At 72.0% G+C, this 55117-nt stretch carries 58 protein-coding genes and 1 riboswitch (2 of these 59 cut by a window edge); of the genes, 28 read left to right on the forward strand and 30 right to left on the reverse strand.

Features of this window, described 5'->3' with window-relative positions; translation table 11 throughout:
* Positions 1–820 carry the 3' portion of an alkene reductase gene (locus ACIQMR_RS03775; protein ID WP_401382431.1) on the forward strand. The gene continues 260 nt to the left of window position 1, outside the view, so only the last 820 of its 1080 coding nucleotides appear in the window; its start codon lies beyond the left edge, outside the window; it ends in the stop codon at positions 818–820.
* Between the two features lie 128 nt (positions 821–948).
* On the opposite strand, the gene thpD is transcribed toward ACIQMR_RS03775, so the two are convergent.
* The 5 genes from thpD to ACIQMR_RS03800 all read right to left on the reverse strand — a co-directional run bounded on the left by thpD (position 949) and on the right by ACIQMR_RS03800 (position 5596).
* Positions 949–1842: an ectoine hydroxylase gene (thpD, locus tag ACIQMR_RS03780; protein WP_266375110.1), complete on the reverse strand. Its 894-nt coding sequence runs from the start codon at positions 1840–1842 to the stop codon at positions 949–951.
* 3 nt (positions 1843–1845) lie between these two features.
* Positions 1846–2250 carry an ectoine synthase gene (locus ACIQMR_RS03785; protein WP_266375111.1) on the reverse strand — a complete coding sequence of 135 codons (405 nt, stop codon included), beginning with the start codon at positions 2248–2250 and terminating at the stop codon, positions 1846–1848.
* A gap of 32 nt (positions 2251–2282) precedes the next feature.
* The gene (gene ectB, locus ACIQMR_RS03790; RefSeq protein ID WP_401382433.1) at positions 2283–3551 is read right to left on the reverse strand and encodes a diaminobutyrate--2-oxoglutarate transaminase; all 1269 of its coding nucleotides are present in this window, start codon (positions 3549–3551) and stop codon (positions 2283–2285) included.
* A 106-nt stretch (positions 3552–3657) separates the two neighbouring features.
* Positions 3658–4155 (reverse strand): diaminobutyrate acetyltransferase, encoded by a 498-nt coding sequence (gene ectA, locus ACIQMR_RS03795; RefSeq protein WP_401382435.1) that lies wholly within the window; start codon positions 4153–4155, stop codon positions 3658–3660.
* Positions 4156–4495: 340 nt separating this feature from the next.
* Positions 4496–5596, reverse strand: coding sequence for a pyridoxal-phosphate-dependent aminotransferase family protein (locus tag ACIQMR_RS03800; RefSeq protein ID WP_401382438.1), 1101 nt, complete (start codon positions 5594–5596; stop codon positions 4496–4498).
* Positions 5597–5696: 100 nt separating this feature from the next.
* Between ACIQMR_RS03800 and ACIQMR_RS03805 the strand changes: the two genes are divergently transcribed.
* Together ACIQMR_RS03805 and ACIQMR_RS03810 are read left to right on the forward strand one after the other, a co-directional pair.
* Positions 5697–6785: an amidohydrolase family protein gene (locus ACIQMR_RS03805; protein WP_401382440.1), complete on the forward strand. Its 1089-nt coding sequence runs from the start codon at positions 5697–5699 to the stop codon at positions 6783–6785.
* A gap of 332 nt (positions 6786–7117) precedes the next feature.
* Positions 7118–8050 carry an SCO1860 family LAETG-anchored protein gene (locus ACIQMR_RS03810; RefSeq protein WP_401382690.1) on the forward strand — a complete coding sequence of 311 codons (933 nt, stop codon included), beginning with the start codon at positions 7118–7120 and terminating at the stop codon, positions 8048–8050.
* 239 nt (positions 8051–8289) lie between these two features.
* Here ACIQMR_RS03810 and cobC read toward each other — a convergent pair whose 3' ends face one another.
* From cobC to ACIQMR_RS03825, 3 genes are read right to left on the reverse strand one after another with little or no spacing between them, the layout of a single operon-like run.
* Positions 8290–9384, reverse strand: a complete 1095-nt coding sequence (cobC, locus tag ACIQMR_RS03815) for an Rv2231c family pyridoxal phosphate-dependent protein CobC (protein ID WP_401382443.1) — start codon at positions 9382–9384, stop codon at positions 8290–8292.
* Positions 9368–10186 carry a sirohydrochlorin chelatase gene (locus ACIQMR_RS03820; protein ID WP_385479258.1) on the reverse strand — a complete coding sequence of 273 codons (819 nt, stop codon included), beginning with the start codon at positions 10184–10186 and terminating at the stop codon, positions 9368–9370. Before ACIQMR_RS03820 ends, cobC begins: the two co-directional genes overlap by 17 nt.
* On the reverse strand, positions 10183–10668 hold the full coding sequence (locus ACIQMR_RS03825) for a cobalamin biosynthesis protein (protein ID WP_401382446.1): 486 nt from the start codon (positions 10666–10668) through the stop codon (positions 10183–10185). The genes ACIQMR_RS03820 and ACIQMR_RS03825 overlap by 4 nt, the downstream gene beginning before the upstream one ends.
* A 47-nt stretch (positions 10669–10715) precedes the next feature.
* Here ACIQMR_RS03825 and ACIQMR_RS03830 point away from each other — a divergent pair, with 47 nt between their 5' ends.
* A complete protein-coding gene (locus ACIQMR_RS03830; RefSeq protein WP_401382449.1) occupies positions 10716–11459 on the forward strand; it encodes a ZIP family metal transporter in 744 nt (247 codons plus the stop codon).
* Between the two features lie 20 nt (positions 11460–11479).
* On the opposite strand, the gene ACIQMR_RS03835 is transcribed toward ACIQMR_RS03830, so the two are convergent.
* From ACIQMR_RS03835 to ACIQMR_RS03865, 7 genes are all read right to left on the reverse strand, one after another.
* Positions 11480–12865, reverse strand: coding sequence for a cobyrinate a,c-diamide synthase (locus ACIQMR_RS03835; RefSeq protein ID WP_401382451.1), 1386 nt, complete (start codon positions 12863–12865; stop codon positions 11480–11482).
* Positions 12859–13467: a cob(I)yrinic acid a,c-diamide adenosyltransferase gene (gene cobO / locus ACIQMR_RS03840; protein WP_401382453.1), complete on the reverse strand. Its 609-nt coding sequence runs from the start codon at positions 13465–13467 to the stop codon at positions 12859–12861. The genes ACIQMR_RS03835 and cobO overlap by 7 nt, the downstream gene beginning before the upstream one ends.
* Complete coding sequence (locus ACIQMR_RS03845) at positions 13467–15509, reverse strand: putative cobaltochelatase (RefSeq protein WP_401382692.1); 2043 nt, start codon at positions 15507–15509, stop codon at positions 13467–13469. Before ACIQMR_RS03845 ends, cobO begins: the two co-directional genes overlap by 1 nt.
* 38 nt (positions 15510–15547) lie before the next feature.
* Positions 15548–17128 (reverse strand): cobyric acid synthase, encoded by a 1581-nt coding sequence (locus ACIQMR_RS03850; RefSeq protein ID WP_401382455.1) that lies wholly within the window; start codon positions 17126–17128, stop codon positions 15548–15550.
* Complete coding sequence (locus ACIQMR_RS03855) at positions 17125–18105, reverse strand: cobalamin biosynthesis protein (protein WP_401382457.1); 981 nt, start codon at positions 18103–18105, stop codon at positions 17125–17127. Before ACIQMR_RS03855 ends, ACIQMR_RS03850 begins: the two co-directional genes overlap by 4 nt.
* 51 nt (positions 18106–18156) lie before the next feature.
* Positions 18157–18242: riboswitch (cobalamin riboswitch) on the reverse strand.
* A gap of 198 nt (positions 18243–18440) precedes the next feature.
* On the reverse strand, positions 18441–18662 hold the full coding sequence (locus ACIQMR_RS03860; protein ID WP_266375122.1) for a hypothetical protein: 222 nt from the start codon (positions 18660–18662) through the stop codon (positions 18441–18443).
* A 12-nt stretch (positions 18663–18674) separates the two neighbouring features.
* Positions 18675–19958 carry an anion permease gene (locus tag ACIQMR_RS03865; protein WP_401382459.1) on the reverse strand — a complete coding sequence of 428 codons (1284 nt, stop codon included), beginning with the start codon at positions 19956–19958 and terminating at the stop codon, positions 18675–18677.
* A 314-nt stretch (positions 19959–20272) separates the two neighbouring features.
* Here ACIQMR_RS03865 and ACIQMR_RS03870 point away from each other — a divergent pair, with 314 nt between their 5' ends.
* From ACIQMR_RS03870 to ACIQMR_RS03880, 3 genes are all read left to right on the forward strand, one after another.
* Positions 20273–20965, forward strand: coding sequence for a class II aldolase/adducin family protein (locus ACIQMR_RS03870; protein WP_401382461.1), 693 nt, complete (start codon positions 20273–20275; stop codon positions 20963–20965).
* 61 nt (positions 20966–21026) lie between these two features.
* The gene (locus tag ACIQMR_RS03875; protein WP_401382464.1) at positions 21027–22154 is read left to right on the forward strand and encodes an alpha/beta hydrolase; all 1128 of its coding nucleotides are present in this window, start codon (positions 21027–21029) and stop codon (positions 22152–22154) included.
* Positions 22155–22346: 192 nt separating this feature from the next.
* On the forward strand, positions 22347–23753 hold the full coding sequence (locus tag ACIQMR_RS03880) for a hypothetical protein (RefSeq protein ID WP_401382466.1): 1407 nt from the start codon (positions 22347–22349) through the stop codon (positions 23751–23753).
* A gap of 3 nt (positions 23754–23756) precedes the next feature.
* Here the strand turns inward: ACIQMR_RS03880 and ACIQMR_RS03885 are convergent, their stop codons facing one another.
* Together ACIQMR_RS03885 and ACIQMR_RS03890 are read right to left on the reverse strand one after the other, a co-directional pair.
* Positions 23757–24161: a VOC family protein gene (locus tag ACIQMR_RS03885; RefSeq protein WP_401382469.1), complete on the reverse strand. Its 405-nt coding sequence runs from the start codon at positions 24159–24161 to the stop codon at positions 23757–23759.
* Between the two features lie 165 nt (positions 24162–24326).
* A complete protein-coding gene (locus ACIQMR_RS03890) occupies positions 24327–25217 on the reverse strand; it encodes a neutral zinc metallopeptidase (protein WP_266375128.1) in 891 nt (296 codons plus the stop codon).
* Positions 25218–25479: 262 nt separating this feature from the next.
* Between ACIQMR_RS03890 and ACIQMR_RS03895 the strand changes: the two genes are divergently transcribed.
* The 3 genes from ACIQMR_RS03895 (at position 25480) to ACIQMR_RS03905 (ending at position 28586) form a co-directional block, all read left to right on the forward strand.
* The gene (locus ACIQMR_RS03895; protein ID WP_401382472.1) at positions 25480–27078 is read left to right on the forward strand and encodes an ABC-F family ATP-binding cassette domain-containing protein; all 1599 of its coding nucleotides are present in this window, start codon (positions 25480–25482) and stop codon (positions 27076–27078) included.
* A gap of 355 nt (positions 27079–27433) precedes the next feature.
* Positions 27434–27655, forward strand: a complete 222-nt coding sequence (locus ACIQMR_RS03900) for a helix-turn-helix domain-containing protein (RefSeq protein WP_017948860.1) — start codon at positions 27434–27436, stop codon at positions 27653–27655.
* A 139-nt stretch (positions 27656–27794) separates the two neighbouring features.
* A complete protein-coding gene (locus ACIQMR_RS03905; RefSeq protein WP_401382475.1) occupies positions 27795–28586 on the forward strand; it encodes an enoyl-CoA hydratase/isomerase family protein in 792 nt (263 codons plus the stop codon).
* 54 nt (positions 28587–28640) lie between these two features.
* Here ACIQMR_RS03905 and ACIQMR_RS03910 read toward each other — a convergent pair whose 3' ends face one another.
* The gene (locus ACIQMR_RS03910; RefSeq protein ID WP_401382476.1) at positions 28641–29342 is read right to left on the reverse strand and encodes a nucleopolyhedrovirus P10 family protein; all 702 of its coding nucleotides are present in this window, start codon (positions 29340–29342) and stop codon (positions 28641–28643) included.
* 119 nt (positions 29343–29461) lie between these two features.
* Between ACIQMR_RS03910 and ACIQMR_RS03915 the strand changes: the two genes are divergently transcribed.
* The 6 genes from ACIQMR_RS03915 to ACIQMR_RS03940 all read left to right on the forward strand — a co-directional run bounded on the left by ACIQMR_RS03915 (position 29462) and on the right by ACIQMR_RS03940 (position 32039).
* Entirely contained in the window at positions 29462–29914 is a 453-nt protein-coding gene (locus tag ACIQMR_RS03915) for an Asp23/Gls24 family envelope stress response protein (protein WP_358668227.1), read from the forward strand.
* Positions 29915–29960: 46 nt separating this feature from the next.
* Positions 29961–30152 carry a hypothetical protein gene (locus tag ACIQMR_RS03920; protein WP_266375133.1) on the forward strand — a complete coding sequence of 64 codons (192 nt, stop codon included), beginning with the start codon at positions 29961–29963 and terminating at the stop codon, positions 30150–30152.
* A gap of 6 nt (positions 30153–30158) precedes the next feature.
* Entirely contained in the window at positions 30159–30530 is a 372-nt protein-coding gene (locus ACIQMR_RS03925; protein WP_401382480.1) for an Asp23/Gls24 family envelope stress response protein, read from the forward strand.
* The gene (locus tag ACIQMR_RS03930; protein WP_401382482.1) at positions 30527–31174 is read left to right on the forward strand and encodes a DUF6286 domain-containing protein; all 648 of its coding nucleotides are present in this window, start codon (positions 30527–30529) and stop codon (positions 31172–31174) included. The genes ACIQMR_RS03925 and ACIQMR_RS03930 overlap by 4 nt, the downstream gene beginning before the upstream one ends.
* 5 nt (positions 31175–31179) lie before the next feature.
* Complete coding sequence (amaP, locus tag ACIQMR_RS03935) at positions 31180–31758, forward strand: alkaline shock response membrane anchor protein AmaP (protein ID WP_401382694.1); 579 nt, start codon at positions 31180–31182, stop codon at positions 31756–31758.
* An 89-nt stretch (positions 31759–31847) separates the two neighbouring features.
* A complete protein-coding gene (locus ACIQMR_RS03940) occupies positions 31848–32039 on the forward strand; it encodes a DUF6381 family protein (RefSeq protein WP_266378156.1) in 192 nt (63 codons plus the stop codon).
* A gap of 224 nt (positions 32040–32263) precedes the next feature.
* Here the strand turns inward: ACIQMR_RS03940 and ACIQMR_RS03945 are convergent, their stop codons facing one another.
* From ACIQMR_RS03945 to ACIQMR_RS03970, 6 genes are all read right to left on the reverse strand, one after another.
* Entirely contained in the window at positions 32264–33019 is a 756-nt protein-coding gene (locus ACIQMR_RS03945; RefSeq protein ID WP_401382484.1) for an SDR family oxidoreductase, read from the reverse strand.
* Between the two features lie 4 nt (positions 33020–33023).
* Positions 33024–34820, reverse strand: a complete 1797-nt coding sequence (locus ACIQMR_RS03950) for a glycoside hydrolase family 15 protein (protein WP_401382487.1) — start codon at positions 34818–34820, stop codon at positions 33024–33026.
* A 30-nt stretch (positions 34821–34850) separates the two neighbouring features.
* Positions 34851–35654 (reverse strand): SURF1 family protein, encoded by an 804-nt coding sequence (locus ACIQMR_RS03955; RefSeq protein ID WP_401382490.1) that lies wholly within the window; start codon positions 35652–35654, stop codon positions 34851–34853.
* A 64-nt stretch (positions 35655–35718) separates the two neighbouring features.
* A complete protein-coding gene (locus tag ACIQMR_RS03960) occupies positions 35719–35952 on the reverse strand; it encodes a hypothetical protein (protein ID WP_401382492.1) in 234 nt (77 codons plus the stop codon).
* A gap of 118 nt (positions 35953–36070) precedes the next feature.
* On the reverse strand, positions 36071–37054 hold the full coding sequence (locus ACIQMR_RS03965; protein WP_401382494.1) for a DEDDh family exonuclease: 984 nt from the start codon (positions 37052–37054) through the stop codon (positions 36071–36073).
* Between the two features lie 82 nt (positions 37055–37136).
* A complete protein-coding gene (locus tag ACIQMR_RS03970) occupies positions 37137–37751 on the reverse strand; it encodes a TetR/AcrR family transcriptional regulator (RefSeq protein ID WP_401382496.1) in 615 nt (204 codons plus the stop codon).
* A 119-nt stretch (positions 37752–37870) separates the two neighbouring features.
* On the opposite strand from ACIQMR_RS03970, the gene ACIQMR_RS03975 reads away from it, so the two are divergent.
* The 8 genes from ACIQMR_RS03975 (at position 37871) to ACIQMR_RS04010 (ending at position 45665) form a co-directional block, all read left to right on the forward strand.
* On the forward strand, positions 37871–38677 hold the full coding sequence (locus ACIQMR_RS03975; RefSeq protein WP_401382498.1) for an acetoacetate decarboxylase family protein: 807 nt from the start codon (positions 37871–37873) through the stop codon (positions 38675–38677).
* Positions 38674–39558, forward strand: a complete 885-nt coding sequence (locus ACIQMR_RS03980; protein WP_401382499.1) for an SDR family NAD(P)-dependent oxidoreductase — start codon at positions 38674–38676, stop codon at positions 39556–39558. The genes ACIQMR_RS03975 and ACIQMR_RS03980 overlap by 4 nt, the downstream gene beginning before the upstream one ends.
* Positions 39559–39568: 10 nt before the next feature.
* Entirely contained in the window at positions 39569–40870 is a 1302-nt protein-coding gene (locus ACIQMR_RS03985; RefSeq protein ID WP_401382502.1) for an amidohydrolase family protein, read from the forward strand.
* On the forward strand, positions 40867–42093 hold the full coding sequence (locus ACIQMR_RS03990) for an amidohydrolase family protein (protein WP_401382505.1): 1227 nt from the start codon (positions 40867–40869) through the stop codon (positions 42091–42093). Before ACIQMR_RS03985 ends, ACIQMR_RS03990 begins: the two co-directional genes overlap by 4 nt.
* A gap of 23 nt (positions 42094–42116) precedes the next feature.
* A complete protein-coding gene (locus ACIQMR_RS03995; RefSeq protein WP_401382508.1) occupies positions 42117–42839 on the forward strand; it encodes a VIT family protein in 723 nt (240 codons plus the stop codon).
* A gap of 139 nt (positions 42840–42978) precedes the next feature.
* Positions 42979–43899, forward strand: a complete 921-nt coding sequence (locus ACIQMR_RS04000; protein WP_401382510.1) for a sterol desaturase family protein — start codon at positions 42979–42981, stop codon at positions 43897–43899.
* A complete protein-coding gene (locus ACIQMR_RS04005) occupies positions 43896–44582 on the forward strand; it encodes a lysoplasmalogenase (RefSeq protein WP_401382512.1) in 687 nt (228 codons plus the stop codon). Before ACIQMR_RS04000 ends, ACIQMR_RS04005 begins: the two co-directional genes overlap by 4 nt.
* 39 nt (positions 44583–44621) lie before the next feature.
* Positions 44622–45665, forward strand: a complete 1044-nt coding sequence (locus tag ACIQMR_RS04010) for a zinc-dependent alcohol dehydrogenase family protein (RefSeq protein WP_401382515.1) — start codon at positions 44622–44624, stop codon at positions 45663–45665.
* 108 nt (positions 45666–45773) lie between these two features.
* Here the strand turns inward: ACIQMR_RS04010 and ACIQMR_RS04015 are convergent, their stop codons facing one another.
* On the reverse strand, positions 45774–47312 hold the full coding sequence (locus ACIQMR_RS04015) for a S8 family peptidase (RefSeq protein ID WP_401382517.1): 1539 nt from the start codon (positions 47310–47312) through the stop codon (positions 45774–45776).
* Between the two features lie 242 nt (positions 47313–47554).
* Between ACIQMR_RS04015 and ACIQMR_RS04020 the strand changes: the two genes are divergently transcribed.
* From ACIQMR_RS04020 to moaA, 3 genes are all read left to right on the forward strand, one after another.
* Positions 47555–47920 carry a DUF485 domain-containing protein gene (locus ACIQMR_RS04020; RefSeq protein ID WP_358668260.1) on the forward strand — a complete coding sequence of 122 codons (366 nt, stop codon included), beginning with the start codon at positions 47555–47557 and terminating at the stop codon, positions 47918–47920.
* Complete coding sequence (locus tag ACIQMR_RS04025) at positions 47917–49551, forward strand: cation acetate symporter (RefSeq protein WP_401382520.1); 1635 nt, start codon at positions 47917–47919, stop codon at positions 49549–49551. Before ACIQMR_RS04020 ends, ACIQMR_RS04025 begins: the two co-directional genes overlap by 4 nt.
* Positions 49552–49725: 174 nt before the next feature.
* A complete protein-coding gene (gene moaA, locus ACIQMR_RS04030; RefSeq protein ID WP_401382523.1) occupies positions 49726–50715 on the forward strand; it encodes a GTP 3',8-cyclase MoaA in 990 nt (329 codons plus the stop codon).
* On the opposite strand, the gene ACIQMR_RS04035 is transcribed toward moaA, so the two are convergent.
* The gene (locus ACIQMR_RS04035; RefSeq protein WP_401382526.1) at positions 50698–50952 is read right to left on the reverse strand and encodes a hypothetical protein; all 255 of its coding nucleotides are present in this window, start codon (positions 50950–50952) and stop codon (positions 50698–50700) included. The two genes, moaA and ACIQMR_RS04035, sit on opposite strands and share 18 nt — an antisense overlap.
* A gap of 187 nt (positions 50953–51139) precedes the next feature.
* Positions 51140–51553: a DUF3099 domain-containing protein gene (locus ACIQMR_RS04040; RefSeq protein WP_401382527.1), complete on the reverse strand. Its 414-nt coding sequence runs from the start codon at positions 51551–51553 to the stop codon at positions 51140–51142.
* A gap of 218 nt (positions 51554–51771) precedes the next feature.
* Between ACIQMR_RS04040 and ACIQMR_RS04045 the strand changes: the two genes are divergently transcribed.
* The gene (locus tag ACIQMR_RS04045) at positions 51772–52047 is read left to right on the forward strand and encodes a GlsB/YeaQ/YmgE family stress response membrane protein (protein ID WP_266375162.1); all 276 of its coding nucleotides are present in this window, start codon (positions 51772–51774) and stop codon (positions 52045–52047) included.
* Positions 52048–52155: 108 nt separating this feature from the next.
* On the opposite strand, the gene tyrS is transcribed toward ACIQMR_RS04045, so the two are convergent.
* The 3 genes from tyrS to ACIQMR_RS04060 all read right to left on the reverse strand — a co-directional run.
* Complete coding sequence (gene tyrS, locus ACIQMR_RS04050; protein WP_266375164.1) at positions 52156–53424, reverse strand: tyrosine--tRNA ligase; 1269 nt, start codon at positions 53422–53424, stop codon at positions 52156–52158.
* Positions 53425–53509: 85 nt separating this feature from the next.
* Positions 53510–54901, reverse strand: coding sequence for a metallopeptidase TldD-related protein (locus tag ACIQMR_RS04055; protein ID WP_401382529.1), 1392 nt, complete (start codon positions 54899–54901; stop codon positions 53510–53512).
* Positions 54902–54992: 91 nt separating this feature from the next.
* Positions 54993–55117, reverse strand: partial view of a TldD/PmbA family protein gene (locus tag ACIQMR_RS04060; protein ID WP_401382532.1) — the final stretch only. 1399 nt of this gene lie beyond the right edge of the window; 125 of the gene's 1524 nt are visible here — the last part of the coding sequence; its start codon lies beyond the right edge, outside the window; it ends in the stop codon at positions 54993–54995.

The raw sequence follows: 55117 nt of genomic DNA on the forward strand, positions 1-55117 counted from the left end.
CGCCGTGCACGCCAGGGGCGGCCGGATCTTCGCCCAGCTCATGCACGCGGGCCGGATCGGGCACCCCTCGCTGCTGCCGGGCGAGCTCGCCCCGGTCGGCGCCTCGGCCGTGGCCGCCGACGGCCAGCTCTTCACCCACGAAGGCCCCAAGGACTTCGTCACCCCGCGCGAGCTGACCTCCGACGAGGTGCGCGCCACGATCGACGATTTCGCCGCCGCCGCGCGCAACGCCGTGGAGGCCGGCTTCGACGGCGTCGAGCTGCACGGTGCCAACGGCTACCTCATCCACCAGTTCCTCGCGCCCAACACCAACCTCCGCAGCGACGAGTGGGGTGGCTCCGGCGAGGCCCGTATCCGCTTCGCCGTCGAGGTGACCAAGGCGGTCGTGGCCGCGATCGGCGCCGAGCGCACCGCGATCCGGATCTCTCCCACCAACGGGTACAACGACATCGCCGAGCCCCTCGACGACGCCGAGCGGGTCTACCCCGCGCTGGTCCGTGAGCTGGACGCGCTGGGCCTCGCGTATCTGCACATCCTGGAGGGCGGGCCCGGGGTGCGCGAGCTCACCCTCGCCCTGCGCAAGGAGTACGCCGGCACCGTCGTCCTCAACGCGGCGACCGACGGGCCGACCGGCCACGGTGAACTCGCCCTGATCGAGGACGGCGTCGCCGACCTCGTGTCGTACGGCGCGCTCTTCCTCGCCAATCCGGACCTGCCGGCCCGGCTGAAGACGGGCGGCCCCTACAACGCTCCGGACATGTCGACGTTCTTCGGCGGCGACGACAAGGGCTACATCGACTACCCGGCGCTGACCGACTGACGGACCGACCGACGGCTGACCGAGTGACCGGCCGGCCGGCCGCTCGGCGGCTGATGGCCGATCGACGACAGGCCGAAGGGGGCCGGTCGCGCACCCGCGACCGGCCCCCTTCCGTGCTGTCACCGCCGTCACCGCACCGGCGAGAAGTCCCTCGAGCCGATGAACGACGGCCGCGGCACCGGCGCCGCGAAGGGGTCCTGCGCGGCGTTGTCGACGCTGTTGAACACGATGAAGACGTTGCTGCGCGCATACGGGGTGATGTTGTCCCCGGAGCCGTGCATCGCGTTGCAGTCGAACCAGGTAGCCGAGCCCGCACGGCCCGTGAACAGCCGGATGCCGTGCCGGTCCGCGAAGGCGGTCAGCGCCTCGTCCGAGGGCGTGCCGGCGTCCTGCATCTGCAGCGACTTCTTGTAGTTGTCCTTGGGCGTCTCGCCCGCGCAGCCCAGGAACGTCTTGTGCGACCCGGGCATGATCATCAGCCCGCCGTTGGTGTCGAGGTTCTCGGTGAGCGCGATCGACACCGACACGGTCCGCATGCGCGGCAGCCCGTCCTCTGCGTGCCAGGTCTCGAAGTCCGAGTGCCAGTAGAAGCCCGAAGCCCCGAAGCCCGGCTTGACGTTGATCCGTGACTGGTGGACGTACACGTCCGAGCCGAGGATCTGCCGCGCCCGCCCCACGACGCGCTCGTCGCGCACCAGGGCCTCGAAGAGCTCGCTGATCCGGTGCACCTCGAAGACGGAGCGCACCTCCTGCGACTTCGGTTCGACGATCGAGCGCTCGTCGGCACGAACCGACGGGTCGGAGACCAGCCGGTCCAGCTCGGCGCGGTAGACCGCGACCTCGTCCGGAGTGATCAGCTCGTCGATCGCCAGGAAGCCGTCACGCTCGTACGACTGGAGCGCGGACGGGGAGATCGGGCCCGGCGCCCCGGGCGGGGACCAGACCACCGGGTCCTGGCGGGGGACGGCCGTCTCCGCGGCGCCGCGGGTGGGATAGAGATCGGTGATCGCGGTGGTGGTCATCTGTCAGCCCTCCTCGGACTCGGTGAGCAGCGGGTAGACGCCGTTCTCGTCGTGGTCCTCCCGTCCGGTGACGGGCGGGTTGAAGACGCAGACGCAGCGGAAGTCCGTCTTGGGACGCAGGGTGTGGCGCTCGTGACCGTCCAGCAGGTACATCGTGCCGGGCTCGATCCAGTGCGCCTCGCCTGTCTCGTCGTTCGTCAGCTCCGCCTCGCCCTCCACGCAGAGCACGGCCTCGATGTGGTTCGCGTACCACATCGACGTCTCCGTACCCGCGTACAGCACGGTTTCGTGGAGGGAGAAGCCGACCCTCTCCTTGGCGAGCACGATGCGCTTGCTCTCCCAGGTGCCGGACTTCGACCTGACGTGCCGGTCGGTGTTCTCGATGTCCTTGAACGATCGGACGATCACAGTGGTGCGCTTCCTCTCCTGCTTGCGGTGTTTCAGGCGGTCTCACGGACGGCGCGGGCGAGCGTTCGCAGCCCCTCGTCCAGTTCGTCGGGCGTCACGGTGAGCGGCGGCAGCAGTTTCACGACCTCGCTCTCCGGGCCCGAGGTCTCCAGCAGCAGACCGAGTTCGAAGGCCCGGGCGCAGACCGCCGCCGCCCGGCTCTTGTCGGCGAACTCCAGGCCCCAGACCAGTCCGCGGCCGCGGTAGTGGGCGCCGTACGCGGAGTTCTCGTCGCAGACCGCCAGCAGGGCCTGTTCGACCTGCTCGCCACGGGCGATCGTCTGCTTCTCCATCTGGCCGTCGGACCAGTACGTGTCCAGCGCGGCGGCCGCCGTGACGAAGGCGGGGTTGTTGCCGCGGAACGTGCCGTTGTGCTCGCCCGGCTCCCAGATGTCCAGTTCCGGGTTGAACAGGCAGAGCGACATGGGCAGTCCGTAGCCGCTGATGGACTTCGACAGGGTGACGATGTCCGGGGCGATGCCCGCCTCCTCGAAGGAGAAGAAGGCACCGGTGCGGCCGCAGCCCATCTGGATGTCGTCGACGATGAGCAGCATGTCCTGGCGGTGGCAGAGATCGGCGAGCGCGCGCAGCCATTCGGCGCGGGCCACGTTGATACCGCCCTCGCCCTGCACGGTCTCGACGATCACGGCCGCCGGCTTGTTGAGGCCGGAGCCCTGGTCCTCCAGCAGCCGCTCGAACCAGAGGAAGTCCTGGACCTGACCGTCGAGGTAGTTGTCGAACGGCATCGGGGTGCCGTGCACCAGCGGGACACCGGCGCCGGCGCGCTTGAAGGCGTTGCCGGTGACGGCGAGCGAGCCCAGCGACATGCCGTGGAAGGCGTTGGTGAACGAGACGATCGACTCTCGGCCCTTCACCTTGCGGGCCAGTTTGAGCGCCGCCTCGACGGCGTTGGTGCCGGTCGGGCCGGGGAACATCACCTTGTACGGAAGGTCGCGCGGCCGCAGCACGATGTTCTGGAAGGACTCCAGGAAGGCGCGTTTCGCGGTCGTCGCCATGTCCAGGCCGTGGGTGATGCCGTCGCGCTCCAGGTAGTCGATGAGCGCGCGTTTGAGTACCGGGTTGTTGTGGCCGTAGTTGAGTGATCCTGCGCCGGCGAAGAAGTCCAGATAGGTGTGGCCGTCTTCGTCGGTGAGCCGTGCGCCCTGCGCGCGGTCGAACACTGCGGGCCAACCGCGGCAGTAGCTGCGCACCTCCGACTCCAGGGTCTCGAAGACACTCAGGGCGGGCGGGGTGATGGTCACAGCGTTTCACTCCTGATGTGGGGGTCGAACGGAGCTCGGGCGTTAGGTCTGTGGGCGATCGGTGCGGTCCGGTGCCGGACCGTGCCGGTCGGGGGAGCGGACCGGGTCAGCCGGCGATCGGGCCGATGCGGTACAGCACTTCGGGCTCGTGCCCCCCGTCGGGGAACAGCCCTCCCTCGAAGAGCACCTCGCGGTGCAGTGACGCGCCGTGCCGGTCCGCGTACGAGGTGAAGAGCCGGTCGGAGGCGGTGTTGTCCGGGGTGACGGTCGTCTCGATCGAGCGGATGCCGTGCCGCGCGGCGACGCGGTGGGTCAGCGCGTCGAGGAGGGTGCCCGCCAGGCCGCGGCCGCGGTGCGCGTCGTCGACGGCGACCTGCCAGACGACCAGCGTCTGCGGGCGCTGCGGCCGGATGTAGCCGGTGACGAACGCGATCGGCTCACCGTCCGTGCCGCGGGCCACCACGGAGGTGGCGGCGAAATCGCGGCACCACAGCAAATAGCTGTACGAGGAGTTGAGGTCCAGGACCTCGGAGTCGCGGGCGATGCGCCAGATTGCGGCTCCGTCCTCCACGCGTGGGCTGTCGATGCTCAGTGCGGTGGTCATGCGAATTGAATTTACCGAGCCAATTCGCAAATTGCATCGAGGGGAGGGGTTGGGTGGAGCGGCTTTCTGTGTTATCGCGCGGGCGCGAGCTCAAGCGCTGGGCTGAGGCGAACTCTCCCTATTTGACCGGGAGTTATCGGGCAAAAAATCTTGCGTGTGGTGTCTGTCACATGCTCGTAACGCGCCCGGAATGAGGCTTGGATCTTGTTGCAACTTTGGTGTTTAGGGTCAGGGAAAGCGGGCAGAAGAATACGGGGAGCTGCTCACGATAAAGCAGCTCCCCGCATTCTTTTATTAATGCGCTATTTGTTTGTCGATGAGATGCCGGACACGCTGGACATTAGTTTTGCCAGGCCTCGGCGGCGGCGCGCCGGGCGCCCTCCACGTCCGCCCCACGGCCGTGCTCGCCGAGGGCGGCGCCCAGCGCCGCCAGCGAGGACTGCACCACGTCACACGTCGCATCCACCCCGTAGTGGTTCACCCGGATCATCTCGGTGGACAGCGCCCCTCCGCCCGCGACGAGCGGCAGCGACGGGTCTGCCGCCAGCGCCTTCGCGACCAGGTCCGAGGCGTCGACCCCGGCGGGGGCGCGCAGCGTGGTCGCCACCGGCGCCGCGTCCCTCGCCTCGTGCACGTACGGCGTCACGCCGCCCAGCGCGAGGGCGCCCGCGCGCGTCGCCGCGGCGGCCGAGGCGTGCCGCGCCATGAGCGCTGCCGGTCCCTCCGCCTCGATGCGCTCCAGGCACGCCTGGAGCGCCAGCATCTCCAGCTGCGCGGGCGCGTGCAGCAGTGCCTTGCGGCCGCCGTCGATCCAGCGCTCCTTCCAGTCCAGCAGCGACAGGTACGAGCGCCGGGGCGCGGCCGGGTTCGCCGCGAACCGCTCCCACGCGCGCTCGCTCACCGACACGGCCGAGACCCCGGCCGGTCCGCCCATCGCCTTCTGCGCCCCGATCACGCACAGGTCCACGCCCCAGGCGTCCGGCAGCAGCGGCTCCGCGCCCACGGAGGCCACGGCGTCCAGCATGAACAGCGCGCCGTGCGCCCGGACCACCTCGCCGATCTCCGCGACCGGGTTGGTGTTGCCGGTCGCCGCCTCGGCGTGCACCAGTGAGACGAAGTCGATCTCCGGGTGCCTCTCCAGCACCCCGGCGATCTGCTGGGCCGTGACCGCCGTGTGGAACGGCACCTCCAGATCGGTCACCACGGCACCACAGTCCCGCAGCCAGTTCCCGAAGGTCTGCCCGTACGGCCCCGTGACCACGTTCAGCGCGGCCGAGCCGGGCCGGGCGCCGCCGCGGATGCAGCCCTCCAGCGGGAGCAGTGCCTCGCCCTGTGTGATCACGACGTCCGCCTCGGTGTCGAGGAGGGCGGCGACCCGTCGCTCGATGGCCGCGAACTGCGCGGCGGTCAGCGGGGGCAGGTCCAGGAACGGGTGGCTCACGGTGGTGCTCGCTTCGGTCGAGAGGGTCGGCGATCGGGTCGGACGGGTGTTCGCTGATGTCCTCGGTCGAGCGTAGAGCAGGGCTCGTAGAGTGCTGGTCATGAGCGATCACGTGGTGCTGCATGTGAAGGGGCGGGTGCTCGTCGGGCCGCAGGAGGTACGGGACGAGCTGTGGGTGGTCGGCGGGCGTGTCACGTACCGGCGGCCGGTCGCCGGGGATGTGCGCACCGTCGAGGGCTGGGCTCTGCCCGGGCTGGTCGACGCGCACTGCCATGTCGGGCTCGACCAGCACGGTGCGGTGGACGAGGCCACCAGCGAGAAGCAGGCGCTGACCGACCGCGACGCCGGGACGCTCCTGATCCGCGACGCGGGGTCGGCCGCCGACACCCGGTGGATCGACGACCGCGAGGACCTGCCGAAGATCATCCGGGCCGGCCGGCACATCGCCCGCACCCGCCGCTACATCCGCAACTACGCCCATGAGATCGAGCCCGACGATCTCGTCGCCTATGTCGCCCGTGAGGCGCGCCGCGGCGACGGCTGGGTCAAGCTCGTCGGCGACTGGATCGACCGGGAGGCCGGCGACCTCACCGCCTGCTGGCCGCGCGACGCCGTCGAGGCGGCCATCGCCGAGGCGCACCGCCTCGGCGCCCGGGTCACGGCGCACTGCTTCGCCGAGGACTCGCTGCGGGACCTCGTCGAGGCGGGCATCGACTGCATCGAGCACGCGACCGGGCTGACCGAGGACACCATTCCGCTGTTCGCCGAGCGCGGCGTCGCGATCGTCCCGACGCTCGTCAACATCGCCACGTTCCCGCGGCTCGCCGACGGCGGCGAGAGCAAGTTCCCGCGCTGGTCGGACCATATGCGGCGGCTCCACGAGCGCCGCTACGACACCGTCCGCTCGGCCTACGACGCGGGCATCCCCGTCTACGTCGGCACGGACGCCGGCGGGACGCTGCCGCACGGGCTCGTCGCGGCCGAGGTCGCCGAGCTGACGACGGCCGGGATCCCGGCGGTCGACGCGCTCTCGGCGACGACCTGGGGCGCGCGGAGCTGGCTGGGGCGGCCGGGCCTGGAGGAGGGCGCGCCGGCGGACCTCGTCGTGTACGAGGCCGATCCGCGGGCGGACGTACGGGTGCTGGCCGCGCCGCGCAGGGTGGTCATGCGGGGCCACGTCGTCGGGTGACGGGCCGAGTCGGTCGGGCGACCGCGTTGACGGGGCGTGACGCGGGGGCCGTGCCGATCGTTGTGCCTCTTCGGTCCGCCGTCGTGTGCCACCCGCAGGTCAACCGGCGTACGCCCCGTACGCCCGTCTCAGGAGGGACGTAAGGGAACGCCCGTACCTCGTTAATCGAATGCGAGCACGGAAACCCCACTTTGGAGTGAACTCACTTCAGGTGTCTGTCGGTTCACTCTCAGTGCGTAAGGATTCCGGTGTTCTCAGTCGCCGCCGCCGCGCACGCGTCCCTGTGGCGGGCGGCCCGGCGACGCCATGTCTCCTGTGGGGGTTCCACCACCGTGAACAGCAACAGCTTCCGTATGCCCGTACGCCGCTCCGCGGCCGCGATGGCCGCCACGGCGCTCGCCGCCGGACCCGTGGCGCTCGCCGCCCCGGCCCATGCGACCGGCGGCGGCGACGGGCGCGCGAGCGCGGTCGTCCTCCGCACCGGCCTTGACGTCTCCCTGCTGAACAAGACCGTCGAGGTGCCCCTGAAGGCGTCCCTCAACGAGGTCGAGGCGCCGGAGAGTGCCGAGAAGACCGCGCTGGCGGTCCAGTTGGAGGGTGTCGACGGGGGCCGGCCGGTGAGCGTGCTGAGTGCTGAGGTCGCCACCGCGAAGGCGACCGCGGACCGGTACAGGGCGGAGGGACACGTCAACCTCGCTCACGCCAAGGTGCATGTGCCGGGGCTGCCGTTGCTCTCCCTCATCGAGGTCGAGAAGGTCACGTCCAAGGCGGTCTGTGAGACGGGCAAGAGGCCCGTGGCGGTGTCGAACCTGCTCGGGTCGGTGAGGGTGCTCGGGAAGAAGACCACGCTGAGCACCGGAGGTACGACGCGGGTCAAGGTGCCCGGTGTCGGCGAGGTCGCCCTCGAACTGTCGAGGACGCGGACCACGTCGCGGACGGCCGCGGCCACCGCGCTCGAACTGAAGGTGTCCGTCAACCCGCTCAAGCTGAACGTCGCCGAGGTCGAGGGCACGCTGACGCTCGCCCACGCGACCTGTGAATCGCCCACGGGCCGCGCGCAGGAGCCGCCGACGAAGGCTCCCGACGTCAAGCCCCAGACGGGTGGCGACCCGGGCAAGGCCGCGCCCGCGGAGGCGCCCGCGAAGGAGAACCTCGCGGCGACCGGCGGCAACGGGACGACGCCGTACTTCGCGGGCGGCGCGGTCGTGCTGCTGCTCGTGGGCGGCGGCGCGGTGGCGCTCGCACGCAGCCGGGCACGCGGCTGAACCGAGGGGCGCCTCCGGCGGGTCACCTCGGGCGAGGCGCCTCCGGCCTCCGGCGCGGTGGAGGGCCGGGGTCGTCCGCCGGACGCGGACCGGCGGGCGGTTGAGGCCCGCCTCTGGACCGCGGTCCAGAGGCGGGCCCGTGGCACCCACCCCGATCGGTCCACCCGAGTCGGCCCATCCCGCTCGGCTCCCCGCTCCACCACCGCGCTACGGCCGGCACGCCGCGTAAGAGAAGGGCCTCAGCCGCGTACCGCCGTCGCGCCCACGCCCGTGAGGGCCTGGTCGAGGGCTTGGAGGAAGCGGTTCGTCGTGGGGCGGTCGCGCACCGCGAGGCGCAGCCAGTGGCGGTCCAGGCCGGGGAACGTGTCGCCGCGGCGGGCCGCGAAGCCGAGCGTCCGCAGCCTGCCGCGCACCTCGTCCGCGCGCTCGATCCGCACGAGGACGAACGGTCCCTCCGCCTCCGTCACCATCCGCACCTCGTCGAACTCCGCGAGCCCCGCCAGCAGATGCGCCCGGTCCGCCGCGATCCGGTCCGCCGCCGCCGCGGCCTCCGCGAGCGCGCGCGGCGACATGCACGCCTCCGCCGCCGCGAGCGCCGGAGTCGCCACCGGCCACAGGGGCTGCGCGCGCTCCAGATCGGCGATGGTCTCCGGAGCGGCGAGTACGTACCCGATCCGCAGCCCCGCGAGCCCCCACGTCTTCGTGAGGCTGCGCAGCACCACGAGCCCCGGCACATCGGTCCGCGACGCCAGCGCCTCCGGCTCACCCGGCACCGCGTCCATGAAGGCCTCGTCGACCACCAGGATCCGCCCCGGCCGGGCGAGCCGGGCCAGGTCGTCGGCCGGGTGCAGGACGGAGGTCGGGTTGGTCGGATTGCCGACGATCACCAGATCCGCGGACTCCGGCACGACCGCCGGGTCCAGCCGGAAGCCGTCCTCCGCACGCAGCAGCACCCGCTCCACCGCATGCCCCGCGTCCCGCAGCGCCGCCTCCGGCTCCGTGAACTGCGGGTGCACCACGACCGGACGGCTCGCCCGCAGCCCGCGCGCGAGCAGCACGAACGCCTCCGCGGCCCCCGCCGTCAGCAGCACCCGCTCCGCCGGCAGCCCGTGCCGCGCCGCGACCGCCTCCCGCGCCGCCCGGCCGTCCGGGTAGGCGGCGAGCGAGAGCAACGACTCGGCGATGCGTTCGCGCAGCCACACCGGTGGTGTCCCGGCGCGGACGTTGACCGCGAGATCGGTCAGCCGTCCGTCGCGCACCTCCGCGTCACCGTGGTGCCGCAGATCGTGGAAGTCGTCGCGGAAGCCGTCGTGGAAGTCAGCCGGCGAGTTCATGCTCGTCCTGCAGGTCTCGGGGCTGTGGCGGTTCGGAACCGGCGACCGCCTCCCGGTAGCGCTCCACGACCAGATCGGCCAACTCCTCGCCGGCGCCGATCGGTTCGGCGTACCGCACCTGCGTGTCCGGATGCGCCTCCGCCCAGCCCTCCGCGTGCAGCCGCGCCCGTTCCACCGGACCGCCGTCGAACAGCACGTACGGCAGCACCACGATCCGACGGGCCCCGAGCCGTACGCACCGGTCCAGCCCCGCCGGGACGTCGGGCGCGGCCGTCGACACGAACGCCGTCTCCACCCCCGCGTATCCCCGGCCTTCCCACAGCAGCCGAGCCGCCCGGTGCACCTGCGCGTTGGCCTCCGGGTCGGCCGAGCCGGGAGCGACGAGCAGGACCGTCACCTCGGCCCGGTCCCGTGGCGTACGGGCGGCCCCGCCCAGGGCCTCGTCCAGCCGCCGCTCCAGCAGCGCGAGCAGCGCCGGGTCAGGGCCGAGCACCCGGCTCCGGGTGACGGACAGCCCGGGGTGGCTCGCGCACGCGGCGGTCAGCGCCGCGGACAGCCCGTCATCGGCCCGCCGGTCCGGCACCAGCGCCAGCGACACGGCGGCCAGCCGCTCGGCACCCGCCGCGACGAGTTCGTCCACGGCCTCGCCGAGCGGCCATCGCTCCGCACCGACGAGACCGGCCGTGACGGGGATTCCGGGATGGCGGCTGCCCAGGTGCTCCACGAAGTCCAGGAGCGCCGCGGCTCCGGCCTCGTGCCGGGCGCCGTCGGCTGCGATGAGCAGTGCGGGCGGGGAAGTCACGCGTTCTCCTTGCCGTGGGGGCGATGCTGCCGATGCTGCCCGACCGGGCCGCTGTTGGTCACGTCCGGGATCATGTCCAGTTCCGGAATCGAGGAATCCGCTCGGCGCACGATGGCACAGGTCACCGCGCCGGGTCCTGCCTGACCTCCGGATTTCCGTTTCGCCGCCACGAGTTCTCCTCCACCCATGAGCGCGGCCGCCTCGGCCACCGACGCAGTGCCCAGGGCGGCCGCCGGCGTCTCGGACGGATGCGGCACCCGCACCCGGGCCAGTTCACCGGCGGGATACGTCCACAGCGGCACACCGAGCGCGGCCGCGGCGGCCACGATGCCCGGCTCGTGCGCCTTCGCGTCCACCGTCGCCAGCGCGACGACCGCCCCCTGCGCTGCCCCGGCCTCCCGCAGTACACGCCGGATCAGCCCCAGCACCTCGTCGACGGGCGCACCCCGGCGCGCCCCGACCCCCACGACGAGCCCGCTCATGGCGTGGCATCCGGCGCCGACGGGGCCGGATCGGCTAGCAAGAACGCATGGCGGTGTTCGTCGCGCTCGGCGCGTTCCTGATGACGCTGTTCGGCGGCTGGGCGGCCGGACGCGTCACCGACCGAAGACATCTCGTGCTCGGCCTCGCGGGCGGTCTGATGCTCGGCGCGGCCGGACTCGACCTGCTGCCGGAGGCGATGGCGGCGGCGGGCCGGGAGGTCTTCGGCGTGCCGCAGGCCATGCTGCTGTTCGCCGGCGGATTCCTCCTCGCCCATGTCGTCGAACGACTGCTCGCGGGCCGCCACGCGGCGCACGGCGCGTACAACGGCGGGCCGCACAGCCACGACCACCGCGTCCCGCAGATCGGCATGACCGCTGCCGCGGCCATGGTCCTCCACAGCCTCATGGACGGCATCGCCATCGGTGCGGCCTTCCAGGCCGGCGGCGGAATGGGCGCCACCGTCGCGCTCGCCGTCATCACCCACGACTTCGCTGACGGCTTCAACACGTACACGATCACCAAGCTGTACGGGAACGAGCGCCGCAAGGCCCTCGCCATGCTCCTCGCCGCGGCCCTCGCCCCGGTCGTCGGCGCCGCCTCGACCCTGCTGTTCACCATGCCGCAGGAACTGCTCGGCAGCTACCTCGGCTTCTTCGGCGGCGCGTTGCTCTACCTCGCGGCCGCGGAGATCCTGCCCGAGGCGCACCACGAGCATCCGGCCCGGTCCACGCTGCTGTGCACGGTCGCGGGCGTCGCGTTCATCTGGCTGGTGACGGGCCTGGCGGAGTGACGCCCGGCGCCCGCGCGCCGTCACGCCGCCGCGTCCCACAGCGCGCACTTCCCCACGAACCGGCGCGCCGCTTCCGGCGCCCCCGCCCAGTGCGTATGCACGTAACTCGCGTGTACGCCGCCCTGCACGAAGCCCTCCACACGGCGCTCGGGCTGCCGCAGGCCCCAAGCCGGGCTCGCGCCCGCGCCCGGCTCCAGCACGGTGCGGTGGAACTCATGACCGCGCATCCGGGTTCCGGCCGCGGCCAGCACGCTGTCGCTCACCGCCACCGCGTCCCGGTAGCCCAGCGTCAGCCGCTCAGACATCCGTGCGTCGGCGTCCAGCACCCCGCACATGGGCTTCCCGTCCAGCGAACGCGCGAGATACAGCAGCCCGGCACACTCGGCGGCGACGGGCGCGCCGGCCCGCGCCAGCTCCGCGACGGCCTTGCGGAGCCGGGAGTTGGCGGAGAGCTCGGGAGCGTAGACCTCGGGGAAGCCACCGCCGACGACGACGCCGCGGGTCCCTTCGGGGAGGCTCTCGTCGCGCAGCGGGTCGAAGGGGACGACGTCCGCGCCGGCGGCCCTCAGCAACTCCGCGTGCTCGGCGTACGAGAACGTGAACGCGGCCCCGCCCGCGACCGCGATCACCGGAGCCTGCGGGGCCGCGCTGCCGGCCCCGTCACCGGCGTGCGCCGGCAGTGCGTCCCGGGGGTCCCACGCCTCGGCGCGCAGCTCCGGCGCGCTGCGCGCCAACGCCAGCAGCCCTTCCAGATCGCATCCCAGCCGCACCTGCTCCGCCTGCGCGGCAACCGCGTCCAGCGCCTCCGCGTGCCGCTCCGCGACCGGCACAAGCCCCAGGTGCCGCGACGGCGTCGCCACCGCGGGCGCCCGCCGCAGCACCCCGAGCACCGGCACCCCGGACTCCTCCAGCGCCTCACGCAGCAGGGCCTCATGGCGGTCGGTCGCGACCTTGTTGAGGATCACGCCGCCGAGCCGCACCTGCGGGTCCCAGGACGCGAAGCCGTGCACCAGCGCGGCCACGGAACGGGACTGCGACGAGGCGTCCACGACCAGCACCACCGGTGCGCGCAGCAGTTTCGCGACCTGGGCCGTCGAAGCCAGTTCACCGGCGCCCGCCGCGCCGTCGTACAGCCCCATCACGCCCTCGATCACGGCCAGTTCGCAGCCGCGTGCACCGTGCGCGAAGAGCGGTGCGATCAGGTCCGTACCGCACATGTAGGCGTCGAGGTTGCGTCCGGGGCGACCGGTCGCGAGGGCGTGGTACCCCGGGTCGATGTAGTCGGGGCCCACCTTGTGCGGGGACACGGCCAGCCCACGCGCCGCGAAGGCGGCCATCAGGCCGGTCGCGACGGTGGTCTTCCCGCTGCCCGAGGCCGGGGCGGCGATGACGAGACGTGCTACCACTCGATGCCCCGCTGGCCCTTCTGGCCCGCGTCCATCGGATGCTTGACCTTGGACATGTCGGTGACGAGATCGGCGAAGTCCTGCAGTTCCTGCGGAGCGTTGCGACCGGTGATCACCACGTGCTGGGTGCCGGGCCGGTCGCGCAGCACCTGGATCACCTCGGCGGTGTCGAGCCAGCCCCAGTGCAGCAGGTACGCGAACTCGTCGAGGACGTAGAACGTGTAGGTCTGCGCCGCCAGATCCCGCTTGACCTGCTCCCAGCCCTCACGCGCCTTGTCCTCGTGGGACTGCTCGCCCTCCGCGGGGGCGCGCTGGATCCAGGACCAGCCCTCGCCCATCTTGTGCCAGTCGACCGTGCCGCCCTCGCCGCTCGCGCCGAGGACCTTCAGAGCGTTCTCCTCGCCCACCTTCCACTTCGCCGACTTGACGAACTGGAACACCCCGACCGGCCAGCCCTGGTTCCAGGCGCGCAGCGCCATTCCGAAGGCGGCGGTGGACTTGCCCTTGCCGATGCCCGTGTGCACCATCACCAGCGGGCGGTTACGGCGCTGGCGGGTGGTGAGTCCGTCGTCCGGAACGACGGCCGGCTGTCCCTGCGGCACTACGCTGCCCTCCTGTTGCGTACGGTGCTGTTGCCCTGCGTGGTCGCCGCCTGTACGTCTCGGACGAGTCCGGCGATGCTCTCGGCCCGCAGTTCGTCCAGGGTGACGGCGGTGCCGCCGAGTTCACGGGCGAGATTCCCGGCGAGGCCGAGCCGTACCGGCCCCGTCTCGCAGTCCACGACCACTGCCGCGGTGCCCTCGGCCGCGTGCAGCCGCGCGGCGCGCGACGACAGACCGAGGGCGTCGGCGCCCCGTGCGCCGGTCGCGCGGCCGTCGGTCACCACCACCAGAAGCGCCCGGCGCGAAGGATCGCGCAGCCGCTCCACGCGCAGTACGTCGTGCGCCTTCAGCAGTCCGGCGGCCAGCGGGGTCCGCCCGCCCGTCGGCAGCTCCTCCAGGCGCGCGGCGGCCGCGTCCACGGAGGACGTCGGCGGCAGCGCCACGTCCGCGCCGGTGCCGCGGAAGGTGACCAGACCGACCTTGTCGCGACGCTGGTACGCGTCCAGCAGCAGCGAGAGCACCGCACCCTTCACGGAACTCATGCGCCGGCGGGCCGCCATGGAGCCGGAGGCGTCCACGACGAACAGCACGAGATTGCCCTCACGGCCCTCGCGGGTGGCCTGCCGCAGATCGTCCCGGCGGACCACGAGGCCGGGACCCGACCGGCCCCGCGCCCGCTGGTGCGGGGCCGCGGCCTGTACGGTCGCCGCCAGATGCAGCTTGGTGAGCGCTCCCCGGGGCCGGCGCGCGCCGGTGGTCCTGCCGTGCTCGGTACGGGCGCGGGAGCGCCGCCCCGCGGCCCCTTCGCCGAGCCCCGGCACGCTGAGCGTCTTCGTGCGGAACGGCTCGGCGGCCCGTACGGCGGCCTGCTCGCCCGCGCCCGCGCCGGGGGGTGCCGCCGGGGCCTCGGCCGGCTCGTTCTCCCGCCGGTCGGGCGGGCCGGATTCCGGCCCCTGGCCCTGCGGCGGGATGCCGCCTCCGCCGTCGGGACCGCCTTCGGGACCGCCGTCGGGACCGTCCGGCCCTCCGTCCGGGTCCGGATCGGGATCGGGGTCCTGCTGGTCGTTCCCGCCGAACTGCTCCAGGGTCTCGTCGAGTTTGTCCTCGTCGAGCCCGGGCGCGTCGAACGGGTTGCGCCGGCGCCGGTGGGGGAGTGCGAGGAGCGCGGCGCGGCGTACGTCCTCCTCGGCAACGTCCGTACGCCCCGCCCACGCGGCCAGCGCCGTCGCCGTCCGCGCCATGACGATGTCGGCCCGCATGCCGTCCACCTCGAACGCCGCGCAGGTCGCCGCGATCTGACGCAGCGCCGCGTCGCCGAGCTCCACCCGCGGCAGCAGCGACCGCGCGGTCACGATCCGCTCGCGCAGCGCCGTCTCCTCGTCCGCCCAGCGGGCCGCGAAGGCCGCGGGGTCGTCGTCGTAGGCGAGCCTGCGCCGTACGACCTCCACCCGCTGCTCCGGTTCCCGCGAGGCGGCGACCTCGACGGTCAGCCCGAACCGGTCGAGCAACTGCGGCCGCAGCTCGCCCTCCTCGGGGTTCATCGTGCCGACGAGCAGGAAACGCGCGGCATGCCGTACGGACACACCCTCGCGCTCCACGTACGAGGCACCCATCGCGGCGGCGTCCAGCAGCAGGTCCACCAGATGGTCGTGGAGGAGGTTCACCTCGTCGACGTACAGCACCCCGCGGTGGGCGTCCGCGAGCAGACCGGGCTCGAACGCCTTCACCCCGTCCGCGAGCGCCCGCTCGATGTCGAGCGCGCCGACGAGCCGGTCCTCCGAGGCGCCGACGGGCAGTTCGACCATCCGCGCCGGCCGTGCCGTACCGGCGGCCGGCTCGTGGGGGCCGTCCGGGCACCCGGGGTCCGGCGCGCCGGGAGCACAGGAGAACCGGCAGCCCGCGACGACGTCGACGTCCGGCATCAGCGCCGCGAGGGCACGTACCGCGGTCGACTTGGCCGTGCCCTTCTCGCCGCGCACGAGCACGCCGCCGACGGCCGGGCTGACCGCGTTCAGCAGGAGCCCGAGCCGCAGATCGTCCATCCCGACGATCGCCGTGAACGGATAGTGGGGTGCGTTGCTCACTGTGCGGCTCCAGGGGTGGTTCCGGCGTCGGGGGCACCGGGGAGGGCGGGCGCCCCGGGTGCGATGAACGGCAGGCCCGAGGGCGCGCCGCCCTCGATCAGGCGCAACAGGGCGTCCGTGTCGGCGTGTTCCTCGATGAGGTCGCCGAGACGGTCGAGCTGTTCCTCGCGCAGGGCGGCGAAGGAGGTGTCGGGGGCGGGGACGAAGCGGCGGCCCGCCGCCGCGGCGACGACCCGCAGGAACGACCGGCGGAAGCCGTCGCTCTCCAGGGAGCCGTGCCAGTGGGTGCCCCAGACCGATCCGGCCCGGCAGCCGTCCAGACCGTGTCCATGGCCGTCGGAGATGAACGGTTCTCCGCCCAGGACCTCGGCGACGCCGTGATGGATCTCGTACCCCTCCACGGGCTGCCCCAGGGCCTGGCCGGACGGCCGGGTGAGGGTCTTCTCGCGCGCGAACCGCACCCGGACCGGCAGCAGTCCGAGACCGGTCACGGCACCCGCACGCGATTCGACCTCGTCGTCGATGTGTTCACCGAGCAGCTGGTAGCCGCCGCAGATGCCGAGCACCGGCCGGCCGTCCGCCGCGCGCCGCGCCAGCGCGTCCGCGAGACCGCGCGCACGCAGCCACTCCAGGGCGCGCACGGTCCCGCGCGTGCCCGGCACGATCACCAGGTCGGCGTCGGTCAGCTCCTCGGGGCGGTCGACGAAGCGCACGACGACGCCCGGTTCGGCCGCCAGCGCGTCCACGTCCGTGAAGTTGGACATGAGCGGTACGGCGCAGACGGCCACCCTCAGCACGTCCTCGCCGACCGGCGGTGCCACCACCGACTCCCGTACGGAGCCGCGAAGCGAGACCCGCAGCCCGTCCTCCTCGTCGATGCCGAGGCCGTGCGTGTACGGCAGCACTCCGAACGTCCGTCGCCCGGTGAGCCCGTGCAGCATCTCCAGACCGGGCTCCAGGAGGCTCACATCGCCGCGGAACTTGTTGACCAGATAGCCCGCGACCAGCTTCTGGTCCTCCGCGTCGAGCAGCGCCGTCGTGCCGAAGAACTGCGCGAACACTCCGCCGCGGTCGATGTCGCCGACGACCAGCACGGGCAGGCGCGCGGCCCGCGCGATACCCATGTTCACGATGTCGGTGCGGCGCAGATTGATCTCGGCGGGGCTTCCCGCGCCCTCACAGATGACGGCGTCGTAGGTGCGCCGCAACTCCTCCAGGCACTGCACGACCGGCTCGAACAGGGTTTTCTGCCTGCCTCCGTGGTAGCCGCGCGCGCTCAGTTCGCCCACCGGCCTGCCCATCAGCACGACCTGGCTGGAGCGGTCGCTGCCGGGCTTCAGCAGCACCGGGTTCATCAGGGCCGAGGGCTCCACGCGGGCCGCCTGTGCCTGCATGGCCTGGGCCCGGCCGATCTCCGCCCCCTCGCGGGTGACGAAGGAGTTGAGGGACATGTTCTGCCCCTTGAAGGGCGCGACCTTCACGCCCTGCCGCACCAGCCACCGGCAGATCCCCGCCGTGACGACGCTCTTGCCCGCGTCCGACGTGGTGCCGGCGACCAGCAGTCCGCCCCCGCTCATGTCCGCCTCCGCCTCATGGCTCCGGCGGCCAGGCGCGCGCCCGCGCACACCGTGAGCGCCAGCACTCCGACGCGCCGGGACAGCCGTACCGCCCGTTCGATGTCCGCGACCTCGACGGCCCGGCCCTCACCGTTGAGCACGGGCCGGTGCTCGATGCGGCCGCCGTACGAGAGCGTCCCGCCGAGCCGTACGCCGAGCGCCCCCGCGAACGAGGCCTCCACCGGACCGGCGTTGGGGCTCGGGTGCTTCGCCGCGTCGGCGCGCCAGGCGCGTACGGCACCGCGCGGATCGCCGCCCGCGACCGTCGCCAGCACCGCCGTCAGCCGGGAACCGGGCCGGCCCACGACATCGTCGAGGCGCGCCGAGGCCCAGCCGTAGCGCCGGTAGCGGGCCGACCGGTGGCCCACCATCGCGTCCAGTGTGTTGACGGCCCGGAAGCCGGCGAGCCCCGGCACTCCGCCGAGCGCGCCCCACACCAGCGCGCCGACGACCGCGTCCGAGGTGTTCTCGGCGACGGACTCGACGACGGCCCGGGCGATGCCCGGACCGTCCAGCGCCTGGGGATCGCGCCCGCACAGATGCGGCAGGCGCTCCCTCGCGAGCTCGATGTCCCCGGCCGTCAGCGCCCCGCCGATCGCCCTGGCCTCACGGCCCAGTGACGTACCGCCGACGACCGCCCAGGTGGTGGCGGCGGTCAGCGCGATCGTCGCGGTACGGGAGCGGCGTACGCAAGCGGCGGCCAGCGCGCCCGCGGCGACCGCGCCACCGGCGCACACCGCCGTGTGCAGAGCGCCCCACCCGCGGTGGTCGCGCCACAGGATCCGTTCGACCGCGGCGGCCGCCCGGCCGAACGCGGCGACCGGATGCCCACGGCGTGGATCACCGAGGAGCAGGTCGCCGGCGAGTCCGGCGGCGGCGCCGTACGCGAACGTGATTCCCGGGCATGACGAGCCCGGGCCCCCCGGTTCGGCAGGCATGTTCGTCCTCACTCAGGGTCCGCGCCCCGGCTCGACGTGACCGGCGGGAGAGAGTTTCTGGCTCCGGGGTGCTCCGGTGAGGGCGAGCGCACCCGTGACAGTGGCGGGACCGCGCCGGATTCTCACCGGCTTCCTCTGCTGCCGCCGTAATGGCTCCGGAAGTCCACCACGGGCCGCGAACACCCGTCAACTCGCCCTTGACCTGCGACAGGACAGTGTGCGGAGGCCCACACGGGACCGCGCGGGGCTTACGGGAGAGCGCGCACACGACAGGGGCCGGGCCCCACCCCGAGGGTGTGCCCGGCCCCTGTACCGAGGACGTGTCGTGAGCGTCGTCAGGCGACGATCAGATAGATCCCGTAGGCCACCGCCGTCGCGCAGAGCGCGAAGCAGGCGTACGCGCCCGTGCGGGCGAGTCCCGCGGAGCCTCCCTGCGCGGCCGCGGCCTCCTGCTTGGAGAGGCCCGCGACGCCCAGGGTGAACAGGCCCACGAGGGCGACGGTGACGACGAGGCTCACGCCGAAGACGGAGCCCAGAGCTGCCCAGTCGATCTTCATGCTGTTCTTTCCTTAGACCGTGGCGGCGGGCGCCGGAGCTGCGGACGTGGAGGCGGCGGCCGCCGGGGCGGCCTCGGCGGCCGGAGCCGGGATGGTGGCCATGAGGCCCTCGGCCGCGGCGGCGGCACCGGTCGGCGGCGGGGTGACGGCCGCGATGGCGGTCGTCACCACTCCCGCGGGCTCGGCCTCGGTGATCTCGTCGTGCGTGACGTTCGTGTGGTCCACCGGCTTGCGGCGCGAGAGCGACCAGATGACCCCGGAGCCCGCGATCAGCAGTACCGCCACGGCGGCGATGCCCCAGGTGCCCTGGCTCGTGAGGAACTCGGCACCGGCGCCGACCAGACCCGCGGCCGGCAGGGTCAGACCCCAGGCGACGAACATCCGGGTCGCGGTCGACCAGCGGACGACACCGCCCTTGCGGCCGAGGCCCGCGCCCATCACGGCACCCGAGCAGGACTGGGTGGTGGAGAGCGAGAAGCCGAGGTGCGAGGAGGCCAGGATGACCGTCGCGGCGCTGGTCTGGGCGGCGAAGCCCTGCTGCGGCTGGAGGTCGGTCAGGCCCTTGCCCATGGTGCGGATGATGCGCCAGCCGCCCAGGTACGTACCGAGCGCGATCGCGAGACCGGCGGAGACGATGACCCACAGCGGGGGGTTCGAGCCCGGCGCAAGGACACCGCCGGTGACCAGGGCCAGGGTGATGACGCCCATGGTCTTCTGCGCGTCGTTGGTGCCGTGGGCGAGGGAGACGAGGCCGGCGGAGGCGATCTGGCCGGCGCGGTAGCCCTTGGACGTGGCGCGGTCCTGGGCCTTGCTGCCGATCCGGTACGTCAGCCTCGTCGCGACCAGCGCGGCGAGTCCGGCGACGAGCGGCGCGGCGACGGCCGGGATCAGGACCTTGGTGACGATCGTGCCGCCGTTGACGGCCGAGAAGCCCGCCGACATCACCGCGGCGCCGATGAGGCCGCCGAACAGGGCGTGGGAGGAGCTGGACGGCAGGCCCAGCAGCCAGGTCAGGAGGTTCCACAGGATCGCGCCGACGAGCGCCGCGAAGATCACTTCCGTGCGTATGCCCTGTTCGTTGATGATCCCGCCGGAGATCGTCTTGGCGACCTCGACGGACAGGAACGCGCCGACCAGGTTCAGCACGGCGGACATGGCCACCGCTGCCTTGGGTCTCATCGCCCCGGTCGAGATGGTCGTCGCCATGGCGTTGGCGGTGTCGTGGAAGCCGTTCGTGAAATCGAACACGAGAGCTGTCACGACGACAATCGCGAGCAGCAGGGTGATGTGCTCCATTGACCGAATACCCAGGCAATCAGTTGGACGTCAGTGGCTTGGGTGAACGTAGGGTTACCGAGTGAACGGAAGATGAACTGGGGCGGGCGCTGGGGTGTCTCCAAGTGGAGTGCGACCGCTCCGCTTGCCGTCGAGGAGAGACGGCGAAAACCCGGCAGACCGGTGCGGACCCTCCTGGATCGGCCGTATACCGGGCTTCGCGCGGCCTCGGCCGCGATGCCGCCGGCTCGCCGCGGCCCTCCGCGCCCGGGCGCAGGAACCGCGGAAGAGATCCTGGTCACCCCGGCCGCCCCCGGGCCTGACACGATCGCCGTATGACACAGCAGCGGCACGAAGAGCGACGGGAATCGGTGTCCCGGGCCTGGGCGGAACTCGTGGCCACCGCCCGCAGAACCGCCACGGACGGCCTCGTCGTCGGGACCTCCGGCAATGTCTCCGTACGGGTCGCCACCGGCGACGGCGACATCGTCCTGGTCACCCCCAGCGGAGTGCCCTACGACCGGCTCTCCGACGAGGACGCCGTCGGGGTCGACCTCGACGGACGCCAGGTCCTCGGCGAGCTCACCCCCACCAGCGAGCTACCGCTGCACCTCGCCGTCCATCGCGCCACGGACGCCGCCGCCGTCGTCCACACCCACGCCGTGCACGCCACCGCCGTCTCCACCCTGGTGGCCGAACTGCCGCTGATCCACTACATGGCGGCGGCCCTCGGCGGGCCCGTCCGCGTCGCCCCGTACGCCCTCTACGGAACGGACGAGTTGGCGCGGAACATGCTCCAGGCACTGGAGGACCGCACCGGCTGCCTGCTCCAGAACCACGGAACCGTCACGTACGGAGCCTCCCTCGACCAGGCGTACGACCGGACCGCCCAGCTGGAGTGGATGTGCCGGCTCTGGCTCACCGCCAGCTCCCTGCCCGGACGTGAACCCTCCCTCCTCTCCGGCCCCCAGCTGCGCGACGTGGCCGACAAGCTCCGCGGATACGGCCAGTCCCGCCGCCCCCGCTGACATCACCCCTGCCGGCCCCCGTCCACTGGCAGCCCGGCAAGGACGTCACCACACTGGAACGGTGCGCCCGGCTACAGCGACGGCAGCGGCCGTCACCACCCTCATCGGCCTCGGTGCCGCCGCGTTCGCGGCCGGCCGTTACGCCAGCGACGCCGCGCTGAAGGCCCCCACCGGCCGGCCCCTGCCCGGCGAAGGACGGCTCACCGTCCACGCCACGGGGCCCGGCCGGATCACCCTCACCCGCAGCCTCTCCTCGCTGCGGCCCGGCACCTACGGCCTCACCGGGCCCGCCGTGCACGCCGTCGTCGGTCCCGTCCTCGACAGCGTGCCGCACGCCGCCGACACCGTCGTCCGGAGACTGGAACGGGTCGAGCACGGCAGCCTCGACTCCGGCACCAAGGTGCGGCTCACCCCGCAGGTGCACACCGGCAACCCCAGCAGCGCCCTCGGCATCGACCACGAGGACGTGGAGATCCCCGGCGAACTCGGCACCCTGCCCGGCTGGTTCGTCCCGGGGGCCCGCTCGACCTGGATCATCGCGGTGCACGGCCTCGGCGCCACCCGGGACCACACCATGAACGTGATGCCGTTCCTGAGCGACCGGCGCCTGCCCGTGCTGGCCATCTCCTACCGCGGCGACCCCGGAGCGCCCGCCTCCCCGGACGGGCTCGGCCACCTCGGCGACTCCGAATGGCGCGACCTCGACGCGGCTGTCCGCTTCGCCGTCCGCGGCGGCGCGGAACGCGTGATCCTGCACGGGTGGTCCACCGGCGCCTCGATGGCCCTGCACACCGCCGCCAGCTCCGCACTCCGCGACCGGGTCGCGGGGCTCGTCCTGGACTCCCCGGTGCTCGACTGGGAGACGACGCTGCGCGCGCTGGCAGCCGCACGCCGGATGCCGACCGCCCTGCTGCCCCTGGCCGTACGCGCCGCACAGGGCCGCACCGGACTGCACGGCGACCGGCTGCGGGCGGCCGCCGACCCGGCCGTCCTGCGCGTGCCCGCCCTGGTCTTCCACGGCCCCGACGACACCATCGCCCCCTGGGGCCCCTCCCGGGAGCTGGCCGCCCGCCGCCCCGACCTGGTCAGCCTGCAGACCGTGCCCCACGCTCCGCACGCCTCGATGTGGAACGCCGACCCGGCCCGCTACGAAGAGGCTCTCCGGCGCTTCCTCACACCCTTGATCTAGGCCGTGGTCCAGCCCTCGAAACGGCCTCTGGTCTGCGTTCCCGTCCGGCCTCGGCGCGCCCTCGATCCGGCCTCGGTCCGGGGCCCGGAGGCGTCCTCCGCGTCCTTCGGAGCCTCCCGGGCGAGGGCCTCTGAGCACGAGTTGACCGATTCCGTTTGGGCTTTCGGGCCGACAGCGGCAAGACTGCTCCCCGTGACGTCCCGTAACCTGCGCGACTCCAGGCTCCGTCTTGTCCGCCCACGTCCCCTCGTCACGGCCCGCCGTGCCGTGACGAACCGGCGCACCCGACCTGCTCCGCGCCCGCCCGAGGGCACCCCGCCCTCCGCGGAACTGGCCCGCCAGGCGCGCGAGGTCCTCGCCGACGCGGTACGAGTCGCCCGCTGGGCGGCCGCCCACCACGCGGAGGGCAGCGCGGCCGAGCGGGAACGGGCCGCCGCCGCCCTGGACCTGACTCCGGGCCAGATCCACGCGGGCTGGGACCGCGCCCGCCTCGCCGGACTCGTCGAACTCCACGGCGGGACCGCGCGCCCCGGCTGGCGGCTGAATGCCTGGGACCGCGACGACACCGCCGTGCTGCGCGGCTGGGTCGCCCTCTTCGACGCATGGTCCCTCGTGCACCCCGCACCCGCCGACGTGGCCCCTGCCGCCGTCGCCGAGGTCGTCGAGGCCGTCCCCCAGGTGCTCTCCCTGCTCCAGCTCTCCGCGGGGCCCGTACCCGTACCGGCTCTGCTCGACCTGCTCCAGCAGCGCGTCGCGGAACTCCGTGAGGAGCGCTGCGAAGTGCCGTACGGACCACAGCCCGACCCGGCGGTCGCCATCGCCGCCACGGCCGCCGTCGCCACCGGGACCGAAGGCCCCGCCGCCACGGCTGCCGGGGCCCCGCTCTCCGCCCTCCTCGACTGGGCCCTGGAAGGCCTTGCCGCCGTCGGCGCCCTGACCCTCGGGGACGGCCACGCCACCCTGACACCGCTCGGCAACTGGGCGGTGTGGGTCAAGCTCGAACAGATCTGTGTCGCCGCGCAGAGCCCCGCCGGCCATATCGAGCAGTCCGCCGAGGACATGCTCCGCGGCTGCGCGCGGCTCACCCCGGGCCCCGCCCGCGCCGAGTACCGCGCATGGCTCGCCGCCCGCACCGTCTCCAGCGCCGTCACGGAACTGCTCGCCGTGGCCCGCGGCGAGGACGCCCTGCTGCGCGGCCTCGCCTTCGAGGCGCTGCGCGTCGTGGGCGCCGCAGCCGAAGCGGACGTGCGCGCCGCCGTGGCGCAGCCTTCCCTGAGACCGTATGCCCTGCTCTGGCTGGCCGAGTACGAGGGAGCCGACCCCGAGGACACCGCCGAGGTGCTCACCCGTGAGGAGGCGACCTGGCTCTGGGTGGACACCGCGGCGGCCGTCGCCGACCACGGCGAGACCAGCCTGCTGGTGCGTCACCTCGACTCGGCCGTGCAGGGCACCGTCCCCGCCCTGCTCGACGAGGTCCGGGCGGTGGGCCACCCGCGCACCGTGCAGGTCCTGGTCGCCCTCGCGGCCGCCCACCCCGATCCGGCCCTGGCGAAGGCCGTCCGCAGGGCCGCCTTCCAGGTGCACACCGGCGGCGCCTGAGCGTCAGGAATCCGCCGCCCCCGGCCGGTACGTCCCGAAGCTCCAGACGTTGCCCTCCAGGTCACGTGCCATGTAGTCCCGGGCACCGTAGTCCTGGTCGGTGGGCGGCATCAGGATCTCCACGCCGTGCTCCACGGCCCTGTCGTGATGCGCGTCCGCATCGTCGACATGGACGAAGACGCCGACCGGGCCCGAGGACGCCATCAGCTTGTCGAACTCGCTGCCGGTGCCCTTGCTGCCCAGCATCACCATCCCGTTGCCGTACGACAGCTCGGCGTGCACCACCTTGCCGTCCTCGCCCTCGAACACCGCGCTGCCGGTGAAGCCGAAAGCCTCGGTGAGCTGCTTGATCGCGGCCTTGGCGTCCGCGTACAGCAGCGTCGGGCAGATGCTCGGTCCCTCCGCCATGCCGACCACCCCTTCTCCTCGTTCGACGACAGATCTGTGACCTGGGTCTCAGTCTGGCAGGGGGCACCGACAATGCCGGTGAACGAAGGAGAGTTCCGTCAACGGGCGATCCGTGCCGCGAATCGGCGGAAGACCATCAGCGGAACACGAATCAGCGGAAGACCATCAGCGGAAGGTGTTGCAGCGGGCCATGTCTCCGGTGCGGTAGCCCTCGTAGAACCACTGCTGGCGCTGCGCGGCCGAACCGTGCGTCCAGGACTCCGGAGTCACCCGGCCCTGGATCTTCTCCTGGATGCGGTCGTCGCCCACGGCCGCCGCCGCGTCCAGCCCGTCCCGGATGTCCTCGTCCGTCAGCCGCGTCAGCAGCGGTCGTCCGGTCCGCTCGTCCGGCGTGGTCGTCGCATGGCGTGCCCACACCCCGGCGTAGCAGTCCGCCTGCAGCTCGACCCGCACGGCGTTGCTGCCGGCACCCTGCCGCTGGTCCTGGGCCCGGGCCAGAGTGCCCATCTGGTTCTGGATGTGGTGGCCGTACTCGTGGGCGACGACATACGCCTGCGCGAACGGGCCGCCGGTCGCCCCGAACTTGGTCCGCAGGTCGTCGAAGAAGTCGAGGTCCAGATAGACCTTGCGGTCCGCCGGGCAGTAGAAGGGCCCCACCGCCGAGGTCGCCGTGCCGCAGGCCGTGCCGACCCGGCCGGTGAAGATCACGGTCGGCGCGTCCGTGTAGCGCCCGCCGCGCCTCGTGTACTCCGAGCGCCAGAAGTCCTGCACGCTGTTGACCACCGCGACCATGCGGCAGTCCTCGCGGACGTTCGCGTCGGCGCCCTTGCGGCAGCTCTGCGCGACCTGCGCGGCGGAGGAGGCGTTCGGCTCCGGGGCCGTGCCGCCCTCCGTCAGTCCGAGCTGGTCGGGGCCCACCCCGAAGAGCACGCCCAGGATCAGTGCCAGGAGACCGGCGATACCGCCGCCGATGGTGGCCTTCCCACCGGGAACGCGGCTGCGGCGCACATCCTGGACCTCCGATGTGTCCAGGTCGGCGTCGTCGTCGAACTGCATGATCCGAGTATCGACCAGCGTCGTGGCACTCGCCCCTTTTGCGGTGCTTCGCCGTGACCCTGTGCCGGGCTCCCGCACGCCCTCACCGCACGCCGCTCATGGCCCGCCCGCGCCGCCGCCCAGCGTGGTCAGTGCCACAGAAATCCGGTTGCCAGGTCCCGGTAGAATCGCCGTATGGCAATTCTCCTCATGGATTAGACGGCGTCGAAGCCTTCGCACGCCCCGTCGTCCTTCCGCCGTCCATCCGTCCTGGAGTCTTTCCGTGATCACCGCTTCCGGTATCGAGCTGCGTGCCGGTGCCCGCATCCTCATCGAGTCCGCCAACTTCCGCATCGCCAAGGGCGACCGCATCGGCCTGGTCGGCCGTAACGGAGCGGGCAAGACCACCCTCACCAAGTGCCTCGCCGGCGAGGGCGTCCCCGCCGGCGGCCAGATCGCCCGCTCCGGCGAGGTCGGCTACCTGCCGCAGGACCCGCGCACCGGCGACCTCGACGTTCTCGCCCGCGACCGCATCCTCTCCGCGCGCGGCCTCGACGTCCTGCTCCGCAAGATGCGCGAGAACGAGCAGCGCATCGCCACGGGCCAGGGCGCCACCCGCGACAAGGCGATGAAGCAGTACGAGCGCCAGGAGACCGAGTTCCTGACGAAGGGCGGGTACGCCGCCGAGTCCGAGGCCTCCACGATCGCCGCCGCGCTCAACCTGCCCGACCGGGTGCTCGGCCAGCCGCTGCACACGCTCTCCGGCGGTCAGCGCCGCCGTGTCGAGCTGGCCCGGATCCTGTTCTCGGACGCCGACACGCTGCTGCTCGACGAGCCGACCAACCACCTCGACGCCGACTCGATCGTCTGGCTCCGCGACTACCTGAAGACCTACCGCGGCGGCTTCATCGTGATCTCCCACGATGTCGACCTGGTCGAGACGGTCGTCAACAAGGTCTTCTACCTGGACGCCAACCGCGCCCAGATCGACATCTACAACATGGGCTGGAAGCTCTACCAGCAGCAGCGCGAAGCCGACGAGAAGCGTCGCAAGCGCGAGCGGCAGAACGCCGAGAAGAAGGCCGCCGCGCTGAACACGCAGGCGGACAAGATGCGTGCCAAGGCCACCAAGACGGTCGCCGCGCAGAACATGGCCAAGCGCGCCGACAAGCTGCTTGCCGGCCTGGAGGCGGTCCGCGTCTCCGACAAGGTCGCCAAGCTGCGCTTCCCGGAGCCCGCGCCCTGCGGCAAGACCCCGCTCATGGCCGAGGGCCTGTCCAAGTCCTACGGATCCCTCGAAATCTTCACCGATGTGGATCTGGCCATCGACAAGGGCTCGCGTGTGGTCATCCTGGGCCTGAACGGCGCCGGCAAGACGACCCTGCTGCGGCTGCTCGGCGGCGCCGAGAAGCCGGACACCGGCCAGGTCGTCGAGGGGCACGGCCTCAAGCTCGGTTACTACGCGCAGGAGCACGAGACCCTCGACCCGGAGCGCACGGTCCTGGAGAACATGCGCTCCGCCGCCCCCGACCTGGACCTGGTCGAGGTCCGCAAGACGCTCGGCTCGTTCCTCTTCTCCGGAGACGACGTGGACAAGCCGGCCGGGGTGCTCTCCGGCGGGGAGAAGACCCGGCTGGCGCTGGCCACGCTGGTGGTCTCGTCGGCGAACGTGCTGCTGCTCGACGAGCCGACGAACAACCTGGACCCGGCCAGCCGCGAGGAGATCCTCGGCGCCCTGCGCACCTACAAGGGCGCGGTCGTCCTGGTGACCCACGACGAGGGCGCGGTCGAGGCGCTTCAGCCGGAGCGGATCATCCTGCTGCCGGACGGGGTCGAGGACCTCTGGGGCGCGGACTACGCGGACCTCGTCGCCCTCGCCTGACGGTCCCGTCCACGAGTGATCCATCCGCACTGATCCACTCCGTATGGATCATTCGGCTCACAGGTGATCCTTCATCTGGGTGAGTGCGTCTCATACCCCGGCGTGGCGGCACGCCGAAACGGTTTGCCGCCCCCGGAATCGTCCGGTCCGGACGACTGTGGCCCTGACCTGGAATTTCGGCCCCTGAGTCGCCGAAACGTCACAGCGGGTACGACCGGAATCATTGGTTCCGGTCGTGTCGGTGTCCATGCGCCCGACAAAGCTTGTCGTACGGACCTTGTCGAATGGGTGGCCATGAAGCCCGGGAGGGGTGATCATGAGAAGTCCAGAGCGCACTTCCCATGAGGAGGCACGGGTGGCCGAGACTCTGAAGAAGGGCAGCCGGGTGACCGGCGCCGCGCGCGACAAGCTCGCGGCAGACCTGAAGAAGAAGTACGACTCCGGTGCGAGCATCCGGGCGCTGGCCGAAGAGACCGGCCGCTCCTATGGATTCGTCCACCGGATGCTCAGCGAGTCCGGAGTCACGCTGCGTGGACGCGGCGGAGCGACCCGAGGCAAGAAGGCCGCCTCGACCTGACGCCCGCGGTCCTGAGCGTCGTCTGAGGTCGGCCGGTTTCCGGTGTCGGCCACCCGGCCGATCGTCTGGTCGGCCGGGTGGTTACTGTGCAGTCACTTAATCTTGGCTGCACTGACCGCACCGGAACCGGAGGCGCCCCATGACTTCGCTCGACTCTGTGCTCGACAAGGACGGCGTACGGCTCACCGTTGATGACGCGGTGGCCACGGTGACCCTCACCAACCCGGCCAAGCGCAATGCCCAATCTCCCGCTCTCTGGCGGGCGTTGGCAGAAGCCGGGCGGTCGCTGCCGGGCAGCGTGCGAGTCGTCGTGCTGCGTGGCGAAGGCAAGTCCTTCTCCGCGGGGCTCGACCGGCAGGCGTTCACGCCCGAGGGCTTCGACGGAGAGCCGTCGTTCCTCGATCTCGCGCGCGGCTCCGACAACGAGCTCGACGCCGTCATCGCCGAGTACCAGGAGGCATTCACCTGGTGGCGCCGTAACGACATCGTGTCCGTCGCGGCGGTGCAGGGTCATGCGATCGGTGCCGGGTTCCAGCTCGCCCTCGCCTGCGACCTCCGGGTCGTCGCGCAGGACGTGCAGTTCGCCATGCGCGAGACCAGCCTGGGTCTCGTGCCCGACCTCACGGGCACGCACCCCCTCGTCTCGCTCGTCGGCTACGCCCGCGCGCTGGAGATCTGCGCCACCGGCCGCTTCGTCCACGCCGACGAGGCGGAACGGACCGGCCTCGCCAACCTCGTCGTGCCCGGCGAGGAACTCGACGCGTCCGTACGCGACTTGACAGCCGCGCTGCTCGCGGCTCCGCGCGACGCGGTGATCGAGACGAAGGCCCTGCTGCGAGGCGCCGCGTCGCGCACGTACGAGGACCAGCGCACGGCCGAGCGCGCGGCACAGGCCCGGCGCCTGCGCGACCTCGCGGGCCTGGCGGACTGAACGGTTCCGTTGCCGTGCCCGGCCGGTCCCGCACCTAGGACCCCCGCCGGGCGGCTACAACCCCGCCGGGCGGCTTTCGACGGCCGTGATCACGATCGTGACCGGGACGGGGGAGGCAAGCAGCGGCGTGATCGCCGCGCGGACCGCCCGGGCCACGTCCACGGGGCGGTGGCCCGGCGACGTCGCGCATACGACGCGGGCGGACGACTCATCCATACGGACGGGCCTCCCCAAGGTGTCCGTCAGATGGGCGACGCCGGGCACCGCGGCCGCGATCGTGCCGATCTCGCCCTGCGGTTGCACGGCTCGTGCCCCGGACGCCTCGGACGGGGCAGCCGCCCCGCCGGGTTCCGGTACGGCGTCCAGCAACCCCGTCACCCGTACATCGATCACCGTGACCGGAAGGCCCAGCCGTTCCACGGCTGCCGCGAACAGCGCGGTGCGGAGCCGTTCCGCGAGCGCGGGCAGGGGTTCGACGGCCGCCGCTTCGCATTCCGCCTCGATACGGAGCGGACCCGGCGGCACCGCGGCCGGCGGCGGCGGAACGGCCGGCGTCCCGGCCGAGCCCGGGCCGGCGGGCGCGATCCGGATCCGGCCGGGCGCCACGCCACGCACCTCCTGAGCCGTTCGGCGCAGCACCGGCTCCGCCGCGCTTTCCGCGAGCCAGGCGCCGTCCGCCGCCGTACCCAGCGGCAGCAGCCTGCCCGGCCCCGGCCGGGCCCGTACCGCCCCGGCCCCGGTCCCCGCCGCCGTCATGCGTGCCGCCTCTTCATTGCTCCAGCCTGCCGCATCGTCCGGCGCGGGAGCGGGCAAGCACACATAGTGTGGTCAGCGGAGTCCGGAGTTCACCAACGCCCGGAAAGGTACGCATGGCGATGACCGACACGGAAGTCAATGTGACCAAGGAGTCGACGGGCGCCGTACGGCGCGGCGGCGGAGACCCCGCGACCCGGGGCCGTACCACCATCGCCGACGGTGTCGTCGAGAAGATCGCCGCACTCGCGGCGCGCGACGTGGTCGGCGTCCACGCGATGGGCAGCGGTCTCTCCCGCAGCTTCGGCGCGGTCCGCGACCGGGTGCCCGGGGGCAAACCGCCCGTCACCCGTGGCGTCAAGGCCGAGGTCGGAGAGAAGCAGACCGCGCTCGACCTCGAGATCGTCGTCGACTACGGCGTCGCGATCGCGGATGTCGCCCACGCCGTCCGCGAGAACGTCGTCTCCGCGGTCGAGCGGATGACGAGTCTGGAAGTCGTCGAGGTCAACATCGCCGTCGGCGATGTGAAGCTGCCGGACGAGGAAGACGAAGAGACGGAACCGCGGATCCAGTAGCCGAGCTCAGGAGATCCAGCGCCTGGGCTCACGAGAGGAGCTCACGATGAGCATGGCGGTGGCCGGCCTCCTGGCCGGCATGGCGCTCGGCTTCGCCGGATACTTCGGCGGGTTCGGGGCGTTTCTGCTGGTGGCGGCGCTGGGGGCGGTGGGGTTCGTCGCGGGGCGCGTCCTGGACGGCGATCTGGAACCCGGCGACTTCTTCCGCAGCCGCGAGCACGGCGACCGGCGGAGGTGACCCGGCGTGGCCGCGGACCCGACCGCGCACCGGGCGACGACGGAGATCGCGGCGGCCGAGCGGGGCGCGACGACGATCGCCGACCGGGTCGTCGCGAAGATCGCCGCACGGGCGGCGCGTGAGGCTCTCACCCGTGTGCCGGAGGGCGGTTCGGCCCCGCAGGCCACGGTCACGGTGCACCATGACCACGCCCGGGTACGGGTCGCTCTCGAACTCGACTATCCCTGCGACATCGGCGGCCAGTGCCGTGCCGTGCGTCGCCATGTCGCCGAGCGGGTAGAGGCGTTGGCGGGGATGGCGGTGCCCGAAGTGCACGTACAGGTCGAGCGGCTGCACTCCGTCCATACACGTCGGGAGGCTCAGGGGAGGCTCCGATGAGCGAATCGGTGAAAGGTCCCGTCCAGGAACTCGACCAGTCGGCGTCCGCCGCCGCCTACCGTCCGTCGCCGAAGGCGGTCGCGGGCAAGGGCCGTACGCCCGGGCGGTTCTGGTCCGCACGGCGGATCCCGGCCGCACTGCTCGCGCTGGTGCTGGCGGGCGGCGCGGGGATGCTGCTGTTCGACATCGCTTCCGTACGGGCCGACCGGCCCGGGATGCAGTGGCGGCGCTCGCTCGCCGGCCAGCTGGCACGCAGACCGCTGGACGACGTCTGGGTGCTGGTGGGCGCCGGTGCGGCGGTGGCGATCGGGGTGTGGCTGATCGTCCTCGCCGTGACACCGGGACTGCGCGCGCTGCTGCCGATGCGACGCCGGGACGGCGACGCGGACGTCCGGGCCGGGCTCGACCGGGACGCGGCCGAGCTGGTGCTGCGTGACCGGGCGATGGAGGTGTCCGGGGTGCAGTCCGTGCGGGTGCGGATGGGACGCTCCCGGGCCGGCGTCCGCGCGGTGTCCCACTTCCGGGAGCTCGACGACGTACGGGCCGATCTGGACACCGTGCTCGGCGACGGCATCCGCGAGCTGGGGCTGGCGCGGCCGCCCGCGCTGTCCGTGCACGTACGCCGGCCGGCGAAGAGGGGGTGAGCGCGGTGCTCGGGGTCGTCAATCGTGTGCTGCTCGCACTGGCGGGGCTGGTGCTGGTCGCTGTCGGCGGAGCGGTGCTGTCCGCCGGGCTCGGGGCGGGGGTGCCGTCCTGGTGGCCCTGGCCCGGACCGGACGCCGTCCTGCTGAGCGAGAGCGGCCGGGAGCGCTGGCAGGACCGGGGCTGGTGGTGGCCGGCTGTGATCGCGGCGCTGGCGGTGGTCGTCCTCCTCGCCCTCTGGTGGTTCCTCGCGCAGCTGCGCCGCTCCCGGCTGGCCGAGGTCCTCGTCGACAGCGGCGACGGGGAGGGCGCGCTGCTGCGGGGCCGCGCACTGGAGGCGGTGCTCGCCGGCGAGGCGGAGGATCTGGCGGGCGTGGCCCGTGCCCAGGTCGTCCTGCACGGCAGGCGCACCGCTCCGACGGCCCGGGTCCGACTTCTCCTGGAGCCCTACGCCTCCCCGGGCGAGACGCTCGAGCGCCTCTCCGACGAGGCGCTGAGCCATGCCAGGGACTCGGCGGGCCTGGCCGCGCTTCCTGCGGAGGTCCGCCTGCGCGCGGAGAAGCACCGGGCGCAACGGGTGACCTGATCGCGCTCGGTCAACGCTCGGGATGCGGGCCCGCAGTCGCGCTGCTTCGCTGAGAGTGGTCCGCTCACAGCGACGTCCGAGGAGTGATGATGAGCGTTTCAGGTGAGGCCGCCGGCCGGGTCCGGCAGATGCGGCAGAAGGCTGAGGAACTGGATCAGGCCGCGGAACGGGTGAACGATCCCGAGGAGAGCAAGCGGCTCAAGGAGAAGGCACGCAGGCTGAAGGAACAGAGCGAGCAGGAGAGCGCGATGGGGTCCGGGGACATCTTCCCGATGGAGTGATGCCCTCGCCTGAGTGGCCCCCGCCTCGTACACGCCGGCCGGTGACCTTGTCACCGGCCGACGTCCGTGCCCCTACGCCCGGGGCGGCCGAGGAGCGTGCCCGTATGCCGGAGATCTTCAGCCCGGCTCCGCCGGCGAGGACCTGAGGGCGGGTACCGGACGGGGCGTGGTCCGAGCGGACACGGAGAGTGGCCGTCGGCACCACGCCGTCGCAGAGGCCGGCGTCAGAAACCGTGCCGCGCCCCGCCGTCCACGGGAAGCATCACACCCGTGAGGTACGACGCGGCGGGCGAGAGCAGGAACGCCGCCGTACGCCCGAACTCCTCGGGGGTGCCGTACCGCCGCAGCGGGATCCGGGACTCGTTGGCCGCGCGCGCCGCGTCCGCGTCACCCGACAGCGCGTCGAGTTCGCGGACCCGGTCCGTGTCGATACGGGCGGGAAGCAGGCCCACGACACGGATTCCGCGCGGTCCCAGCTCGTCCGAGAGGGACTTGGCGAAGCCGGCCAGACCCGGGCGCAGCCCGTTGGAGATGGTCAGGCCCGGGATCGGTTCGTGGACCGAGCCGGACAGGACGAAGCCGATGACGCCGCCCTCCCCGAGTGCCGCGGCCGCGCCGCGCGCCAGCCGGACCGCGCCGAGGAACACCGACGCGAAGGCCGCCTCCCACTGCTCGTCCGTGTTGTCCGCGACGAAGCCCGGAGCGGGACCGCCGACGCTGATCAGGACGCCGTCGAGGCGTCCGAAGTGTTCGCGGGCCGCCGATACCAGCCGCTCGGCGGTCGCCGGGTCGGCGTTGTCGGCCGCGATGCCGACGGCGTCGGGGCCGAGCGCGGCCGCCGCCTCGGCGGTCGCCTCACCGTCCCGCCCGGTGATGATCAGCTTCGCGCCGTCGGCGGCCAGCGCCCGGGCGGAGGCGTTCCCCAGGCCCCGGGTGGCTCCGGTGACGACGTAGACACGGTCCTTCAGTCCAAGATCCATGGCCTTATCCTGCCCCGTCGTGCTCGGCCAGAGCCAGGGCGGAACCCACCAGTCCGACATGACTGAACGCCTGCGGGAAGTTCCCGAGGTGCCGCCGGGCCGCCGGGTCGTACTCCTCCGCCAGCAGCCCCAGGTCGTTGCGCAGCGCGAGCAGCCGCTCGAAGAGGTCCCTGGCCTCCCGGGCCCGCCCGGTCATCAGCAGGGCGTCGACCATCCAGAACGAGCAGACGAGGAACGTTCCCTCACGGCCGGGCAGACCGTCGACCGACGGGCCCTTCGTGGTGTACCGGTCTATCAGCCCGTCGCGGCTCAGTCCGGCCCGTAACGCGTCGACCGTCCCGAGCACCCGCGGATCGTCCGGCGGCAGAAAGCCGACCCGGGGGATGAGCAGCGCCGACGCGTCCAGCTCCTCCGAACCGTACGACTGCGTGAAGGTGTTCCGCTCCGGGTCGAAACCCCTCGCGCACACCTCGCGGTGGACCTCGTCCCGCATCGCCCGCCACCGTGTCACATCGCCGGGCAGCTCCGGACTGCTCTCCAGGGTCCGTACGGCCCGGTCGGCCGCGACCCAGGCCATCACCTTGGAGTGGACGAAGTGGCGCCGCGGCCCGCGAACCTCCCACAGGCTCTCGTCCGGCTCCCGCCACTTCGACTCCAGGAAGCCCATCAGACTGAGCTGGATGTTCCAGGCGTGCGGCAGGGATTCCAGCCCCGCCTCCCTGCCGAGCCGCAGCGAGTCCATGACCTCGCCGTACACATCGAGCTGAAGCTGGGCGACCGCGCCGTTGCCGACCCGCACAGGCGTCGAGCCCTCGTAGCCCCGCAGCCACGGGAGTTCCATCTCCGGCATCCGGCGCTCACCGGCCACCCCGTACATGATCTGCAGATCCGCCGGATCGCCGGCCACCGCGCGCAGCAGCCAGTCGCGCCATGCCGCGGCCTCGTCGACGTAGCCGGTCGCGAGGAGCGCGCCGAGGGTGAGCGTGGAGTCGCGCAGCCAGCAGAAGCGGTAGTCCCAGTTCCGTACGCCGCCGGGGTCCTCCGGCAAAGACGTCGTGGGTGCGGCGACGATCCCGCCCGTCGGGGCGTACGTCAGCGCCTTGAGGGTGATCAGCGACCGAAGCACCGCGTCACGGTGAGGACCCTTGTAACGGCACTTCCCGGACCAGTCCGTCCAGTCCTCCAGGCTCGCCGCCAGCGCCTCGAAGGGGTCGAGCGGCTTCGGCCGCGGGTGGTGCGAGGGGTGCCAGGTGAGGATGAACGCCAGCTTCTGTCCCGCGGCGAGGGTGAACGAGGAGACGGTGCTGAACTGTTGTCCCCAGGTCTTCACCGGGACGGAATCGGGGTTCTCCAGCCGCAGCCACACGGAGTCGGGGCCGGCCACCGCCACCCGGTCGTCGTCGAGTCTGCGCATCCACGGCACGGTCGAGCCGTAGTCGAAGCGCAGCCGCAGCGTCGCGGCCATCTCGACCGAGCCTTCGATGCCCTCCACGATCCGGACGACGTCGGGGGCCTGGTCGCGCTGCGGCATGAAGTCGGTGACCTTGACCGCACCGGTTCTGGTCTCCCAGACGGACTCCAGGACGAGCGTCCCCGGCACATAGCCGCGGCGGGTGCAGTCGCCGGCGCCCTTGGGGGCGAGCCTCCAGTGGCCGTTGTTCTCGTCGCCGAGCAGCGCGGCCAGGCAGGCCCCCGAGTCGAAGCGCGGCAGGCACAGCCAGTCGATGGAGCCGTCCGAGCCGACCAGACCCGCGGTCTGCAGATCGCCGATCAGGGCGTAGTCCTCGATGCGTTGGGTCACGCCTTGGCGTGTTCCCGCGCCGCCGCCCGCCTAAGCGGCGCCCGCTCCCACGACCTCGGCCGCCTCCTCGGGCGCGGGCCGCGCGGCGGCAGCCGCCCGGTCCCGCTTCTCACGGCGCACGAGGATCACCCAGCCGACCGGAACCCCGGACGCGAACAGCCACCACTGCACGGCGTACGCCATATGGGCACCGATGGAATCGTGGTCGGGGTCGGCGATCAGCTCGGGCGTGTCCTTCGGCGGTTCGGGCGCGGTCTGCTGCAGATAGCCGCCGAGCACGGGCCGGCCGAGGCGCTCGGCCTGCTGCTCGCTGTTGATCAGCATGATCTGACGCGGCGGCAGACCGCGCAGGTCCTTGATACCGCTGGCGCCCGTCGTCTCGTCGGCCATCAGCCGCCCGGTGACGGTGACCTCGCCCTTCGGCGCGGGCGGTACGACGGGGAACGCCTGCTGGTCGGCCGCCGCGGGCACCCAGCCGCGGTTGACCAGGACGGTCCGGCCGTCGGTGAGGACCAGCGGGGTCAGTACGTGCACGCCGACCCGCTCGTCGTTGTCGGTGCGGCGGCGCACGACGACCTCGTGCGTGGTGTCGTACGTCCCGGTGGCGGTGACCCGGCGCCAGTAGTCGGCGCGCGGGACGGTGTGTCCGGGGGAGGTCAGCTCGGTGACGGGGACCGGCCGTGCGGAGAGGTTGTCCGCGATCAGCTGGTTCTGTGCGACGCGGTGCTGGTGCCGGTGCAGCTGCCAGAAGCCCAGCTCGACCATGACGGGAATGAGGACGAGGCCGATGAGGGTGAGGATCACCCACTGCCGGGACAACAGGAAGCGGTACACCCCACGACCGTACAACTCGGTCGTGGGGTGCTCGTAGGGAGGGTCCTCGGACCCGCGGGGAGGCTCATACCTTGTCGACGATCCCCACCTTCCCCTCCGCGCGGGCGCAGTGCGCGCCGCAGTACCAGTGGCCCTCGGCCTCGACCCCCTGGCCGATGACCTGGACCTTGCAGTGCTCGCAGATGGGGGCCATCCGGTGGATGGCGCAGGAGAAGCAGTCGAAGACGTGCACCGCGCCCTGCGCGTGCACCTCGAAGGACATGCCGTAGTCGTTTCCGCAGACCTCGCAACGTGCCATGCGCCGCATGCTCCGGAGGGCGGAGGACCGGAGCAAGATCCCTGCGGGCGGGTCGGCGAGGCTGCACCCGACCGGCGCACGCGGCCGGGCCGGGTCCGGCCCTGTCCGTGCCCGCTCGTCACTCCTCCGCCGGAGCCACGTCCCTCAGCAGCTGTGTGAAGGCGGCCTCGTCGACGATCGGCGTTCCGTACGACTTCGCGCGGACCGTCTTCGAGGTCGGCGCGTCCGGATCATTGGTGACGAGCAGACTCGTCAGCCGGGAGACGCTCGTCGCGACATGGAGGCCCGCCTCGACCGCGCGGTCCTCCAGCAGTTCCCGCTCGACGGAGGTGTCACCCGAGAAGGCGACCCTCATTCCCTTTTTGAGCGGCTCGTCCGCTTCGTAGCGTCCGGGGTTGGGGTACGGGCACGGGGGCCGCCTGCGCGAGGGGCGCCAGCCGTTCGCCCGGTACGAGGAAGGCCCAGACGCCTGGTGGACGATGCGCGGCGCGGTGGGGGCCGACGACCACTCGGTCAGTGGCCTGCACTCCAGCAGCGGCAGCCGCACCCCCTGCTCCGCCGCCGCGTGCAGACTCGGCCGGAACGCCTCGGCCAGCACACGCGCGTCGTCCAGCGCGTGGTGCGCGCGCTGCTGGACGACGCCGAAGTGCGCGGCGAGCGACTCCAGCTTGTGGTTGGGCAACGGGAGCGCCAGTTCCTTGGACAGCGCGATCGTGCACAGCCGCTGCCGCACGGGCGCGACGCGCTCCGCCCGTGCGTACTCCCTGGCGATCATGGACCAGTCGAAGATGGCGTTGTGCGCGACGAGCACCCGGCCGTCCAGCCGGTGGGCGAATTCATGGGCGATATCACCGAAAAGAGGCGCACTCTCCAACACGTCGCTCGTCAGTCCGTGGATCCACACCGGACCCGGATCCCGCTCGGGATTCACCAACGAGTACCAGTGGTCCTCGACATTGCCCTGGGCATCCAGCCGATAGACGGCAGCCGACACTATCCGGTCGTCGCGGGCGAGTCCGGTGGTCTCCACGTCGACGACCGCGTACCCCTGCGGATACGCGGCCGGCCACGCCGTTGCTGCTGTCGTACGGTCGTCGAGCATGGTCACAGAGCTTACGGGCCACCACTGACAGCCCCGCCCCTGCCCGCCCCGGCAGCGCACGGAACCGGTCAACAGCCCCCGTCTACGCGAGCAGCGACGTCACGAGTGCCTCCACGGAGAGCGTGAAGAGCCTCTCCGGATCGGCCGGGCGGGCCAGGGCGCGGGTGAGGGCCGGGTCCTCGTCGGCGGCGGCGCCGGTCCACAGTTCCTCCTCGGCGGGCGACTGTACGGGCGCGCGTTCGCGGTTGCGTTCGACCAGGACGAAGCCCACGATCTGGAACTGCACCGCCCGTACCGCGTCGGCGGCGCGCGAGCCGCGCAGCCCGGCGGCGTGCACCTCCCGGACGAGGGCACGCCGGACGGGCAGGAACATGCGTTCCGTCAGGCCGTGTTCGTGGACCATGGCGATGAGGTGCGGCCGGGCGCGCAGCTCGCGGCGCAGACCGCGGGCGAGGGAGACGATCCGGGCGGTCGGGGTGCGCCCCGTGGGCCGGATCGCGCCCATCTCCCGGACGGTCCGCTCCACGAGCGCGTCCAGCAGCGACTCGCGATTGCCGACGTGCCAGTAGATCGACGTGACGGCGGAGCCGAGTTCGGCGGCGAGCTTGCGCATGGTGAGGGCGTTGGGGCCGTGCTGCTTGACCAGCTCCGCCGCGGTGTCCAGCACCTCTTCGCGAGTCAGGGCGGCGCGTGGCATGAGGCCCCCAATTCCGTTTCGTGCATGGCTCTTTACCCTTCATCCGCGCCGGTGTAACTGTGTTACAGGACGGACCCCGTCGAACGACCCCCGACGAACGACGAAGGGTGGTACGACACATGGCACGCGTACGGTACGGCGCGCGCACCGAGGCCGAGATCGCGGCAGCCCGAGCGGCCGGAGCCAAGCTCCCCGACATCTGGTCCACGGGCGTGGTGGCGGTGTGGGAGACCGACCCGGACGCGGTCGCGGCCGTTCTGCCGCCACCGCTCAAACCCACCGAACGCCCCCTCGTGCGGGCGAACATCAGCACGGTGGACCTGCCCGGCTACCCGCTGGGCGCCGGCTCGGTCGCGGTCGCCGCCGCCCACGGCGACCGGCGGGGCTGGTATCCGCTGGTCATGCCGATGACCCATGAGCGTGCCCTCATCGGCGGCCGCGAGGTCTTCGGCGAGCCGAAGAAGCTGGGCGAGGTGACCGTCGAGCGCGACGGTCTGGTCGTGCGGGCGTCGCTCGCCCGGCACGGCATCGCGTTCGTCGAGGTGCGGGGCGCGGTGAGCGGTCCGCTTCCGCTGCCGGAGCCGGCCGAGAAGGTGGACTTCTACTTCAAGTTCCTCCCGGCGGTGGACGGCGCCGGTTCCGGCTTCGACACGGATCCCGTGCTGGTGCACTGCACGCGGCACGAGAGGGTGCGCAAGCTCGAGAAGGTCACCGGTGACGTCGTCCTGCGCGAGTCCATGTACGACCCCGTCGCCGATCTGCCCGTACGGAAACTGGTCGAGCTCACCCTCGGCGAGAAGACCACCGACCAGCAGGGCCGGGTGGCCGAGCGGGTCAGCGCCCGGGACCTCCTGCCGTACATCCACCAGCGCTACGACGACCCGCAGCAGATCCTCGACGGACCGCCGGAGGGCAGCGTCCGATGAGGCTCGCACGAGGACAGGTCGCCGTCGTCACCGGCGCGGCGAGCGGCATCGGGCTGGCGATGGCACGGCGGTTCGCGGCGGAAGGGCTGAAAGTCGTCCTCGCGGACGTCGAGGAGAGCGCCCTGCGCAAGGCCGCCGACGCGCTGGCGGCAGAAGGCGCGGACGTCCTCGCCCAGGTGGTGGACGTCTCGGAACGCGACTCCGTACAAGCGCTCGCCGACGCGGCGTACGCGGCCTACGGCGCCGTGCACGTGCTGTGCAACAACGCGGGCGTCGGCTCGGGTGCCGAGGGGAGGATGTGGGAGCACGAACCGAACGACTGGAAGTGGGCGTTCGCCGTCAACGTCGGGGGCGTCTTCCACGGCATCCAGGCCTTCGTCCCGCGGATGATCGCCGGCGGTGAGCCCGGCCATGTCGTCAACACGTCGTCCGGCGACGGCGGGATCGCACCACTGCCGACCGCGTCCGTGTACGCCGTCACCAAGGCCGCCGTCGTGACCCTGACCGAGTCGCTGTACGCGCATCTGAAGGCGGAGGGCGTCCCCGTCGGGGCGTCCGTGCTCTTCCCCGGCCCGCACATGCTCCGCACCGGCCTGTGGGAGTCGCACCGCAACCGCCCGGCCCGCTACGCCAAGGAGCGGCCGCGCAGAACCCCGTACCGCAGCCTCGACCAGTGGGAGGCGGCGATGAAGGCCGCGGGCCACGAAGTGGTCTTCACCCCGGTCGAGGAGGTCGCCGGGCACGTCGTGGACGGCATCAGGGCCGGCCGCTTCTGGATGCTCCCGGCGAGCGAGCACAGCGACCGCCAGATCCGGGCACGCGCGCGGTCGATGCTCGACCGCGCCGACCCGTCCTACCTCGAAAGCTTCGTACTGGACTGAGGGAGCCGTCATGACGGACCCGTACGCACCGGCACCGAACGACCCTTATCTGATCATATCCTCCGACTGTCATGCCGGACTGCCCACCGAGCGGTACCGGCCCTACCTCGACTCCCGCTTCCATCGCGACTTCGACGAGTTCCTCGCGGGACGCGACCGCCGCCGTGAGGAGATGACCCGCCTCGGCGTGCGCAACGAGGCGTTCGCCGACAAGTGGTTCAGCGACAACGAGGAAGGACTGCGCGGCGGCTGGGACACCGCGCAGCGTCTCAAGGAACTCGACGGCGACGGCGTGGCCGCCGAGGTCGTCTTCCCCGACGCGGACGCCGTCGACAGCCGCACCGCCGCGCCCTTCGGCGTCGGGCTCGGGCTCTCCGGCGACCAGGACCCGGACCTCGGCATGGCGGGAGCGCAGGCGCACAACCGATGGCTCGCCGAGTTCGTCTCCGGGCATCCCCAACGGCACTGCGGAGTCGCCCTGCTCCCCGTCACCGGTGACACCGACCGTGTGGTCGCGGAGATCCACCGGGCCAAGGCGTCCGGGCTCGGCGCGCTGATGATCCCCTCCATGTGGGTGGACAGGGCCCCGTACCACGACCGGCGTTACGACCCCGTCTGGGCGGCCGCCGCCGAGACCGCCATGCCCCTGGTCACCCACTCCGGCGCCGCCCCGCGCCACGAGTACGGCGACCACCTCGGGATCTACGTCTCCGAGGTCACCTGGTGGCCCGCCCGGCCGCTCTGGTTCCTGCTCTGGTCCGGGGTCTTCGAACGCCACCCGGGCCTGAGGTTCGGCGTCGCCGAATCCGGCTGCTGGTGGCTGCCGAACCTCCTCTGGTTCATGGACCGCCTCTACCTCGGTGCCCACGGGGGCAAGAAACTCTCGCCCTTCGCGGAGCTGAAGCGCCCGCCCAGCGAGTACCTGGACCGGCAGGTCTTCATCTGCGCCACCAACACCAAGCGGCGCGAACTCGCCCAGCGCTACGAGATCGGCGTCGACAACATCCTCTGGGGCAGCGACTTCCCGCACCCCGAAGGCACCTGGCCCGACACCAGGACCTGGCTGAGGAACACCTTCCACGACATTCCGGTCGCCGAGACCCGACGCATCCTGGGCCTCGCGGCCGCCGAGGTCTTCGGCTTCGACACCGCCGCGCTCGCCCCGCTCGCCCGCCGCATCGGCCCGACCCCCGCCGACCTCGGCCAGCCCGACGACCAGGCGGCCGTCGAGGCGTCCTGGGCGCGCTCGCGCGAGGTGGGCCGCCACTGGCTGACCGACCACGACTTCCCCTCCCTGGGGGTCACGCCATGACCGACCGCTACACGGTCGTCTCCGCCGACTGCCACGCCGGCGCGGACCTGCTGGACTACAAGCCGTATCTGGAGAAGCGGTACCACGACGACTTCGACGCGTGGGCGGCGACGTACGTCAATCCGTACGAGGACCTCGTCGCCGACACCGCCGACCGCAACTGGAACTCCGACCGCAGGACCGCCGAGCTGGAGGCCGACGGGATCGTCGCCGAGGTCGTCTTCCCCAACACCATCCCGCCCTTCTTCCCGTCCGCCTCCCTGATGGCCCCGGCGCCGGCACCGGAGGAGTACGAGCTGCGCTGGGCCGGACTGCGGGCCCACAACCGCTGGCTCGCCGACTTCTGCGGCCTCCTCCCGGGACGTCGGGCGGGCGTCGCGCAGATCCTGCTGGGCGACGTCGACGAGGCGGTCGCCGAGATCCGCCGCACCAAGGAGGCGGGCCTCACCGGCGGGATCCTGCTGCCGGGCGCCCCGCCCGGCTCGGGCGTGCCGGAGCTGTACTCGCAGACGTACGACCCGCTGTGGGCGGTCTGCGACGAACTCGACGTACCCGTCAACCACCACGGTGGTTCCGCGTCCCCGCCGCTCGGTGACGAACCGGCCGCGCGGGCCGTGTTCATGGTGGAGACGACGTGGTTCTCGCACCGGGCACTGTGGCACCTGATCTTCGGCGGGGCCTTCCGCCGCCACCCCGGGCTCAGACTGGTCCTCACCGAACAGGGTTCGGGCTGGATCCCGGGAGTCGTCGAGATGCTGGACTACTACCACGGAAGGCTCGTCGCGGCGGCGACCAGGGCATCCACCGCCGAGTCCAAGTTCGGCGCGGGGCTCGCCGCCGCCATGGGCAAGGGGCCGAGCGAGGTCTGGCGCGACAACTGCTTCGTCGGGGCCAGCTTCATGCGGCCGCACGAGGTACCGCTGCGCCACCGGATCGGCCTCGACAAGATCATGTGGGGCAGCGACTACCCCCACGACGAGGGCACGGCACCGTACTCCCGCGAAGGCCTGCGCATCGCCTACGCGGGCCTGCCGCGCGACGAGGTCACGGCGATGGTGGGCGGCAACGCGGCCCGGGTGTACGGCTTCGACCTCGACCTCCTCGACCCGATCGCCGCCGTCCACGGCCCGACGGTCGACGGGATCGCCGAACCGCTGAAGGAGATCCCGGCCGGTGCCACCAGTCCGGCGTTCGCACCGGGCGGGTCGGTGCGCGTCTGGTGAGGCCCCGGTGAGACCCTCCCCGGGTGACCGGACCCACGCACCACGGGGCACACCACGAGCCTCATGACGAATCCCTCGGCACCCGCCTCAACTGGCTGCGCGCCGCGGTCCTCGGCGCCAACGACGGCATCGTCTCCACCGCGGGACTCGTCGTCGGCGTCGCGGGCGCGACGAGCGACCGCGGCGCGCTTCTCACGGCCGGCCTCGCCGGACTGCTCGCCGGCTCCATGTCCATGGCGGCCGGCGAGTACGTCTCGGTCTCCACCCAGCGCGACTCGGAACGCGCGGCGCTGGCGCTGGAGAAGCGCGAACTGCGCGAACAGCCGGAGGCCGAACTCGACGAGCTGACCGACCTGCTGGCCGACCGGGGACTTTCCCGCGACGTCGCCCGCGAGGCAGCGGTCCAGCTCACCGAACGCGACGCGTTCCGCGCCCACGCCCGCGTGGAACTCGGCATCGACCCGGACCAGCTCGCCAACCCCTGGCACGCGGCGGGCGCGAGCTTCCTCGCCTTCACCGTGGGCGCCCTGCTCCCCCTGCTCGCGATCGTGCTGCCGCCGTCCTCGGCACGGCTGTGGGTGACCGTCGGCTCGGTGCTCGTCGCGCTGACCTTCACCGGCTGGTGGAGCGCCCGGCTCGGCAACGCCCCGGCGGGCCGGGCGATGGCGCGGAACGTGGCCGGGGGAGCGCTGGCGATGGGCGTGACGTACGCGGCGGGGTCGCTGCTCGGTGCGGCGGGGGTCTGACGCCGGCTGCTCGTCCGCTCCCGGTGCCCGCTCGGTGTGCGTTTGGCGGAAGTCGCCAAAACTTGCTGACAAGTCGTCTCGCAAACTTGTCGGTAACACCATCTGGCCGAGCCACCGCACCCGCCTCTACGGTGCCCGCATGCCGCCCAACCTGCCCGACGTCGTGCTGTGGTCGATACCCGCCTTCGTCCTGCTCACCGTCCTGGAGATGGTCAGCTACCGGCTCCATCCCGACGAGGACGCCGCGGGCTACGCGGCCAAGGACGCCGCCACCAGCATCGGCATGGGACTCGGCAGCCTCTTCTTCGACCTCCTGTGGAAGATCCCCGTCGTCGCGATCTACACCGCGGTGTACGAGCTCACTCCGCTCCGCGTGCCCGTCCTGTGGTGGACGGTCCTGCTGATGCTGCTCGCGCAGGACTTCTGCTACTACTGGTCCCACCGCGGCCACCACGTCATCCGGATCCTGTGGGCCTGCCACGTCGTCCACCACTCCAGCCGGAAGTTCAACCTCAGCACCGCGCTGCGCCAGCCGTGGACCGGGTTCAGCTCCTGGCCGTTCTACCTCCCGATGATCGCCTGCGGGGTGCACCCGGCCGCCCTCGCGTTCTGCTCCTCCGTGAATCTCGTCTACCAGTTCTGGATCCACACCGAGCGGATCGGCACCCTGCCGCGGCCCTTCGAGTACGTGCTCAACACGCCCTCGCACCACCGGGTCCACCACGCCTCCCAGGGCGGCTATCTCGACCGGAACTTCGGCGGGATCCTGATCGTCTGGGACCGGCTCTTCCGGTCGTTCGCGGCCGAGACCGAGCGGCCCGTGTACGGCCTCACCAAGAACATCGCGACGTACAACCCGCTGCGCGTCGCCACCCACGAGTACGTCTCCATCGCCCGGGACGTACGGGCGGCGGGCAACTGGCGTGAGCTGGCGGGGCGGTTGTTCCGCGGCCCCGGATGGCAGCCCGCCGAGGCCGCCGCGCCTGCCGCGCCCGCCGCCCCGGCAGAGCCGGCGGAGGCGGCACCTGCGCCCACGGCCGCCACGGAGCGCGTCGCGTGAGCGCGCCGGCCCGTCCCGCCGACGACACACGCCGGGCCGGCCGCCGCCCCGGCCGGGAGTCCGCCGCACGGCTGCTGCCCGTGTGCTTCGCCGCCGCCCTGCTCCTCGACCTCGCCGCGCTCCTCGCCGGGTGGGAGACCGGGCACCACATCGCCAAGCCGCTGCTGATGCCCCTGCTCGTGGCGTACGCGGCGGTCCGCGGCGCCCCCCGGCCGCTGATCGCCGCGCTCCTGCTCGGCTGGGCGGGCGACGTGCTCCTGATGGCCGGCACGGACGGGGCGTTCCTCGTCGGCATGGGAGCCTTCGCGGCCGGTCACTGCTGCTATCTCGCGCTGTTCGGACGCCGGCGGACGAGCCCGGCGCTCGGCCTCGGATACGTCGCCCTCCTCGCCGGCGCCGTCGCACTGCTGTGGGCCGATCTCCCCGCCGGACTGCGGGTGCCCCTCGTTGCCTACTCGGTGCTGCTCACCGCCATGGCGTACCGGTCGAGCGCGCTCGGCCGCGCGGCGGGCGTGGGCGGGGCGCTGTTCCTGCTCTCCGACATGCTCATCGCCACCGGGATCGCCGAGTGGCCGCAGCTCCCGGCGCCCGACTTCTGGATCATGCTCACCTACGGCGCGGCCCAGTACCTGCTCACCACGGGGGCCCTCGGAAGCGAGCGGGGAGCCCGGGGCGTACGGTGAACCACGTACCCCCGTTCGAAGAGCAAGGATCCGTCCGCCATGCGCGCCACCACCATCCACGCCCCGTTCGACATGCGTGTGGAGGAGGTGCCGGACGCGAAACTCCAGGAGCCGACCGACGTCGTCGTGCGCGTCGTCCTGGCCTGCATCTGCGGCAGCGACCTGTGGGCCTATCGCGGGGAGTCGCAGCGGCAGCCGGGACAGCGCATCGGCCACGAGTTCCTGGGCGTGATCGAGGAGGCGGGCTCCGGGGTTTCCGGCTTCGCGCCCGGTGATCTCGTCGTCGCCCCGTTCGTCTGGTCCGACGGCACCTGCGCGTACTGCGCGGAGGGCCTGCAGACGTCCTGTCCGCAGGGCGGCTTCTGGGGCTCGCCCGGCAGTGACGGCGGCCAGGGCCAGGCCGTGCGCGTCCCGTTCGCCGAGGGCACGCTCGTCAAGCTCCCCGCCGACGCGGCATCCGACGAACGGCTGCTGACCGCCCTTCTCGCGCTCTCCGACGTCCTCGGCACCGGCCACCACGCGGCCGTCGGGGCGGGCGTCACCGCGGGCAGCACGGTCGCGGTCGTCGGTGACGGCGCCGTGGGCCTGTGCGGAGTCCTCGCCGCGAAGCGGCTCGGCGCCGAGCGGATCATCGCGCTCGGCCGCCACCAGGCCCGCACCGACATCGCCCGGACCTTCGGCGCCACGGACGTCGTCGCCGTGCGCGGCGAGGAGGCGGTGGCGGCCGTACGTGAGCTGACCGGCGGCCATGGCGCACAGGCCGTGATCGAGGCGGTCGGCACCGAGCAGTCGATGCGCACCGCCGTCGGCATCACCCGTGACGGCGGCGCCATCGGCTACGTCGGCGTCCCGCACGGCAGCGGCACCGGCCTCGACCTCGGCGTCATGTTCGACCGCAACATCGCGCTGCGCGGCGGTGTCGCCCCGGTCCGCGCCTACATCGGCGAACTGCTCCCCGACGTCCTGGACGGCACGATCGACCCGTCACCGGTCTTCGACCTGACGGTCGGCCTGGAGGACGTGCCCCGCGGCTACCGCGCCATGGACGAACGCACCGCGCTGAAGGTCCTCGTCAGGCCGTGAGCCACGCCGGGCGCCGGCGCCCGCACGCACGAAGGGCCCGGACGTGATCGCTCACGCCCGGGCCCGTCATGCGTACGTGGCCACCGGCAGGTGCCCGTCGGCGCGTGCCTACCAGCGCACCGCGTCCAGTGCGTCCGTCATCCCGGCCCCGTAGAAGCCGTTCTTGCTCTTGCCGCCCTCACACACCGCGTCGACCGTGCCGTCGCCGTTGATGTCGTACGGGTTGGTGCAGGAGCGGTCGTCGGCCTGCGCGTACAGCAGGGCCTTCACACCGGCCGCCGAGAGGCGCGGGTGCTTCGACTTGATGAGCGCGACGACGCCCGCGACGTGCGGGGACGCCATCGATGTGCCCGCCTTGTAGTTCCAGGTGTGGCCGCCCCTGAACGTGGTCGAGAGGATCAGCCCGCTGGTGGCGGGGGCCTCCGGCGGCTGGAGGGCGGTGGAGTCACCGCCCGGCGCCGTGATGTCCACGATCCCGTTGCCGTAGTTCGAGTAGGACGACTTGAGGCCCTTGGCCCCGGTCGCCGACACCGTCACCACACCCGGCAGCATGGCCGGGATGTCCGGGCACTCGCGCGGGTTGACGACCCGTGAGACCGGCGTGGTGTCGTTCGGGCTCGTCGTGTCGGTGACCTGGTCGGCGGCGAGGTCGGCACGGGAGTTGCCGGCCGCGGCGACGTTCACCACGCCCTTGCGCTCCGCGTACCTGGTGGCCCGGGCGAGGGTCTCGACGAGGGCCTTCTGGTCCTCGTCGTTCTTGCAGTTGTACAGCCACGGGTCGACGTAGTAGCTGTTGTTCGTCACGTCGGCGCCGTGGTCCGCGGCCCAGACGAAGCCGCAGAGGACCGCCTCGGTGTAGAAGAACCCGTCCGGGTTCGCCACCTTGAGGCTGGACACCTTCACTCCGGGCGCCACGCCGGTGACCCCGAAACCGTTCTTCGCGGCGGCGATGGTGCCCGCCACGTGCATGCCGTGGTCGCTCTCGTCCGCGGCCGGACGCCATGCGTCGTTCTCCGTGACGGGCACGCCGCTCACGCAGTTCGCGGAAGCCCGGCGATCGAAGTTCGGCGCGATGTCCGGGTGGGTGTCGTCGACACCCGAGTCCAGGACGGCGACCGTGACCTTGCTGCTGCCCAGCGAGCGCTGGTGGGCCTTGTCGGCCTTGATGGCGGGCAGGTCCCACTGCAGGGGCTCCAGCGGGTCCTGCTCGTCCGTCGCCTTGGCCGCGGCCGCCTTCGCCTGAGCGGCGGTCAGGGGCTGTTCGGCCTCGATGGCGTTGTCCTGCTGCGGGACCAGCGGGTTGGTGCGGGTGGCGCCGGCCGACGCGACGCCCTTCACCGTGCGGATCTGCTGGGCGAAGTCAGGGTTCTGCGAGTGGACGACGATGACGCCGATCTGGTCGTAGGCAGTCACCACCGTGCCGCCGGCCCTCTCGACCGCCCGCTTCACCTTGGCGACGGTCGAGCGACCGCCGTCGGTGTTGACGACGTACGACAGCTTCGGGCCGTTGGTCGAGACGGCGACGGGCGTGTCGTCCGCGGGGGCGGCGGTCGCCGCCCCCGTGGGCAGGAATCCGAGTGAGGCCGTGAGCGCCAGACCGGCGGGCAGAGCTATTGCGCGCGTCCGTCTGGATCGCAGATGAGCCATGGGGTCTCCACATCATCCGGTGGGCCGCCCAGACACCCCGTGCGAATGGGCGGGTACATGACGAGTGAAGTTATCGCTGATCATCCGGACACATCAACGACTTCCGGGACTTCGGACAGAAAGTTCGTCGGAAAAGCCGGATGGGAAGAGGGCCGAGGGTGAACCACTCGGCGGTGCGCCCCGTGCCGTTGTGAGAACCCGTCCGCCCGTTGACTGTCGCACCCGCCTCGCAAGGAGATTCCGTGGCTACCGATGCACCGCCACCCGGCACCGGCAAGGACACCGGTCCTGCCCAGCCCACGACCGAGCAGTTCGTCGAGGTGCAGGAGGGTGCGGAATTCGGCGAACTGCGCCGCACGTACCGTTCCTTCGCCTTCCCTCTGACCGTCGCCTTCATCGCCTGGTACCTGCTGTACGTCCTGCTGTCCAACTACGCGGGCGGCTTCATGGGCACCAAGCTCTTCGGCAACATCAACGTGGCCTTCGTCTTCGGCCTCGCCCAGTTCGCCACCACCTTCCTCATCGCCTGGTTCTATGCGCGGCACGCGGCCGAGAAGCTCGACCCCAAGGCGGAAGCGATCAAGTCCCGTATGGAGGCCGACGCATGAGCAGCACCACCCTCCACGCCGTCCAGGTCGCCGCGTCGAGTGCCACCACCGAGCACCGGCCGCTGATCATCACACTTTTCGCGGCCTTCGTCGTCGCGACGCTGGGCATCACCGTCTGGGCCGGCCGGCAGACGAAGGACGCCGCCGACTTCTACGCCGGCGGCCGCCAGTTCACCGGCTTCCAGAACGGCCTCGCCATCTCCGGCGACTACATGTCCGCCGCGTCCTTCCTCGGCATCGCCGGCGCCATCGCCCTCTTCGGGTACGACGGCTTCCTGTACTCCATCGGCTTCCTCGTCGCCTGGCTGGTCGCCCTGCTGCTCGTCGCCGAACCGCTGCGCAACTCGGGCCGGTTCACCATGGGCGACGTCCTCGCGTACCGCATGCGCCAGCGACCGGTCCGCACCGCCGCGGGAACGTCCACGATCGTCGTCTCGATCTTCTACCTGCTCGCCCAGATGGCGGGCGCGGGCGTCCTCGTCTCGCTGCTGCTCGGCATCACCACCGACGCCGGGAAGATCGCGATCGTCGGCCTCGTCGGCGTACTGATGATCCTCTACGTCACCATCGGCGGCATGAAGGGCACCACCTGGGTGCAGATGGTCAAGGCCGTCCTCCTGATCGCGGGCACCCTGCTCATCACCTTCCTGGTGCTGCTGAAGTTCAACTTCAACATCTCCGACCTGCTCGGCACGGCCGCTGAGAAGAGCGGCAAGGGCGCGGCGTTCCTGGAGCCCGGCCTCAAGTACGGCGCCACCGGCACCTCCAAGCTGGACTTCATCTCCCTCGGCATCGCACTGGTGCTCGGCACCGCCGGCCTGCCGCACATCCTGATCCGCTTCTACACCGTGCCCACCGCCAAGGCCGCCCGTAAGTCGGTCATCTGGGCCATCGGCATCATCGGCGCGTTCTACCTGATGACGATCGCGCTCGGTTTCGGCGCGGCGGCGATCGTCGGACCCGAGGAGATCACCGCCTCCAACAAGGCCGGCAACACGGCGGCACCACTGCTCGCCCTGTACATCGGCGGTACGGACTCGGCGGGCGGCGCGATCCTGCTCGCCGTGATCTCGGCGGTCGCCTTCGCCACCATCCTCGCCGTCGTCGCCGGACTCACCCTGGCGTCCTCGTCGTCCTTCGCGCACGACATCTACGCCAACGTCATCCGCCGCGGGCAGGCCACCGAGAAGGAGGAGCTCCGCGCGGCCCGCTGGGCGACCGTCCTCATCGGCATCGTCTCCATCGCGCTCGGCGCCATGGCCCGCGACCTGAACGTGGCGGGCCTGGTGGCGCTCGCCTTCGCGGTCGCCGCCTCCGCCAACCTGCCGACGATCCTCTACAGCCTCTTCTGGAAGAGGTTCACCACGCAGGGCGCACTCTGGTCGATCTACGGCGGCCTGGCCTCGTCGGTGCTGCTCGTGCTGTTCTCCCCGGTCGTCTCCGGCAAGCCCACCTCGATGTTCCCCTCGGTGGACTTCGCCTGGTTCCCGCTGGAGAACCCCGGCCTCGTCTCCATCCCGCTGGGCTTCCTGCTCGGCTGGCTCGGCACCCTGCTCTCCAAGGAGGAGCCGGACAAGGGCAAGTACGCGGAGCTGGAGGTCAAGTCCCTCACAGGCGTCAGCGCCCACTGAGGAGGAAACCGTCACACCCATGAGCGCGGCCGCGGCGTAGGGTCCATCGTAGGGTCCTACGACGCGGCCGCCTCGTACCTCGTGGCAAACGGCAGCTGCCGCTGTCAGGGGTCTCGCGTAGGCTCGCTCATATACGCGTACCCGTACGTGCGGACACCAGGGAGGGGGCCTGCAGTGCTCATCGACACCTACGGCCGTGTGGCCACCGACCTGAGGGTCTCCCTCACGGACCGGTGCAATCTGAGGTGCAGCTACTGCATGCCCGAAGAGGGCCTGCAGTGGCTGACCAAGTCGTCCCTGCTCGACGACGACGAGATCGTGCGCCTGGTCCGTATCGCCGTCACCGGCCTGGGGATCACCGAGGTCCGCTTCACCGGCGGGGAGCCGCTGCTGCGGCCCGGTCTGGTCGGCATCGTCGAGCGCTGCGCAGCCCTGGAGCCCCGCCCCAGGATGTCGCTGACCAGCAACGGCATCGGGCTCAGGCGCACCGCCGAGGCCCTCCGGGCCGCCGGGCTGGACCGGGTCAACGTCTCCCTCGACACCCTCCGCCCCGACGTCTTCAAGACCCTCACCCGCCGTGACCGGCACCACGACGTGCTGGAGGGCCTGCTGGCCGCCCGCGACGCCGGTCTGACACCGGTCAAGGTCAACACGGTCCTGATGCCCGGGCTCAACGACGACGAGGCGCCCGAGCTGCTCGCCTGGGCCGTCGAGCACGACTACGAGCTGCGCTTCATCGAGCAGATGCCCCTCGACGCCCAGCACGGCTGGAAGCGCGACGGGATGATCACCGCGGGTGACATCCTGCAGTCGCTGCGTACCCGCTTCGAGCTGACCCCCGAGGACGACGGGGCACGCGGCTCGGCGCCCGCCGAGCGCTGGATCGTGGACGGCGGGCCCCACCGGGTCGGTGTCATCGCCTCCGTCACCCGGCCCTTCTGCAGCGCCTGCGACCGCACCCGGCTCACCGCCGACGGGCAGGTCCGCACGTGCCTGTTCGCCCAGGAGGAGACCGACCTGCGCGGCGCTCTGCGCTCCGGCGCGCCGGACGAGGAGATCGCCCGGATCTGGAAGCTCGCCATGTGGGGGAAGAAGGCGGGATCGGGCCTGGACGACCCGGAGTTCCTTCAGCCCCGGCGCCCCATGTCAGCCATCGGCGGCTGACCTCCGCTCCCACTCGTCGAGCGTCACGACGTCCTTCAGGAACCCCCGGACGCCCAGGAACTGGGACAGGTGCTCGCGGTGTTCGTCGCACGCGAGCCAGGTCTTGCGGCGCTCCGGCGTGTGCAGCTTCGGGTTGTTCCACGCCAGCACCCAGACGGCGGCGGCTCGACAGCCCTTGGCGGAACAGATCGGGGTCTCGGCACTCGCCGCGTCGGTACTCACCGGATCATTGTCCATAACGTGGCGACGCCGAGCAGCCACGGGGGGAGCTGCCCGGCGTCGGTCCGTCGCTCCGACGGGGGATGCGGAGCGCACAGGCAGTATGTCACGCGGAACGGCCCGCGGTGCACCGGAACTTCATGATTGATCTGAGCTTTTCTTGAGCATTGCGGGGTACGGTTCCCCGCTCTCGCCCGGCCCGCGGTCAGGCGTGCCTGATCGTCCGGTCCGCCGTGTCCTCGGCGGCGGATTCCGGTTTCCCTTCCGCCTTGTCCGCCGCCTTGTCCGCCGCCTTGTCCGCTGCGGGCGCCTCCGCCGCGGCGGAGGTCTCGAGCATCGGCCGCGTGGGGGCCGGCACGAAGGTGGACAGCGGCTTCGGCGCGCTCTCGCGGCCCGCGTTGGCGATCACCACGGAGATGTACGGCAGTGCCGCACCGAGCACCAGCGCCACGATCGCCACCTGCTGCTGGACGTTCCACAGCACGGCGGCGAGGATCACCGCGAGGGTCCGGATCGACATCGAGATCACATAGCGGCGCTGCCGGCCGCGCACGTCGTCGGCCAGTCCCTGGCGGGCTCCGGTGATCCTGAAGACCTCGGGCTCCTTGTGCTTCCGCATGCCGTTCCACCGCCCGATCGCCGCGCCGGACTCTCCCCGGCCCGGACCTGCTTCAACGGTACGCCGCGGCTGCGTCGCATTCGAGACCGGGTCCCGCCCGACCTGGGCCGACCAGATCACCGTGTACCGCGCACAGATCTCTCCGACATGCGCCGTATGGCGGATACGCCGAAACTAGCCGATAACGGCTCACGTCGATCCGAAACCGGGAGGCAGCCATGAGCTGGTTGTGGGCGATCATTGTCGGATTCGTGCTGGGCCTGCTGGCCAAGGCGATCCTGCCGGGGAAGCAGCACAGTCCGCTCTGGCTGATCACGATCTTCGGCATCATCGGCGGCATCGTCGGAAACGCCCTTGCCGGGGCGTTCGGAATCGAGGAGACGCCGGGCATCGACTGGGGCAGGCATGCCCTGCAGATCGTCGCCGCCCTGGTCATCGTCGGCCTCGGTGACATGCTCTACGCATCCCTGCGCGGCAGAAAACAAGCGGCCTGAGGGCGGACGCAGGAGCCGCCCGACGGGCCACGGACACGGCAGCGGCCGGGTGGGAACGATCTCCCACCCGGCCGCTGCCGTGGTGTTCCGCCGTGTCGGCCCGGCGTGTCAGCCGGCCGTGACCTCGACCGCGGCCAGGTTCTTCTTGCCGCGGCGCAGCACGAGCCAGCGCCCGTGCAGCAGGTCCTCGGCGGCAGGCACCGCGTCCTCGGCGGTCACCTTCGCGTTGTTCACGTAGGCCCCGCCCTCCTTGATGGTGCGGCGGGCGGCCGACTTGCTCGCCACCAGACCGACCTCCGCGAAGAGGTCGGCCACTGCGGCGGGCGCGCTCACCCGGGCGTGCGGCAGCTCGGAGAGCGCCGCGCTCAGGGTCGCCTCGTCCAGCTCCCCCAGCTCACCCTGACCGAAGAGCGCCTTCGACGCGGCGATGACCGCCGCGCACTGGTCGGCGCCGTGCACCAGCGTCGTCAGCTCCTCGGCGAGCGCACGCTGCGCGGCACGCGCCTGCGGACGCTCCTCGGTGAGCTTCTCCAGCTCCTCCAGTTCCGCACGGCTCTGGAAGCTGAGGATGCGCATGTACGTGGAGACGTCCCGGTCGTCCACGTTCAGCCAGAACTGGTAGAACGCGTACGGCGTCGTCATCTCCGGGTCCAGCCAGACGGCGCCGCCCTCGGTCTTGCCGAACTTGGTGCCGTCCGCCTTGGTCATCAGCGGCGTCGCCAGCGCGTGGGCGCTCGCGTGCGGCTCCAGACGGTGGATCAGGTCCAGACCCGCGGTCAGATTGCCCCACTGGTCGCTGCCGCCCTGCTGCAAGGTGCAGCCGTAGCGCCTGTACAGCTCCAGGAAGTCCATGCCCTGAAGCAGCTGGTAGCTGAACTCCGTGTAGCTGATGCCCTGGTCGGACTCCAGCCGGCGCGCGACCGAGTCCTTCGTCAGCATCTTGTTGACACGGAAGTGCTTGCCGATGTCCCGCAGGAACTCGATGGCGGACATGCCCGCCGTCCAGTCCAGGTTGTTGACCATGACCGCCGCGTTCTCGCCCTCGAAGGACAGGAACGGCTCGATCTGGGCGCGGACCCGCTCCACCCACGCCGCGACGGTCTCCGGGTCGTTCAGCGTGCGCTCCGCCGTCGGCTTGGGGTCGCCGATCTGACCCGTCGCCCCGCCCACCAGCGCCAGCGGGCGGTGCCCCGCCTGCTGGAGCCGGCGCATGGTGAGCGCCTGCACGAGATGCCCGACGTGCAGGCTGGGCGCGGTCGGGTCGAAGCCGCAATAGAACGTGACGGGACCGTCCGCGAGCGCCTTGCGCAAAGCGTCCTCGTCGGTGGACAGGGCGAACAGCCCGCGCCACTTCAGCTCGTCGACGATGTCCGTCACGGTTCTGGTATCTCCTCGGAAAAGGCAGAAAGGGGTGATGGTCGCCCCAGGTGGTGTCTAGCAGTCTATGGGTTCGGCCCTGGGCTCATACGCCCTGGCTGACCGAGCTCATGTTGAAGTCCGGGATGCGCAGCGCGGGCATCGCGGCCCGGGTGAACCAGTCGCTCCACTCACGCGGCAGCGTCTTCTCCGTACGCCCGGCCTCCACGGCCCGCGACAGCAGATCGACGGGCGACTCGTTGAACCGGAAGTTGTTCACCTCGCCGACGACCTCGCCGTTCTCGACGAGATAGACGCCGTCGCGGGTCAGCCCGGTCAGCAGCAGCGTCGCCGGGTCGACCTCGCGGATGTACCAGAGGCAGGTCAGCAGCAGTCCCCGCCCGGTCGAGGCGACCATCTCCTCCAGGGAACGCTCACCGCCGGCGTCCATGATCAGGTTGCCGGCGGCGGGGGAGACCGGCAGCCCGGTCAGGCCCGCGCTGTGCCGGGTGGTGATCAGCCGGTCCAGCGTGCCCTGACGGACCCACTCGGTGGCCGGCAGCGGCAGACCGTTGTCGAACACCGAGGCGTCGTCGCCGGAGGAGTGGGCGATCACGAACGGAGCGGACTCCAGGCCCGGCTCGTCCGGGTCGCTGCGCAGCGTGAGCGGCAGCCCGGACAGCGACTCGCCGATACGGGTGCCACCGCCCGGCTTGGAGAAGACCGTGCGGCCCTCGACGGCGTCCCGGCCCGAGGACGACCACAGCTGGTAGATCAGCAGGTCGGCGACGGCGGTCGGCGGCAGCAGCGTCTCGTACCGGCCCGCGGGCAGGTCGATACGGCGCTCGGCCCAGCCCAGCCGGGTCGCGAGCTCCCCGTCCAGCGCCGCCGGGTCGACGTCCTTGAAGTCGCGCGTGGAACGGCCGGCCCAGGCGGAGCGGCTGCGGTCGGGCGACTTGGCGTTCAGCTCAAGCGTGCCGTTGGGCTGGTCGTGGCGGAGCCGTACGCCCGTCGACGTACCGAGGTACGTCGAGGTCAGCTCGTGGTTGGCGAAGCCGTACAGCTCACGGCCGCCGGACCGGGCGCGGGCGAAGGCCTCGCCGAGCGCGGGTGCGAAATCGGTGAAGACGGCCGAGGAGGTCTCGGCCGGCGCGTCGGTGAAGTCCCCCGACACCGGGACGCCGGTCACCAGCGGCTGTGCGTCCTCCGCCGCCCCCGCCGCGCGGGCCGCGGCCTCGGCGGCCCGTACCAGCGGCTCCAGGTCCTCGGCCGTCACCGCGGACCGCGTCACCACCCCGGACGCGGTGCCCTGCGCCCCGTCCACGGTGGCGATCACGGTGAGGGTGCGGCCCCGGGTCACGCCGTTCGTGGTGAGCGCGTTGCCGGCCCAGCGCAGATTGGCCGACGAGTGCTCGTCGGCGATGACCACACAGCCGTCGGCGGTGGACAGGTCGAGTGCGCGCTCGACGATCTCGTGCGGCTTGCTGACGGGGCTCATCGACCGGCCTCCTGCGTGGTGTTGAGACTGTGCTGTCCCGGGGGACGACCCCCGGGCCCCCGGCAGGGGGTGGTGCGGGCGTGGTCCGGTGTCATCGGCCCGCCTCCTGCGTGGTGTTGAGGATGTTCACGCCGCGGAAGAGGGCTGACGGGCAGCCGTGCGACACCGCCGCGACCTGGCCCGGCTGGGCCTTGCCGCAGTTGAAGGCGCCGCCGA

This window comes from Streptomyces sp. NPDC091376 (genome assembly GCF_044757085.1).
GTDB lineage: Bacteria > Actinomycetota > Actinomycetes > Streptomycetales > Streptomycetaceae > Streptomyces > Streptomyces pratisoli.

Bases quoted from the DNA above. Each gene is read 5' to 3' on its own strand.
- ACIQMR_RS04055 (WP_401382529.1), bottom strand. From the start codon at position 54,901: ATGAGCCCCGTCAGCAAGCCGCACGAGATCGTCGAGCGCGCACTCGAC.
- ACIQMR_RS03930 (WP_401382482.1), top strand. From the start codon at position 30,527: ATGAGCGAATCGGTGAAAGGTCCCGTCCAGGAACTCGACCAGTCGGCG.
- ACIQMR_RS03825 (WP_401382446.1), bottom strand. From the start codon at position 10,668: ATGAGCGGGCTCGTCGTGGGGGTCGGGGCGCGCCGGGGTGCGCCCGTC.
- ACIQMR_RS03865 (WP_401382459.1), bottom strand. From the start codon at position 19,958: ATGGAGCACATCACCCTGCTGCTCGCGATTGTCGTCGTGACAGCTCTC.
- ACIQMR_RS03915 (WP_358668227.1), top strand. From the start codon at position 29,462: ATGACCGACACGGAAGTCAATGTGACCAAGGAGTCGACGGGCGCCGTA.
- ACIQMR_RS04000 (WP_401382510.1), top strand. From the start codon at position 42,979: ATGCCGCCCAACCTGCCCGACGTCGTGCTGTGGTCGATACCCGCCTTC.
- ACIQMR_RS04040 (WP_401382527.1), bottom strand. From the start codon at position 51,553: ATGCGGAAGCACAAGGAGCCCGAGGTCTTCAGGATCACCGGAGCCCGC.
- ACIQMR_RS03945 (WP_401382484.1), bottom strand. From the start codon at position 33,019: ATGGATCTTGGACTGAAGGACCGTGTCTACGTCGTCACCGGAGCCACC.
- ACIQMR_RS03975 (WP_401382498.1), top strand. From the start codon at position 37,871: ATGGCACGCGTACGGTACGGCGCGCGCACCGAGGCCGAGATCGCGGCA.
- ACIQMR_RS03890 (WP_266375128.1), bottom strand. From the start codon at position 25,217: ATGCAGTTCGACGACGACGCCGACCTGGACACATCGGAGGTCCAGGAT.
- ACIQMR_RS04025 (WP_401382520.1), top strand. From the start codon at position 47,917: ATGAGCAGCACCACCCTCCACGCCGTCCAGGTCGCCGCGTCGAGTGCC.
- cobC (WP_401382443.1), bottom strand. From the start codon at position 9,384: ATGAACTCGCCGGCTGACTTCCACGACGGCTTCCGCGACGACTTCCAC.
- ACIQMR_RS04015 (WP_401382517.1), bottom strand. From the start codon at position 47,312: ATGGCTCATCTGCGATCCAGACGGACGCGCGCAATAGCTCTGCCCGCC.
- ACIQMR_RS04010 (WP_401382515.1), top strand. From the start codon at position 44,622: ATGCGCGCCACCACCATCCACGCCCCGTTCGACATGCGTGTGGAGGAG.
- ACIQMR_RS03960 (WP_401382492.1), bottom strand. From the start codon at position 35,952: ATGGCACGTTGCGAGGTCTGCGGAAACGACTACGGCATGTCCTTCGAG.
- ACIQMR_RS03845 (WP_401382692.1), bottom strand. From the start codon at position 15,509: ATGGACGATCTGCGGCTCGGGCTCCTGCTGAACGCGGTCAGCCCGGCC.
- ACIQMR_RS03985 (WP_401382502.1), top strand. From the start codon at position 39,569: ATGACGGACCCGTACGCACCGGCACCGAACGACCCTTATCTGATCATA.
- ACIQMR_RS03990 (WP_401382505.1), top strand. From the start codon at position 40,867: ATGACCGACCGCTACACGGTCGTCTCCGCCGACTGCCACGCCGGCGCG.
- ACIQMR_RS03980 (WP_401382499.1), top strand. From the start codon at position 38,674: ATGAGGCTCGCACGAGGACAGGTCGCCGTCGTCACCGGCGCGGCGAGC.
- ACIQMR_RS03940 (WP_266378156.1), top strand. From the start codon at position 31,848: ATGAGCGTTTCAGGTGAGGCCGCCGGCCGGGTCCGGCAGATGCGGCAG.
- ACIQMR_RS03970 (WP_401382496.1), bottom strand. From the start codon at position 37,751: ATGCCACGCGCCGCCCTGACTCGCGAAGAGGTGCTGGACACCGCGGCG.
- ACIQMR_RS03870 (WP_401382461.1), top strand. From the start codon at position 20,273: ATGACACAGCAGCGGCACGAAGAGCGACGGGAATCGGTGTCCCGGGCC.
- ACIQMR_RS03910 (WP_401382476.1), bottom strand. From the start codon at position 29,342: ATGACGGCGGCGGGGACCGGGGCCGGGGCGGTACGGGCCCGGCCGGGG.
- ACIQMR_RS03920 (WP_266375133.1), top strand. From the start codon at position 29,961: ATGAGCATGGCGGTGGCCGGCCTCCTGGCCGGCATGGCGCTCGGCTTC.
- ACIQMR_RS03850 (WP_401382455.1), bottom strand. From the start codon at position 17,128: ATGAGCGGGGGCGGACTGCTGGTCGCCGGCACCACGTCGGACGCGGGC.
- ACIQMR_RS03855 (WP_401382457.1), bottom strand. From the start codon at position 18,105: ATGCCTGCCGAACCGGGGGGCCCGGGCTCGTCATGCCCGGGAATCACG.
- ACIQMR_RS03805 (WP_401382440.1), top strand. From the start codon at position 5,697: ATGAGCGATCACGTGGTGCTGCATGTGAAGGGGCGGGTGCTCGTCGGG.
- thpD (WP_266375110.1), bottom strand. From the start codon at position 1,842: ATGACCACCACCGCGATCACCGATCTCTATCCCACCCGCGGCGCCGCG.
- ectA (WP_401382435.1), bottom strand. From the start codon at position 4,155: ATGACCACCGCACTGAGCATCGACAGCCCACGCGTGGAGGACGGAGCC.
- ACIQMR_RS03965 (WP_401382494.1), bottom strand. From the start codon at position 37,054: ATGCTCGACGACCGTACGACAGCAGCAACGGCGTGGCCGGCCGCGTAT.
- ACIQMR_RS03860 (WP_266375122.1), bottom strand. From the start codon at position 18,662: ATGAAGATCGACTGGGCAGCTCTGGGCTCCGTCTTCGGCGTGAGCCTC.
- ACIQMR_RS04045 (WP_266375162.1), top strand. From the start codon at position 51,772: ATGAGCTGGTTGTGGGCGATCATTGTCGGATTCGTGCTGGGCCTGCTG.
- ACIQMR_RS03905 (WP_401382475.1), top strand. From the start codon at position 27,795: ATGACTTCGCTCGACTCTGTGCTCGACAAGGACGGCGTACGGCTCACC.
- ACIQMR_RS03885 (WP_401382469.1), bottom strand. From the start codon at position 24,161: ATGGCGGAGGGACCGAGCATCTGCCCGACGCTGCTGTACGCGGACGCC.
- ACIQMR_RS03830 (WP_401382449.1), top strand. From the start codon at position 10,716: ATGGCGGTGTTCGTCGCGCTCGGCGCGTTCCTGATGACGCTGTTCGGC.
- ACIQMR_RS04035 (WP_401382526.1), bottom strand. From the start codon at position 50,952: ATGGACAATGATCCGGTGAGTACCGACGCGGCGAGTGCCGAGACCCCG.